The organism is Spiroplasma endosymbiont of Eupeodes luniger (assembly GCF_964019525.1).
Classification (GTDB): domain Bacteria; phylum Bacillota_I; class Bacilli_A; order Mycoplasmatales; family Nriv7; genus Nriv7.
Genome location: NZ_OZ026453.1, coordinates 922741 through 980411, shown reverse-complemented (window position 1 = coordinate 980411; position 57671 = coordinate 922741). Strand labels below are relative to the sequence as shown.

Annotated in this window: 78 protein-coding genes and 1 pseudogene (1 of these 79 running past the window's edge); 24 read left to right on the top strand and 55 right to left on the bottom strand. The window is 25.7% G+C overall.

Annotated elements, in window-relative coordinates:
• Nucleotides 1–208 precede the first annotated feature (208 nt).
• The 8 genes from mnmG (at nt 209) to AACK86_RS05710 (ending at nt 9378) form a co-directional block, all read left to right on the top strand.
• Nucleotides 209–2080, top strand: coding sequence for a tRNA uridine-5-carboxymethylaminomethyl(34) synthesis enzyme MnmG (mnmG, locus tag AACK86_RS05745; RefSeq protein ID WP_338981825.1), 1872 nt, complete (start codon nt 209–211; stop codon nt 2078–2080).
• 27 nt (nt 2081–2107) lie between these two features.
• A complete protein-coding gene (locus AACK86_RS05740; protein ID WP_338981824.1) occupies nt 2108–3253 on the top strand; it encodes a hypothetical protein in 1146 nt (381 codons plus the stop codon).
• Nucleotides 3253–4923, top strand: coding sequence for an ATP-binding cassette domain-containing protein (locus AACK86_RS05735; protein ID WP_338981823.1), 1671 nt, complete (start codon nt 3253–3255; stop codon nt 4921–4923). The genes AACK86_RS05740 and AACK86_RS05735 overlap by 1 nt, the downstream gene beginning before the upstream one ends.
• A 2-nt stretch (nt 4924–4925) precedes the next feature.
• Nucleotides 4926–6053: an ABC transporter permease subunit gene (locus AACK86_RS05730; protein ID WP_338981822.1), complete on the top strand. Its 1128-nt coding sequence runs from the start codon at nt 4926–4928 to the stop codon at nt 6051–6053.
• Between the two features lie 2 nt (nt 6054–6055).
• Nucleotides 6056–6949 (top strand): ABC transporter permease subunit, encoded by an 894-nt coding sequence (locus tag AACK86_RS05725; protein WP_338981821.1) that lies wholly within the window; start codon nt 6056–6058, stop codon nt 6947–6949.
• Nucleotide 6950: 1 nt separating this feature from the next.
• Nucleotides 6951–7637 carry a 16S rRNA (guanine(527)-N(7))-methyltransferase RsmG gene (rsmG, locus tag AACK86_RS05720; RefSeq protein WP_338981820.1) on the top strand — a complete coding sequence of 229 codons (687 nt, stop codon included), beginning with the start codon at nt 6951–6953 and terminating at the stop codon, nt 7635–7637.
• 78 nt (nt 7638–7715) lie between these two features.
• The gene (locus tag AACK86_RS05715) at nt 7716–8504 is read left to right on the top strand and encodes an AAA family ATPase (protein ID WP_338981819.1); all 789 of its coding nucleotides are present in this window, start codon (nt 7716–7718) and stop codon (nt 8502–8504) included.
• On the top strand, nt 8476–9378 hold the full coding sequence (locus tag AACK86_RS05710) for a ParB/RepB/Spo0J family partition protein (protein ID WP_338981818.1): 903 nt from the start codon (nt 8476–8478) through the stop codon (nt 9376–9378). Before AACK86_RS05715 ends, AACK86_RS05710 begins: the two co-directional genes overlap by 29 nt.
• A gap of 169 nt (nt 9379–9547) precedes the next feature.
• On the opposite strand, the pseudogene AACK86_RS05705 reads toward AACK86_RS05710, so the two are convergent.
• Nucleotides 9548–10186, bottom strand: a pseudogene (locus AACK86_RS05705) (transposase family protein).
• 262 nt (nt 10187–10448) lie between these two features.
• On the opposite strand from AACK86_RS05705, the gene ychF reads away from it, so the two are divergent.
• On the top strand, nt 10449–11549 hold the full coding sequence (ychF, locus tag AACK86_RS05700; RefSeq protein ID WP_338981817.1) for a redox-regulated ATPase YchF: 1101 nt from the start codon (nt 10449–10451) through the stop codon (nt 11547–11549).
• A gap of 5 nt (nt 11550–11554) precedes the next feature.
• Here the strand turns inward: ychF and AACK86_RS05695 are convergent, their stop codons facing one another.
• On the bottom strand, nt 11555–11719 hold the full coding sequence (locus AACK86_RS05695) for a hypothetical protein (RefSeq protein ID WP_338981816.1): 165 nt from the start codon (nt 11717–11719) through the stop codon (nt 11555–11557).
• Nucleotides 11720–11976: 257 nt separating this feature from the next.
• Here AACK86_RS05695 and gltX point away from each other — a divergent pair, with 257 nt between their 5' ends.
• From gltX to fba, 5 genes are read left to right on the top strand one after another with little or no spacing between them, the layout of a single operon-like run.
• Nucleotides 11977–13434 carry a glutamate--tRNA ligase gene (gltX, locus tag AACK86_RS05690; protein WP_338981814.1) on the top strand — a complete coding sequence of 486 codons (1458 nt, stop codon included), beginning with the start codon at nt 11977–11979 and terminating at the stop codon, nt 13432–13434.
• 1 nt (nt 13435) lies between these two features.
• Entirely contained in the window at nt 13436–14659 is a 1224-nt protein-coding gene (locus AACK86_RS05685; protein WP_338981813.1) for an HD domain-containing protein, read from the top strand.
• A 19-nt stretch (nt 14660–14678) separates the two neighbouring features.
• Nucleotides 14679–15110, top strand: a complete 432-nt coding sequence (gene rpoE, locus AACK86_RS05680; RefSeq protein WP_338981812.1) for a DNA-directed RNA polymerase subunit delta — start codon at nt 14679–14681, stop codon at nt 15108–15110.
• A 28-nt stretch (nt 15111–15138) separates the two neighbouring features.
• A complete protein-coding gene (locus AACK86_RS05675; RefSeq protein WP_338981811.1) occupies nt 15139–16740 on the top strand; it encodes a CTP synthase in 1602 nt (533 codons plus the stop codon).
• A 25-nt stretch (nt 16741–16765) separates the two neighbouring features.
• On the top strand, nt 16766–17635 hold the full coding sequence (fba, locus tag AACK86_RS05670; protein WP_338981810.1) for a class II fructose-1,6-bisphosphate aldolase: 870 nt from the start codon (nt 16766–16768) through the stop codon (nt 17633–17635).
• 192 nt (nt 17636–17827) lie between these two features.
• Here the strand turns inward: fba and AACK86_RS08000 are convergent, their stop codons facing one another.
• Nucleotides 17828–18211, bottom strand: a complete 384-nt coding sequence (locus AACK86_RS08000; RefSeq protein ID WP_422398385.1) for a transposase family protein — start codon at nt 18209–18211, stop codon at nt 17828–17830.
• Nucleotides 18196–18648 (bottom strand): transposase family protein, encoded by a 453-nt coding sequence (locus tag AACK86_RS07995; RefSeq protein WP_338982632.1) that lies wholly within the window; start codon nt 18646–18648, stop codon nt 18196–18198. Before AACK86_RS07995 ends, AACK86_RS08000 begins: the two co-directional genes overlap by 16 nt.
• 169 nt (nt 18649–18817) lie before the next feature.
• Here AACK86_RS07995 and AACK86_RS05660 point away from each other — a divergent pair, with 169 nt between their 5' ends.
• Entirely contained in the window at nt 18818–19267 is a 450-nt protein-coding gene (locus AACK86_RS05660; protein WP_338981808.1) for a hypothetical protein, read from the top strand.
• A 309-nt stretch (nt 19268–19576) separates the two neighbouring features.
• Here AACK86_RS05660 and AACK86_RS07990 read toward each other — a convergent pair whose 3' ends face one another.
• Nucleotides 19577–19969, bottom strand: coding sequence for a transposase family protein (locus AACK86_RS07990; protein ID WP_422398327.1), 393 nt, complete (start codon nt 19967–19969; stop codon nt 19577–19579).
• The gene (locus AACK86_RS07985; RefSeq protein WP_338982632.1) at nt 19954–20406 is read right to left on the bottom strand and encodes a transposase family protein; all 453 of its coding nucleotides are present in this window, start codon (nt 20404–20406) and stop codon (nt 19954–19956) included. Before AACK86_RS07985 ends, AACK86_RS07990 begins: the two co-directional genes overlap by 16 nt.
• A 127-nt stretch (nt 20407–20533) precedes the next feature.
• On the opposite strand from AACK86_RS07985, the gene AACK86_RS05650 reads away from it, so the two are divergent.
• The 6 genes from AACK86_RS05650 (at nt 20534) to AACK86_RS05630 (ending at nt 24481) form a co-directional block, all read left to right on the top strand.
• On the top strand, nt 20534–21127 hold the full coding sequence (locus AACK86_RS05650; protein WP_338981807.1) for a hypothetical protein: 594 nt from the start codon (nt 20534–20536) through the stop codon (nt 21125–21127).
• Between the two features lie 205 nt (nt 21128–21332).
• Nucleotides 21333–21758: a hypothetical protein gene (locus AACK86_RS05645; protein WP_338981806.1), complete on the top strand. Its 426-nt coding sequence runs from the start codon at nt 21333–21335 to the stop codon at nt 21756–21758.
• 69 nt (nt 21759–21827) lie between these two features.
• On the top strand, nt 21828–22754 hold the full coding sequence (locus tag AACK86_RS05640; RefSeq protein WP_338981805.1) for a DDE-type integrase/transposase/recombinase: 927 nt from the start codon (nt 21828–21830) through the stop codon (nt 22752–22754).
• 65 nt (nt 22755–22819) lie between these two features.
• Nucleotides 22820–23272 (top strand): transposase family protein, encoded by a 453-nt coding sequence (locus AACK86_RS07980; RefSeq protein WP_422398236.1) that lies wholly within the window; start codon nt 22820–22822, stop codon nt 23270–23272.
• Nucleotides 23257–23637 (top strand): transposase, encoded by a 381-nt coding sequence (locus AACK86_RS07975; protein ID WP_422398384.1) that lies wholly within the window; start codon nt 23257–23259, stop codon nt 23635–23637. Before AACK86_RS07980 ends, AACK86_RS07975 begins: the two co-directional genes overlap by 16 nt.
• Before the next feature lie 181 nt (nt 23638–23818).
• Complete coding sequence (locus AACK86_RS05630) at nt 23819–24481, top strand: hypothetical protein (protein WP_338981803.1); 663 nt, start codon at nt 23819–23821, stop codon at nt 24479–24481.
• 103 nt (nt 24482–24584) lie between these two features.
• Here AACK86_RS05630 and AACK86_RS05625 read toward each other — a convergent pair whose 3' ends face one another.
• From AACK86_RS05625 to AACK86_RS05565, 15 genes are all read right to left on the bottom strand, one after another.
• On the bottom strand, nt 24585–25601 hold the full coding sequence (locus AACK86_RS05625) for a DDE-type integrase/transposase/recombinase (RefSeq protein WP_338981802.1): 1017 nt from the start codon (nt 25599–25601) through the stop codon (nt 24585–24587).
• A 76-nt stretch (nt 25602–25677) separates the two neighbouring features.
• Nucleotides 25678–25911 carry a hypothetical protein gene (locus tag AACK86_RS05620; RefSeq protein ID WP_338981801.1) on the bottom strand — a complete coding sequence of 78 codons (234 nt, stop codon included), beginning with the start codon at nt 25909–25911 and terminating at the stop codon, nt 25678–25680.
• A gap of 235 nt (nt 25912–26146) precedes the next feature.
• Nucleotides 26147–28030 (bottom strand): hypothetical protein, encoded by a 1884-nt coding sequence (locus AACK86_RS05615; RefSeq protein WP_338981800.1) that lies wholly within the window; start codon nt 28028–28030, stop codon nt 26147–26149.
• A 217-nt stretch (nt 28031–28247) separates the two neighbouring features.
• A complete protein-coding gene (locus tag AACK86_RS07970; protein WP_422398306.1) occupies nt 28248–28640 on the bottom strand; it encodes a transposase family protein in 393 nt (130 codons plus the stop codon).
• Nucleotides 28625–29077 (bottom strand): transposase family protein, encoded by a 453-nt coding sequence (locus AACK86_RS07965; RefSeq protein WP_422398235.1) that lies wholly within the window; start codon nt 29075–29077, stop codon nt 28625–28627. The genes AACK86_RS07970 and AACK86_RS07965 overlap by 16 nt, the downstream gene beginning before the upstream one ends.
• 395 nt (nt 29078–29472) lie before the next feature.
• Nucleotides 29473–29718 (bottom strand): hypothetical protein, encoded by a 246-nt coding sequence (locus tag AACK86_RS05605; protein ID WP_338967003.1) that lies wholly within the window; start codon nt 29716–29718, stop codon nt 29473–29475.
• A 10-nt stretch (nt 29719–29728) separates the two neighbouring features.
• The gene (locus tag AACK86_RS05600) at nt 29729–30055 is read right to left on the bottom strand and encodes a hypothetical protein (RefSeq protein WP_338981798.1); all 327 of its coding nucleotides are present in this window, start codon (nt 30053–30055) and stop codon (nt 29729–29731) included.
• A gap of 13 nt (nt 30056–30068) precedes the next feature.
• Nucleotides 30069–31058, bottom strand: coding sequence for a hypothetical protein (locus AACK86_RS05595; RefSeq protein ID WP_338981797.1), 990 nt, complete (start codon nt 31056–31058; stop codon nt 30069–30071).
• A 31-nt stretch (nt 31059–31089) separates the two neighbouring features.
• A complete protein-coding gene (locus AACK86_RS05590) occupies nt 31090–31332 on the bottom strand; it encodes a hypothetical protein (RefSeq protein ID WP_338981349.1) in 243 nt (80 codons plus the stop codon).
• A 15-nt stretch (nt 31333–31347) separates the two neighbouring features.
• Nucleotides 31348–31578 (bottom strand): hypothetical protein, encoded by a 231-nt coding sequence (locus AACK86_RS05585; protein WP_338981796.1) that lies wholly within the window; start codon nt 31576–31578, stop codon nt 31348–31350.
• Nucleotides 31579–31742: 164 nt separating this feature from the next.
• On the bottom strand, nt 31743–31955 hold the full coding sequence (locus AACK86_RS05580; RefSeq protein WP_338981347.1) for a hypothetical protein: 213 nt from the start codon (nt 31953–31955) through the stop codon (nt 31743–31745).
• Between the two features lie 433 nt (nt 31956–32388).
• Complete coding sequence (locus AACK86_RS07960; RefSeq protein WP_422398383.1) at nt 32389–32781, bottom strand: transposase family protein; 393 nt, start codon at nt 32779–32781, stop codon at nt 32389–32391.
• Nucleotides 32766–33218 carry a helix-turn-helix domain-containing protein gene (locus AACK86_RS07955; protein WP_422398234.1) on the bottom strand — a complete coding sequence of 151 codons (453 nt, stop codon included), beginning with the start codon at nt 33216–33218 and terminating at the stop codon, nt 32766–32768. Before AACK86_RS07955 ends, AACK86_RS07960 begins: the two co-directional genes overlap by 16 nt.
• A 19-nt stretch (nt 33219–33237) precedes the next feature.
• Nucleotides 33238–33861, bottom strand: a complete 624-nt coding sequence (locus AACK86_RS05570; RefSeq protein WP_338981794.1) for a rolling circle replication-associated protein — start codon at nt 33859–33861, stop codon at nt 33238–33240.
• 211 nt (nt 33862–34072) lie between these two features.
• Nucleotides 34073–34372 carry a hypothetical protein gene (locus tag AACK86_RS05565; RefSeq protein ID WP_338966992.1) on the bottom strand — a complete coding sequence of 100 codons (300 nt, stop codon included), beginning with the start codon at nt 34370–34372 and terminating at the stop codon, nt 34073–34075.
• Between the two features lie 567 nt (nt 34373–34939).
• Between AACK86_RS05565 and AACK86_RS05560 the strand changes: the two genes are divergently transcribed.
• Nucleotides 34940–36001, top strand: a complete 1062-nt coding sequence (locus tag AACK86_RS05560) for a ribosome-inactivating family protein (protein ID WP_338981793.1) — start codon at nt 34940–34942, stop codon at nt 35999–36001.
• Here AACK86_RS05560 and AACK86_RS05555 read toward each other — a convergent pair.
• From AACK86_RS05555 to AACK86_RS05505, 11 genes are all read right to left on the bottom strand, one after another.
• On the bottom strand, nt 35950–37005 hold the full coding sequence (locus AACK86_RS05555; RefSeq protein WP_338981792.1) for a DDE-type integrase/transposase/recombinase: 1056 nt from the start codon (nt 37003–37005) through the stop codon (nt 35950–35952). The genes AACK86_RS05560 and AACK86_RS05555 overlap by 52 nt on opposite strands.
• A 75-nt stretch (nt 37006–37080) precedes the next feature.
• Nucleotides 37081–37542: a hypothetical protein gene (locus AACK86_RS05550; protein ID WP_338981791.1), complete on the bottom strand. Its 462-nt coding sequence runs from the start codon at nt 37540–37542 to the stop codon at nt 37081–37083.
• A 36-nt stretch (nt 37543–37578) separates the two neighbouring features.
• Nucleotides 37579–37824 (bottom strand): hypothetical protein, encoded by a 246-nt coding sequence (locus tag AACK86_RS05545; RefSeq protein ID WP_338981790.1) that lies wholly within the window; start codon nt 37822–37824, stop codon nt 37579–37581.
• Nucleotides 37825–37833: 9 nt separating this feature from the next.
• Entirely contained in the window at nt 37834–38160 is a 327-nt protein-coding gene (locus tag AACK86_RS05540) for a hypothetical protein (protein ID WP_338981789.1), read from the bottom strand.
• Nucleotides 38161–38173: 13 nt separating this feature from the next.
• Nucleotides 38174–39163, bottom strand: coding sequence for a hypothetical protein (locus AACK86_RS05535; protein ID WP_338981788.1), 990 nt, complete (start codon nt 39161–39163; stop codon nt 38174–38176).
• 31 nt (nt 39164–39194) lie between these two features.
• Entirely contained in the window at nt 39195–39437 is a 243-nt protein-coding gene (locus AACK86_RS05530) for a hypothetical protein (RefSeq protein WP_338981787.1), read from the bottom strand.
• A gap of 15 nt (nt 39438–39452) precedes the next feature.
• The gene (locus tag AACK86_RS05525; RefSeq protein ID WP_338981786.1) at nt 39453–39683 is read right to left on the bottom strand and encodes a hypothetical protein; all 231 of its coding nucleotides are present in this window, start codon (nt 39681–39683) and stop codon (nt 39453–39455) included.
• Between the two features lie 164 nt (nt 39684–39847).
• Entirely contained in the window at nt 39848–40060 is a 213-nt protein-coding gene (locus tag AACK86_RS05520) for a hypothetical protein (protein WP_215826178.1), read from the bottom strand.
• A 139-nt stretch (nt 40061–40199) separates the two neighbouring features.
• Nucleotides 40200–40976: a rolling circle replication-associated protein gene (locus AACK86_RS05515; RefSeq protein ID WP_338981785.1), complete on the bottom strand. Its 777-nt coding sequence runs from the start codon at nt 40974–40976 to the stop codon at nt 40200–40202.
• Between the two features lie 132 nt (nt 40977–41108).
• Nucleotides 41109–41408 carry a hypothetical protein gene (locus AACK86_RS05510; protein ID WP_338981784.1) on the bottom strand — a complete coding sequence of 100 codons (300 nt, stop codon included), beginning with the start codon at nt 41406–41408 and terminating at the stop codon, nt 41109–41111.
• A gap of 353 nt (nt 41409–41761) precedes the next feature.
• Entirely contained in the window at nt 41762–42853 is a 1092-nt protein-coding gene (locus tag AACK86_RS05505; protein WP_338981783.1) for a DDE-type integrase/transposase/recombinase, read from the bottom strand.
• 241 nt (nt 42854–43094) lie between these two features.
• Here AACK86_RS05505 and AACK86_RS05500 point away from each other — a divergent pair, with 241 nt between their 5' ends.
• On the top strand, nt 43095–44168 hold the full coding sequence (locus AACK86_RS05500) for a two-component regulator propeller domain-containing protein (RefSeq protein ID WP_338981782.1): 1074 nt from the start codon (nt 43095–43097) through the stop codon (nt 44166–44168).
• A 229-nt stretch (nt 44169–44397) separates the two neighbouring features.
• Here AACK86_RS05500 and AACK86_RS05495 read toward each other — a convergent pair whose 3' ends face one another.
• The 10 genes from AACK86_RS05495 to AACK86_RS05450 all read right to left on the bottom strand — a co-directional run bounded on the left by AACK86_RS05495 (nt 44398) and on the right by AACK86_RS05450 (nt 48470).
• Complete coding sequence (locus tag AACK86_RS05495) at nt 44398–44877, bottom strand: hypothetical protein (RefSeq protein ID WP_338981781.1); 480 nt, start codon at nt 44875–44877, stop codon at nt 44398–44400.
• Between the two features lie 271 nt (nt 44878–45148).
• Complete coding sequence (locus tag AACK86_RS05490; protein ID WP_338981780.1) at nt 45149–45541, bottom strand: hypothetical protein; 393 nt, start codon at nt 45539–45541, stop codon at nt 45149–45151.
• A 22-nt stretch (nt 45542–45563) separates the two neighbouring features.
• Entirely contained in the window at nt 45564–45812 is a 249-nt protein-coding gene (locus AACK86_RS05485; RefSeq protein WP_215826579.1) for a hypothetical protein, read from the bottom strand.
• Between the two features lie 2 nt (nt 45813–45814).
• Nucleotides 45815–46099 (bottom strand): hypothetical protein, encoded by a 285-nt coding sequence (locus AACK86_RS05480; RefSeq protein WP_338981779.1) that lies wholly within the window; start codon nt 46097–46099, stop codon nt 45815–45817.
• A gap of 6 nt (nt 46100–46105) precedes the next feature.
• Nucleotides 46106–47089 carry a hypothetical protein gene (locus AACK86_RS05475; RefSeq protein WP_338981778.1) on the bottom strand — a complete coding sequence of 328 codons (984 nt, stop codon included), beginning with the start codon at nt 47087–47089 and terminating at the stop codon, nt 46106–46108.
• A gap of 24 nt (nt 47090–47113) precedes the next feature.
• The gene (locus tag AACK86_RS05470; RefSeq protein ID WP_338981777.1) at nt 47114–47359 is read right to left on the bottom strand and encodes a hypothetical protein; all 246 of its coding nucleotides are present in this window, start codon (nt 47357–47359) and stop codon (nt 47114–47116) included.
• 165 nt (nt 47360–47524) lie between these two features.
• Nucleotides 47525–47755 carry a hypothetical protein gene (locus AACK86_RS05465; protein WP_338981776.1) on the bottom strand — a complete coding sequence of 77 codons (231 nt, stop codon included), beginning with the start codon at nt 47753–47755 and terminating at the stop codon, nt 47525–47527.
• Nucleotides 47756–47758: 3 nt separating this feature from the next.
• Entirely contained in the window at nt 47759–47920 is a 162-nt protein-coding gene (locus AACK86_RS05460; RefSeq protein ID WP_338981775.1) for a hypothetical protein, read from the bottom strand.
• Nucleotides 47920–48141, bottom strand: coding sequence for a hypothetical protein (locus AACK86_RS05455; protein ID WP_338981774.1), 222 nt, complete (start codon nt 48139–48141; stop codon nt 47920–47922). The genes AACK86_RS05460 and AACK86_RS05455 overlap by 1 nt, the downstream gene beginning before the upstream one ends.
• A 2-nt stretch (nt 48142–48143) precedes the next feature.
• On the bottom strand, nt 48144–48470 hold the full coding sequence (locus AACK86_RS05450) for a hypothetical protein (protein WP_338981773.1): 327 nt from the start codon (nt 48468–48470) through the stop codon (nt 48144–48146).
• 522 nt (nt 48471–48992) lie between these two features.
• Between AACK86_RS05450 and AACK86_RS05445 the strand changes: the two genes are divergently transcribed.
• On the top strand, nt 48993–49325 hold the full coding sequence (locus tag AACK86_RS05445) for a hypothetical protein (RefSeq protein WP_338981772.1): 333 nt from the start codon (nt 48993–48995) through the stop codon (nt 49323–49325).
• A gap of 776 nt (nt 49326–50101) precedes the next feature.
• On the opposite strand, the gene AACK86_RS05440 is transcribed toward AACK86_RS05445, so the two are convergent.
• From AACK86_RS05440 to AACK86_RS05385, 13 genes are all read right to left on the bottom strand, one after another.
• Nucleotides 50102–50623 carry an integrase core domain-containing protein gene (locus AACK86_RS05440; protein WP_338981771.1) on the bottom strand — a complete coding sequence of 174 codons (522 nt, stop codon included), beginning with the start codon at nt 50621–50623 and terminating at the stop codon, nt 50102–50104.
• Between the two features lie 345 nt (nt 50624–50968).
• Nucleotides 50969–51361 carry a transposase family protein gene (locus tag AACK86_RS07950; RefSeq protein ID WP_338982644.1) on the bottom strand — a complete coding sequence of 131 codons (393 nt, stop codon included), beginning with the start codon at nt 51359–51361 and terminating at the stop codon, nt 50969–50971.
• A complete protein-coding gene (locus AACK86_RS07945; protein ID WP_338982632.1) occupies nt 51346–51798 on the bottom strand; it encodes a transposase family protein in 453 nt (150 codons plus the stop codon). Before AACK86_RS07945 ends, AACK86_RS07950 begins: the two co-directional genes overlap by 16 nt.
• A 90-nt stretch (nt 51799–51888) precedes the next feature.
• Nucleotides 51889–52251 carry a hypothetical protein gene (locus tag AACK86_RS05430; RefSeq protein ID WP_338981769.1) on the bottom strand — a complete coding sequence of 121 codons (363 nt, stop codon included), beginning with the start codon at nt 52249–52251 and terminating at the stop codon, nt 51889–51891.
• A 79-nt stretch (nt 52252–52330) separates the two neighbouring features.
• Complete coding sequence (locus tag AACK86_RS05425; RefSeq protein WP_338981768.1) at nt 52331–52750, bottom strand: hypothetical protein; 420 nt, start codon at nt 52748–52750, stop codon at nt 52331–52333.
• A 52-nt stretch (nt 52751–52802) separates the two neighbouring features.
• Nucleotides 52803–54668, bottom strand: coding sequence for a hypothetical protein (locus AACK86_RS05420; RefSeq protein ID WP_338981767.1), 1866 nt, complete (start codon nt 54666–54668; stop codon nt 52803–52805).
• Nucleotides 54669–54693: 25 nt separating this feature from the next.
• Nucleotides 54694–54939 (bottom strand): hypothetical protein, encoded by a 246-nt coding sequence (locus AACK86_RS05415; RefSeq protein WP_338966959.1) that lies wholly within the window; start codon nt 54937–54939, stop codon nt 54694–54696.
• 10 nt (nt 54940–54949) lie between these two features.
• Nucleotides 54950–55276, bottom strand: coding sequence for a hypothetical protein (locus AACK86_RS05410; protein ID WP_338981755.1), 327 nt, complete (start codon nt 55274–55276; stop codon nt 54950–54952).
• 13 nt (nt 55277–55289) lie between these two features.
• Nucleotides 55290–56273, bottom strand: a complete 984-nt coding sequence (locus AACK86_RS05405) for a hypothetical protein (RefSeq protein ID WP_338981766.1) — start codon at nt 56271–56273, stop codon at nt 55290–55292.
• Nucleotides 56274–56310: 37 nt separating this feature from the next.
• Complete coding sequence (locus AACK86_RS05400; RefSeq protein WP_338966713.1) at nt 56311–56553, bottom strand: hypothetical protein; 243 nt, start codon at nt 56551–56553, stop codon at nt 56311–56313.
• A 15-nt stretch (nt 56554–56568) separates the two neighbouring features.
• Entirely contained in the window at nt 56569–56799 is a 231-nt protein-coding gene (locus tag AACK86_RS05395; protein WP_338966950.1) for a hypothetical protein, read from the bottom strand.
• Between the two features lie 176 nt (nt 56800–56975).
• Nucleotides 56976–57176, bottom strand: coding sequence for a hypothetical protein (locus AACK86_RS05390; protein WP_338981765.1), 201 nt, complete (start codon nt 57174–57176; stop codon nt 56976–56978).
• An 81-nt stretch (nt 57177–57257) separates the two neighbouring features.
• On the bottom strand, nt 57258–57671 hold the 3' portion of the coding sequence (locus AACK86_RS05385) for a rolling circle replication-associated protein (protein ID WP_338981763.1). The gene runs 429 nt beyond the window's last position; 414 of the gene's 843 nt are visible here — the last part of the coding sequence; the start codon falls outside the window, past its right edge; its stop codon occupies nt 57258–57260.

The window sequence follows — 57671 nt, the reverse complement described above, 5'->3', positions numbered from 1 at the left end:
AAATGGTAATGAATAAAAATGACAATAATAAGGAAAGGCAGGTTAGTTTAGTAATTAAATAATATAATTAGCTGATTGTTTTGCTTCTTAAAAGCAATACCTAAGAAAACTAAACGCGACCTATAAAAAAGTCTTGTTTTTATTTGGGAAGTAAATAAGATATAATTTAAGGGAAATAAATTAAAAGGTATTAAAGTAGGTAATTTAAATGGCATATGATGTAATTATTATTGGCGGTGGACACGCTGGGGTGGAAGCAGCTTTAGCTTGTGCACGATTGAAACATAAGACATTGATGGTTACTCTTGATCCGACAAAGATTGGGAGTATGCCTTGTAATCCATCAATTGGTGGTCCTGCTAAGGGAATTGTTGTTAGAGAAATTGATGCTTTGGGTGGTGAGATGGCTAAAGCTGCGGATAAAACAGCATTACAAATGAAACTATTAAATAGTTCACGCGGACCAGCAGTGTGAGCATTAAGAACGCAATCGGATAAGATTGCATATAGTAAATATATGTATGATGTTATTAGGCAACAAGATAATTTAACGGTACTATCAGCAATGGTAAATGAGTTGTTAATAGAAAATCATACTGTTAAGGGTATCATTTTAAATGACGGTACAATAATTAAAGCTAAAAAAGTTATTTTAACAACAGGTACTTATATGGAAGCTAAAGTTTTACAAGGGTCTAGTGTTAAACAGGAAGGTCCTGATGGACAAAAAGGTTCTTATGGAATATCAAAACAATTAGCACAATTAGGATTTAAAGTTATTCGCTTAAAAACGGGAACACCACCACGAGTTCATAAAGATAGTATTGATTACAGTAAAATGCAATTAGAATTAGGAACTGATTTACCATTAGCATTTTCTTTTTCTACAAAAGAGTTTGTTCCTTTAAAAAAACAAGTTCCTTGCTGACTTATTTATACTAATGAAAACACTCATAAAATTATTAATGAAAATTTAAAGGCATCAGCAATGTATCGTGCTATCCCCACTAGTGTTGGACCAAGATATTGTCCAAGTATTGAAGATAAGGTTGTTAGATTTGCTGATAAATTACGACATCAAATTTTTTTAGAACCAGAATCAGTTGCTTTAGAAACAATTTATGTTCAAGGATTTTCTACATCAATGCCCATTGATATTCAAGATCGGATGTTAAGAACTTTGCCGGGATTAGAAAATGTTCAAGTTCTTAAATGAGCTTATGCCATTGAATATGATGCTATTGATCCTTTACAACTAAAAACAACCTTAGAAACCAAAATAATTAAAAATTTATTTAGTGCTGGACAAATTAATGGTACTAGTGGTTATGAAGAAGCTGCTTGTCAAGGATTAATGGCAGCGATTAATGTTCATTGTCAATTAGTGAATAAGGAACCATTTATTTTAAGAAGAGATGAAGCGTATATTGGCGTTTTAATTGATGACTTAGTTACTAAAGGAGTATCAGAACCTTATCGGTTATTAACTTCACGAGCTGAACATCGGATTTTTTTAAGAAATGATAATGCTGAAGATCGTTTAAAACAATATGCTTATGATATTGGTTTAGTAAGTAGGGTAGAGTGAGATGAATATCAAAAGCAATGTCAATTACAAAATATTGTTGAAAATGAATTAAGAGTAACACGATTTACACCTAATTCAACAATTCAAAAGGCATTACAAGAAAGTAATTTTTCATTGTTAACTGCTGGTATTAGTGCGTGAGATTTACTAAAACGACCAGAAATATCATTAAATTTTTTATTACCTTATGTTACTAGTATTAGTTTATTAAATCAAAATCAAAAAACTAATTGTGAAATTAAAAATAAATTTAGTGGTTATTTAATTCGTCATCAAAAGCAAATTATGCGAAAAATTAAATTAGAAAAAAAACAAATTCCGCAAGATATTAACTATGATTTTGTTGCTAATATTGCTATTGAAGCCAAAGAAAAATTAAAGTTAGTTCAACCGCTAACAGTCGCTCAAGCTTCACGAATTTCGGGAGTTAATCCCGCCGATATTGTATCATTGTTATTTCATTTACGAAAAAAATATCCACAAACTAGTTAATAATTAGTTTGTTAAGGTGGGAATAAAGTGGATAAAATCTTTAAATTAATAAATAGTATTAATATTGCTAGTATCTTTGCTCTTCCCATTTTTGGTTATAGTCGTTCTGTTACTGATCAAGCAGTTATTTTTGCTAATCATCCATTAAGTATTTATGATAATGCAACAACAAAAAATTTTTATAATTCATCAATTGATATTTTAGATAATTATTGGATTATTGATAATTTTGCTGATAAGACGACGCAATTGTTATTTTGACAAAATATGTTGAATACGCATACTAAAAATAAAACAAAATATTTTATTGCTTTAAATCATAATTTTGCTAATAATATTCCTAGTTTAACAAAAGAGTTAGAAAAGTCGATTGCTACGGGTAATAAAATTATTACCATAGATTATGATTACGTTCATAATTCTGTTAGTAATAAAATTGTTAATTTAGTTGAAATTAAATTTGATGTTTTGACAATGGGTTATAATTTAGGATATCAATCAGGGATTTATATGTTAAAAAATTATCAAGATTTTGTAATTAATGATAATAAAATTCAAGTTAGTGCTGTTGAATATTTAAATGATCAATTAGCACAACGATTAATTTTTGGGTTTCAACAAGGACTATATCAAGCGCAAATTGATAGTAAGCAAGATGGTGGTGGTTATGAGTTTAATTTTGTTGATTGGCAAACATCAATTGATAATCGTGATCCTTTAATTAGCTCTGATTGGAATCGTACTAATATGTATAATACTGCAAAAGCATTATTAGAAAATCATCAAGTTAGTTTAATTTTTGATCCGTTGTTATTATATAGTAATAATTTAGTAAAATCTTTTATTGATAATAATCATAATTTAAAAAAACATTATTTTGTTAGTGTTGATATTATGAATAAAGAAAAATATCATATTAAATCCAAAAATTATTTACTTGCTAGTATTAATCGTAATTTTACAGGTATATTATCTAAAATTTATCATTCTGAGGAAATAAAACCACAGTTATTAACTGATTGAATTTTCGTTAGTGATATTATTGTTGATGTCCAAGATATTAAATTTTCTCATCAACAATTTGATAATAATAAATTTGTGTGAAAGCCTTTGCAATGTAATGTTATTAATGCTCCATTATCACAACATTTTTGTAAAGAAGGAACTAGCTAATGTCATCACCTTTAATTGAATTTAATAATGTTTATAAACAATATCAAGATAATTTAGTTTTAAATAATATTACTTTAAAGGTAAATTCTGGTGAAATTCATGCCTTAGTTGGTGATAATGGGGCTGGTAAAACAACTTGTGTGCGTTTATTAGCTGGTTTGGAAAATCCTACTAATGGTGTGATTAAAGTTGCTAATAAACGCATTGGACAATTTTTTACTCCTAACTATCAAATTAGTTATGCTGGACAAGATACTTACTTTATTCCTGATTTTAGTGTTCGTCAAAATATAGTTTTGGGAAATGAACCACAATTTTTGAAAATATTTATTAATTGAGGAAAAACTGAAGCTAAAATTGAAAAATTAATGCGGAAGTATAAAATTTATGTTGATTTAAATAAACAGTTTGGGATTCTTTCATTATCAGAACAAAGAAAGGTGGCATTACTAAGAGCTTTGTACCAAAAACCACGAATTTTAGTTTTAGATGAGCCAACAGTTGGTTTACCTTTGGAACAAGAAGAGGAGTTTTTACCAATTTTTAAATCTTTTATTAAAGATAAAATTACAGTAATTTTTTCAACACGAAGTAAAGAATTTGCTAAAGCAGTGTCAAATCATTATTCATTATTAAATAAAGGTCGGATTGTGTGGACAAAGCATAATAAAAATGTTTTAAAAGTAAAGAAAATTCAGCATAAATATTGAACAACAATGATTGACCATAAAAAAGTTTCTTTAAAAAAAAGAGAATTAGTGTTATATGCTGAAGATATTAGTTTTAATAAACGCAATTATCCAAAATTAGAAGGCATTGATTTAATTTTACAAGTTGGTGAAATTTTAGGAGTTTATGATCGCACAAATATTAGTAGTTCCTTAATTGGGGATATAATTTCAGGAAAAACTAAATCACCAACAGTAAGAATATTTTTTAAAAATAATAGTATTAATAAAAAGAATCAGACTTACCGTTATAAATTAGGCATTGATTTAGTACCAGAAAATTTTTTACAAGATGCAACTATTGATAGTTATTCTTTAATTGATAATTTTATTTTATGGCATCATAATAATTCTAAATATTTAAATGCTGGAGTTTTAAGGCGTGATGATATTTGATTTAAATTAAAAAAGATTTTACAAAATTATCAAATGCCTGATTTTATTAATGGTAATAGTATTGCTAATACTTTATCTAATGGTGAATTACAAAAATTTGTTTTAGCAAGGACATTAGAAACGAACCCGAAAGTTGTTATTTTAGTTAATCCGTTAATGCATTTAGATAATGATTCAGCAAAATTGATTATTAATCGGATTATTGCCTTGCAAAAAAAGGGCGTAGCATTTCTTTTAATTGATTGTGATTCGCATCTTTTAGAATTATTAGCTAATCGGGTGACAGTTATTCAAAATGGGAGAATGGTTGCTACCTTAGAAGGGGATGATGTTAAAAGTAATATTTTAAATAATCCGTTGGTTCTTTCTAAAAAACGCGAAGATTTGATTGATAAACATATTCAAATTACTAAAAGTGAATTAAAATATAAAAGTATTTCTCGAAAAGTTTTATTGTGGCAAAAAATTATTAATAAAATTACAATATTTAAAGATAAAATTGTGCAAGTAATAGCGACAATTAAAATAAGGATTACGGGTGGTTAAAAATGAATATTATAAGAAATTTTTGAACTAACAAAAAATTAAAAGCAGTAACGGTGGTTTCATTAACAGTAGTTTTGCTTTTTGTTTTATCGGCAATAATTTTTACGCTTTTTAAAGTTAGTTCTTTGAAAGCATATGATACATTATTTTTAATGCCTTTTAATGATATTAATCATTTTCATAATTTTGTAAATTCATTTTCATATTTGCTATTAGCATCATTAGCTTCGCTAGTAGCATTTCGGTTTCGAATTTATAATCTTGGAGTTATTGGGCAAATGATTATTGGGGCAACAATCACATTTATTACTTCACGATTATTAAGTTCTATTGGTATTACTACTAAATTTACAACAATATTATTAATTTTAGTATCAATTATTGCGGGGGCATTGTATGCTCTCATTGCTGGTTTTTTTAAAACTTATTTTAAGATTAATGAAATGGCATCAACTTTGTTGCTTAATATTATTGCTTTTAATATTTATTATCATTTACCAGAATGAAGTCAATATAATGATGGTATTATTAATAATAATGCTTCTTTAATAATTAAATTAAGTATGACGGTTTATTTTTCCATTACAATTTTTATTGCTTTGTTTATTTATGGTTTTGTAACGATTTTATTAGATCGTCGTGTGTTTGGTTTTCGTTTAGAATTAACGGTTGCTAATGCTGAGGCAGCGCAATATGCAAGATTAAATCCTAATGCTAAGCAATTAATTATTATCACAATTTCTGGAGCAATTGCTGGAATTGCGGGCTATACTTATTATGTTGCTAATTTAAATAAATTAGGAACATTAAGTTCAACAATGTTACAAGAATTTGATAATTTGTTGATTCCTTTATGAGCATTTAATTCGCGTATTGGCGTCTTGTTGCTTAGTATTTTAGTTGGTTTAATTCGTTCGCAAACTCAATTTCTTTCGTTGACATCATTTGATTATGAAATCATTGATATTATTTTTTCATTTTGTATTACCGTTTCTGTTTTAGTAAGCTATATTATTTTATGAAAACAAGAACCGAAGTTTTTAATTAATTTTAGAATGCGGGAGGCGTTCGTAAACCAACGACCTGATGTTAATGATGCAACTAAGATAATTAATAAGGGGCGACGATAATTATGAATATTGTTAATATTTTTATTAGTAGTTTATCATTATCAGCACCATTACTATTCGCAGCTATGGGATGTTTAATAATGCAAAAAGCAGGGATTTTAAATTTTGGTGTTGATGGCGTAATGATTTTAGGGGGGTTATCGTATGCAATTGTGATTAAACAATATTTATTTCTTGGTGATAATATTTGTTTTTTAGGTTTTTTTTTAGCATTTGTTATTGGTATGGGATTAGGTTTAATTCATGCGGTATTAACGATTTCTTTAAAAACTAATCAGTTTCTTGTTTCATTTATTTGAAATTATTTGGCTTTAGGTTTGAGTTCGCTAATTTTAATATTTAATTATGGACAAAGAACATTAGATGCTTATGAAATTTTTATTGCTCCAATATTTATCGGATATCCGTTATCTTTAGTTTTTATTTTTAATGTTATTTTAATATTATTTGTTTCTTCTTTTTTCTTTTTAACGCGAATGGGGTTATATTTTAAAGCAGCTGGGAAAAATGCTGTTGTTTTAACTTTAAGTCAAATAAATGTTGTTAAAATTCGTTATTTAGCAGTTATTGTTGGCTTTGGTTTAATAGCATTAGGTGGTGCATTTTTTACAAATCAAAAAGGCACTTTTGATGTTAGTGTTAATAATATCGGATTAATTGCTTTTGCGATTGTGGCATTAAGTCAATGAGCAGTATTTCGCAGCGTATTTTTTACTTATTTAGTAACAATTTTACTTGAATTTAGTGGATTTTTACGACAAGATAATAATAAGTGATGATGGACAATATTACCTTATGTTTTACAATTATTAATTGCTCCACTATTTGCGTTATATGAAAAAAATGATCGGATGCCAAAAATGTTAAATACGCCGTATACGAAGGGAAAAGGTTAAGATGTTAGTTAATTTATTAAAGAAAATAAATATTGTTTGTTCTGATGAACAAATAAAACAATTAGAAAAATATTTTGAATTATTGCAACAATGAAATGAGAAAATTAATCTTACAACAATAATTGGTAAAGAAGAGGTTTATCAAAAACATTTTTTTGATTCATTGTTACTAACAAAAAATGTTGTTTTAGAACAACAATTCATATGTGATGTTGGTACGGGAGCTGGATTTCCTGGAATCGTTATTAAGATTTTATTTCCGAAGATTAAATTGTTTCTTGTTGAAACAATTACTAAAAAGTGTTTATTTTTACAAGCAGTAGTTGAAAACTTATTTTTAAAAGATGTAATGATTATTAATAATCGTGTTGAAAATATTGCGATTCAATATCGTGATTTTTTTGATATTGTTACTGTCAGAGCGGTTGCTCAGTTGAATATGTTATTAGAATTATGTATGCCAATTGTAAAAGTTAAAGGAATGTTTATTGCTTTAAAATCAGAAACTAATCAAGAATTATTTAGTAGTCAAAATGCTTTGAAAGTTTTAAATACAAAGTTAATATCTACTTATAGTAGTAATTGAAATTTTTTAGGTAAAAGAACAATTTTATATTTTATTAAGCAAAAACCGATTGATAAATTATATCCGCGAGATTTTGCTAAAATAAAACGATGACCATTATAATTTTTAACAAACTCTTGTTATAATATTAATATAATTAGGTAAAATATTTGGGAATCTTAAAAAAGGAAGTTAAAATTTATGGCTAAAGTAATTGCAATTGCTAATCAAAAAGGTGGTGTTGGCAAAACGACAACATCAATAAATCTTGCTGCTGGTTTGGGCAGATATGGACAAAAAGTTTTGCTGATTGATTTAGATCCACAAGGAAATAGTACAACAGGAATTGGTACTGATAAAAGTAAAATTGAAAGGTGTATGTTTGATGTTTTAGTTAATGATATTGCTCTTAGTGAAATTATTCAAAAAAATGTTTGTCAAAATGTTGATTTAGCACCAGCAACATTATCATTAGCAAGCGCGGATTTACATTTATTAGAACAATCTAAGGATAAGCAAAATATTTTGTTGAATAAGTTAAAAGGTATTGTTAATAACTATCATTATATTATTATTGATTGTCCACCATCATTAGGATTATTAAATCGTAATGCGTTAAGTGCATCTAATACGGTAATTATTCCGATTCAAGCTGAATATTATGCTTTAGAAGGATTAACACAATTGTTAACTTCAATTAGATTTGTTCAACAAAGAAGTAATAAAAATTTAACTATTGAAGGTATTTTGTTAACAATGTTTGATACTAGAACAAAGTTATCGTATGAAGTAATGCAAGAAGCACAAAAGTATTTTAAAGAGAAAGTATATAAAACTTATATTCCGCGAAATGTTAAAATATCGGAAGCACCATCAAATGGGGATGATATTTTTAGTTATGCCGAAAATTCATCGGGGGCAATTGCTTATATGGAACTAGTTAAGGAGGTATTGCTAAATAATGCCGCAGAACAAGGAATTAATAAGTAAAAGGAAATTATCGGTTAAAGGATTAGATAAGATTTTTGGTGAAGAAATTAATGATTTATTTAGTGAAATTGAAACCAATGATGAAATTAAGCAAAATGCGATTGAAATTTCACTAAATAAAATTCGTAGTAATCCTTATCAACCACGGATTGTTTTTGATGATGCTGAGATTACACAATTAGGACAATCAATTGTTAAGCATGGGGTTATTCAACCAATTATTGTTAAGAAATCAATTAATGGTTATGAAGTTGTTGCGGGCGAAAGAAGAATGCGAGCTTGTAAAAAGGTAGGATTAACTCATATTCCAGCAATTACGATTAATTTATCTGATAAACAAATGATGGAAATTGCTTTAATTGAAAATATTCAACGAGTTGATTTAAATACCATTGAAGAGGCACAAGCATATCGTGATTTAATGAATAAATTAAGCTTAACGCAAGGTGAAGTGGCAATGCAAGTTGGAAAGTCACGGTCACATATTGCTAATATTATGCGAATTTTAAATTTACCGCAAAAAATCCAAGATTATGTTTTAAATGGTCAATTAACGATGGGGCAGGTGAAGCCGTTATTAGCTTTACAAGATGATATGGAATTAGTTTCTCGTTTAAGTGAACGCATTTTTAAAGAAAATTTAACATCTAGAAAAGTTGAAGATATTGTTCGGGCGTATCAATTACAAATTGGTAAGAAAGATAAAAATGAACAAAAAGTTGGCGTTTTGCCAAAGTGAGAATATGCACCTGTTGCTGAAAAAATGATTAGAATTTTAGGAACTAAGGTTGTTATTGATGATAATCGGATTGTTATTAAGTTTTCTAATGATAAAGATTTGAATCGAATTTTGGAAGTTCTTAAAATTATTTAATAGACTTCTTGCATAATCTATTAAAAAAATTACAAATATTTGTAAAAAGACAGTAATAGAAAAATATAATTTTAATTAATTATGTCTTTTATCTAAAAAATTAATATTTTGCCACAACAAAAAACGAATTTATTATTTAAATTCTTTAATTTTAAATAAATCTTTTATGTTAAATTAATAATTGCAAATTATAAATTGAGGCAATTAAATTAAATCTTAAACCAAATCTTTTTCTACGATTACGATATTTTTCTGTCATAATTTTAAATTTTTTAAGAATAGCAAAAATATTTTCAATAATAATTCTCATTTTTTGAAACTAGTCTATTATGTTGTTTTTGTGCTTTATTTAAATGGTTTTTCTTTGTTTTCTTTGTAGGTATTAGAACATTATTGTGAATTTTTTGTATTCCTTGATAACCACTATCAACTATTAATTTGGTATTTTTTAAAATTGGGATTTTTGATTCTTTAAATAAAGCATAATCATGTTTTTTCCCAAGTGAAAAACTTGTTGCAATAATTTTTCTGGTTTCTTGTTCGATAATTACTTGTGTTTTAATGGTGTGTTTTTTCTTTTTACCAGAATAAGATTGTTTTTGTCTTTTTTTTGGGCGTTGGATTGGAGTTTCGGTAGCATCAATAATCTATTTTCTAGTGATAATTTATTAGTTTTACCACCTTTTTTAAATTTTTCTATTTCAGCTACTTGTAAAATATCTAACATTTTATTAAAAGTGGATTTTTTTATTCCTGTTAATCTTAACCATTCTTTATCATTAAGAGTATTAAATTTATTATTGTTCATATTTTGATATCCTCATAAATTATATTTTATAAGAATATTTTAATAAAAAAGGTATCGCAAGAAGTCTAATAATTAAATAATTTTCTGTAAAATAAAGCAGATTTTAAATTTTTATAAATAATAGAAAAATTGCGATTTTATTAAGATTATTGCTATAATTAATAGATAAATATTTGTTTTAAGAAATTAATATTTTATGCTATTAGCATTTTATTTATTTTTATTAATTAAATATTAAATATGAAAGAGGAATAAAGAAATTATGTCTTTAAAAGCAGGAATTGTTGGATTACCTAATGTTGGAAAATCAACATTATTTAATGCCATTACTAATTCTAAAGTTGAAGCAGCAAATTATCCTTTTACAACGATTAATCCTAATGTTGGTATTGTTAAAGTACCCGATAGTAGACTTAATAAGTTGGAAGAAATTTTTCAACCTGAGAAAGTTATTGCTAATAATTTTGAGTTTACGGATATTGCGGGACTTGTTAAAGGGGCATCATTAGGTCATGGTTTAGGTAATAAGTTTTTAGGTCATATTCGTGAAGTTGATGCGATTTGTGAAGTTGTGCGTTGTTTTGATGATAGTAATGTTAATCATGTTGAAACTACGATTGATCCGATTAGAGATATTGAAATTATTAATTTAGAATTAATTTTAGCAGATTATGATATCGTTATTAAAATATTACAAAGATTAGAAAAACTTGTTAAAAATGATAAAAAGCCAGTTTTAGTGAAAGAAATTAATTTATTAAAGAAAGTTAAAGAAGCGTTATTTGATGGTAAACCGATTCGGCGTTTAGAATTAACAGTTGAAGAACTTAATTTGATTAAACATTATAGTTTTTTAACTAGTAAACCAATTTTGTATATTGCAAATATTAGTGAAAAAGATTTAGTGGATAAAACTAATAAGTGAGTTGAAAAAGTTAATGATTATGCTATTGCTGAGAAATCACAAGTTATTGTTATTTGTGCAAAAACAGAATTAGAAATTTCATCGTTAGAAGATAATGATAAAGAAGAGTTTTTAAAATCATTAAATTTAGAAACATCAGGTTTAGATCAAATGATTTCAAAAACATATCGTACATTAGGTTTATCAACATTTTTTACAGCAGGTAAGAAAGAAGTTCGTGCTTGAACATTTAAAAGTGGTATGGAAGCTGTTGAATGTGCTAGTATTATTCATACTGATATTTCTCGTGGTTTTATTAAATTAGAAGTTTATACTTATGATGATTTAGTTAAATATGGTAGTGAGAATGCCGTTAAATTGTCAGGAAAGTTGCGATTTGAAGGGAAAAATTATTTAGTTTCTGATGGTGATATTTGTTATTTCCGTTTTAATGTTTAAAGTCTTTAAGTTATTAGACTTCTTGCATAACCTATTAAAAAAATTACAAATATTTGTAATTTTTTTAATAGGTTATGCAAGAAGTCTAATCTATTTTCTAGTGATAATTTATTAGTTTTACCACCTTTTTTAAATTTTTCTATTTCAGCTGCTTGTAAAATATCTAACATTTTATTAAAAGTGGATTTTTTTATTCCTGTTAATCTTAACCATTCTTTATCATTAATTAAGAGTATTAAATTTATTATTGTTCATATTTTGATATCCTCATAAATTATATTTTATAAGAATATTTTAATAAAAAAGGTATCGCAAGAAGTCTATTGAACATTTTTATGTACAATAAAGTAATTATTATAGTGTAAAATAAATTAGTAGTTAAAAACTAATTTATTTTTTTATATATTAAAAGAAATGGAGATAATAGATGAACAAAATACGATTACGCTATGCACCTAGTCCAACAGGATATTTACATATTGGTGGTGCCAGAACAGCAATTTTTAATTATCTATTTGCTAAACATTATAATGGTACATTTATTGTACGAATTGAAGATACTGATTTAGAACGAAATGTTAGTGGTGGTATTGAGTCACAATTAGATAATTTACGATGATTAAATATTGTTATTGATGAAACTATTGATACATTAGGTAATTTTGGTCCATATCAACAAACTGAGCGCTTACAAATTTATATTAAATATGCTAATGAGCTTGTTACTAATAATTTAGCATATTATTGTTATTGTTCAGCAGAACAATTAACCCAAGTAAAGCAAAAGCAAATTGAGCAAGGAATACCGCCAAGTTATGATGGTAAATGTTGAAATCTTTCTATTAGTGATATTAAAGCAAAAGAAATTTTAAGGATTAAACCAAGTATTAGAATCCGAATCCCAGAAAATAAATCTTATATTCTTAATGATTTGGTACGAAAAGAAGTAATATTTGCTAGTAAAGATATTAGTGATTTTGTTATTATTAAATCAAATGGCGTGGCTACTTATAATTTTGCTGTTGTTATTGATGATTATTTAATGAAAATTAGTCATGTTTTACGAGGTGAGGAGCATTTATCTAATACTCCAAAGCAATTAGTAGTTTATGAAGCTTTTAATTGAACACCGCCAATTTTTGGTCATTTACCATTAATTGTTAATGAAAATCGGAAAAAATTGTCAAAACGCGATGGGACAATTGTACAATTTATTAGTCAGTATCGCGAATTAGGATATTTACCAGAAGCGTTATTTAATTTTTTTGTTTTATTAGGTTGATCACCACCAGATACGCAAGAAATTTATTCAATATCGCAATTAATTGCTATTTTTGATGAAAATCGTTTTAGTAAATCTAGTAGTTTGTTTGATGTTAATAAACTCAATTGAATTAATAATAAATATATTCAAAAATTAGATGCGATTGCTTACTGAGAATTATGTTTGCCATTTTTATGTAAAGTTTATGAAATAAAAGCATATCCGTTAGTTTGATGACAGGAAGTAGTTGCTTTGTATCAGCAAGAATTAATTTATGGGCAACAAATAAGTAGTTTAGTTGCGATGTTTATTGAAGATGATATTGTGGCTACGGAGGTTATTGAATATTTAAAAACTAATAATGTTTTATTAGTCATTAATAATTTTAAGCAATTAATTCAAAATTTAAAGCAATGAGATGATGATAGTATTAATGACATTATTACTACAATTAAAAAAGAACAAAATCTTAAAGGTAAAGACTTATTGATGCCAATTAGAATTGCTAGTTCAAAACGAATGGTAGGACCACAATTAGTAAAAACAATTAAACTTTTAGGTCAAAAAAAAGTAATGAATAATATTAATGAAATATTAGAAATATTTAATAGGGTGGGGTAAGATGATGAGTCAATGAATGGTTCGTGATAGTATTTATGGTAATATTAATGTTCAAGAATCAGTTATTATTGCTTTAATTAATAGTAAAGAGTTTCAACGCTTAAGAAGAATTTTACAATTAGGTGGTGGACAATTTGTTTTTCCTAGTGCTGTTCATAATCGCTTTAGTCATTCATTAGGAGTTTATTATTTAATTGATAAAATTTTTAGAAATTCTAGTTTTGATAATGTATCTAATGAAGAAAAAACTTTAACAAAAATTGCTGGTTTATTACATGATTTAGGGCATGGTCCTTTTTCTCATAGTTTTGAAAAAGTTTCGCCAATTAATCATGAACAATGAACGATTGCCATTATTCAAAATGAACAATCGCAAATTAATCAAGTTTTAAAAGCATTTAATATTGATGTGCAAGCTGTTTGTCAAATTATTGCTAAAACTCATCCTAATAAAATTATTTTATCATTAGTAAGTTCTCAACTTGATTGTGATCGGATGGATTATTTGTTAAGAGATTCATATCATACAGGTGTTGAATATGGAAATTTTGATATTGATTGAATTATGGAAAATTTACGAATTATTAATAATGAAATTGTTTATGATGAAAAGGCATTATTTGCAATTGAAAATTATTTGTTAGGTCGTTATCATATGTATTGGCAAATTTATAATCATAAAGTTGGAATTAGTTTTGATTATTTATTAGTAAATATTTTTAAACGCTTAAAATATTTATTTACAAAAAATTTTAAGTTTAAAACTGATATTGCTTTATTTGCACCTTTATTACAAGAAAATAATTCAAAACAATTAAATGTAAGTCATTATTTACAACTTGATGATTATAGTTTAATGAGTCTTTTTAGTTTGTTAGCTAAAGAAGAAGATAATATTTTGCAAGATTTAACAGACCGCATTATTAATCGAAGATTTTTTAAATTAATTCCTAATGTCAATGCTAATGATTTAAAAAACTATCAAAAATTATTAGTTGCAGGAAATTATGATTTAGATTATTATTTAATTATTGAAGAATTTAATCAGCCAACATTATATCAGCAAGATTTAATGGAGCAACCAATTAAATTAGTTAATAAAAATGATGTAGTATTTAATTTAGAAAAAAAATCTAAATTGATTAATACTAATGAACAAAGTAGTAAACAAGTTGAAAAACAACAATATGTATTATTACCAAAAGAAGTTTTAGTACAAACATAGATTTAGAAGGAGATAATATATGTATAAGTCTTTAGTTGATCTGGCATATGAATTTCTTATTAAGCGAAAACACGCTGGTTTTAAAGAAATTTATGATTATGTTAAGATTGCCAAGGAAACACCAATTGAAGCTGAAGCAAAAGAAATGGTTAATTTATATACTGATATGGTATTGGATAATCGTTTTTTGTTAGTTCAGGATAACGAATGGGGTTTACGACAAGATTATAAGTTTGATGAAATTAAGAAACAATTAGAGTTTTTATTTGCTATTAATGATGATATTGATCCTAAGAAATTAGAAGTTACTGAAATTATTGATGAAGTTGATGATCCTTTTGAAGAAAGCATTGATGATGATGAAGATGAATTAGAAATTGATAGCGATGAAGAAGAAGAAGATGAAGTTGATTGAGATGAAATTGAAAAAGAAATGGAAGAAAATAACTAGTTGTTAGAGTTAAAGAAGGTGAATTATAATGACAAAATATATTTTTATTACTGGCGGTGTAGTTTCCAGTTTAGGTAAGGGAATTGCTGGTGCTTCAATTGGTCATATTTTAAAAGATAGTGGATTAAAGGTTTTTATGCAAAAATTTGATCCATATATTAATGTTGATCCAGGAACAATGAATCCATATGAGCATGGTGAGGTTTTTGTTACTGTTGATGGTAGTGAGACTGATTTAGATTTAGGTCATTATGAACGCTTTATTGATGAAAATTTGACTTGCTATTCATCAATTACTGCTGGTAAAGCATATTTAGAAGTAATTGAAAAAGAACGGAATGGTGATTATGAAGGTAAAACAGTTCAAGTAGTACCGCATTTAACAGATATTATTAAGAATAAGATTTATTTAGCATCAACTGTTAGTAAAGCCGATATTATTATTGGTGAAATTGGGGGCACAGTTGGTGATATTGAGTCATTACCATTTATTGAAACGATTCGGCAAATAAGAATGGAAAAAGGGAAAGAAAATGTGTTATTTATTCATGTTGCTTTAGTACCATTTATTGCTGCTAGTGGTGAATTTAAAACAAAGCCAGTTCAACATTCAGTTAAAGAATTATTATCGTTAGGAATTCAACCAGATATTGTTCTTGCTCGTAGTGAACAAGAATTATCAGCACAATTAATTGATAAAATTTCTTTATTTTGTAATGTTAATCGTAATGCTGTTTTTAGTACTTATGATGTGGATAATATTTATAAAGTACCAATTGTTCTTTATGAACAAGATATTTTAACAACGCTTGCTTCGTTGCTACATTTAAAAATTAAACATAATAATTTAAAGAAATTAAAATTGTTTTTACAAAAAGCTAGTGCTGCTAAAAATAAAGTTATTACGATTTATTTAGTTGGTAAATATATTGAATTGCCGGATGCGTATTTATCAGTTTTAGAGTCATTAAAGTTAGCTGGTTATGAAAAAGGTGTTGAAGTTAAAGTACAATGAGTTAGTGCCAATGATATTGATGAAAATAATTATGAAGATATCTTTAAACATTGTAAAGGTATTATTGTACCTGGTGGGTTTGGTTATCGGGGCATTGAAGGAAAAATATTAGCTGCTAAGTATGCTAGAAAACATCATATTCCTTATTTTGGTATTTGTTTAGGCATGCAAACGGCATTAATTGAATTTGCCCAAGATGTTTGTAAATTACCAGATGCTCATTCTGAAGAATTTTTTCCTGAATGTAAAAATCCGATATTACATTTAATTAGAGGAAAAAACTCAACTGATCATATTGGTGGTACATTGCGATTAGGAAATTATGATATTAGTATTGAAAATAAAACGCATGTTTCGAAATTATACAAGAAAAAGGTTATCCAAGAACGCCATCGCCATCGTTACGAAGTAAATAATGATTATTTGGATTTATTTAAAGAAAAAGGGATTATTTTTAGTGGAATGTTTAAAGAACAATCTTTAGTGGAAATTATTGAATTAAAGAATCATCCGTTTTTTATTGGGAGTCAATTTCATCCTGAATTTACCTCCCGTCCAAGCAAACCAAATCCATTGTTTATTGGATTTATTGAAGCAGTAATTAAAGCATATTAACAAATTTTAATCTTGGAGGACAGAAATGACAAAATTAGTTAATCCAACAGCAATGTTGCAAAAAGCGAGAAAAGAAAATTATGCAATTGCGCATTTTAATATTAATAATTTAGAATGAATTAAAGCAATTTTAAAAGCAGTACAAGAAACTAATAGTCCAGTAATTTTAGGAGTATCCGAAGGAGCAATTAAATATATGGGGGGAGTTAAAACGGTTTATGGATTAGTTACTAATCTAATGGATTTCATTAAGGTGACTGTTCCTGTAGCATTACATTTAGACCACGGTCAAACTGTTGAATCGTGTATTGCAGCAATTGATGCTGGTTTTTCTTCAGTAATGTTTGATGGTAGTCATCATCCTCTTGCTGAAAATTTAAAATTAACTGCCCAAGTAGTAGAATATGCTCATCGTAAAAATGTTGCTGTTGAGGCCGAAGTGGGAACTATTGGTGGTGAAGAAGATGGTGTTATTGGTACGGGGGAATTAGCAACCCTTGATGAATGTCAAGCAATGAAAAACTTGGCGGTTGATTTTTTAGCTGCCGGAATTAACAATATTCATGGTCCATATCCTAAAAATTGGGACGGTTTAAAATTAGATTTGTTAAAAAATATTTCTGAAAATATTTCTTTACCACTAGTATTACACGGTGGTTCGGGAATTGATATGCAACAAATTAAACAAGCGATTAGTTTAGGAATTAGTAAAATTAATGTTAATACGGAATTACAATTAGAATTTCAACAAGCAACCCGACAGTATATTATTGCTGAAAAAGATCAAACGGGTAAAGGTTATGATCCGCGAAAATTATTAAATCCTGGAACTGTTGCTGTTGAGAATAAAGCGAAACAATTATTAGCAGAGTTTGGTAGTTTAGGTAAAGTTTAATTTAAAAAAGAATATTGATATATTAGACTTCTTGCATAACCTATTAAAAAAATTACAAATATTTGTAAAAAGACAGTAATAGAAAAATATAATTTTAATTAATTATGTCTTTTATCTAAAAAATTAATATTTTGCCACAACAAAAAACGAATTTATTATTTAAATTCTTTAATTTTAAATAAATCTTTTATGTTAAATTAATAATTGCAAATTATAAATTGAGGCAATTAAATTAAATCTTAAACCAAATCTTTTTCTACGATTACGATATTTTTCTGTCATAATTTTAAATTTTTTAAGAATAGCAAAAATATTTTCAATAATAATTCTCATTTTTGAAACTAGTCTATTATGTTGTTTTTGTGCTTTATTTAAATGGTTTTTCTTTGTAGGTATTAGAACATTATTGTGAATTTTTTGTATTCCTTGATAACCACTATCAACTATTAATTTGGTATTTTTTAAAATTGGGATTTTTGATTCTTTAAATAAAGCATAATCATGTTTTTTCCCAAGTGAAAAACTTGTTGCAATAATTTTTCTGATTTCTTGTTCGATAATTACTTGTGTTTTAATGGTGTGTTTTTTCTTTTTACCAGAATAAGATTGTTTTTGTCTTTTTTTGGGCGTTGGATTGGAGTTTCGGTAGCATCAATAATAATAGTTTTATCATTAAAATAATCATTTATTAGTGCTTTTTTACCAGCAAGTTGTTGAAAATCAGAGTTTTTAATTAAAATATCTTCAATTCACTTGATATTGCGATAACAATTAGCTTCACTAATTCCGAAATTTTTACCAAGATGAAAATAAGTCTGATATTCTCGTCAATATGATAAAGTCATCAATAATCTATTTTCTAGTGATAATTTATTAGTTTTACCACCTTTTTTAAATTTTTCTATTTCAGCTACTTGTAAAATATCTAACATTTTATTAAAAGTGGATTTTTTTATTCCTGTTAATCTTAACCATTCTTTATCATTAAGAGTATTAAATTTATTATTGTTCATATTTTGATATCCTCATAAATTATATTTTATAAGAATATTTTAATAAAAAAGGTATCGCAAGAAGTCTATTGATAAAATTGTTAATGTAAAAATTACAATTTTAAAAGCTTCGGCTTTTGACAGACATGATAGGCGTGCTGGTTATATAATTACCTCATTTTCTGCTGAAATGCCTCCTTTACCAGAAAAAGATAACGAGCAACCATTACCTATGGAAATAACTAAAAATGATGGTGAATATCAGTATAATCAGTTTCAAGATAAACTTGATTATTTAATGATACAACGCCGAGATTTTGATAAATTTAATTATAGTTATTTATATTGAGTCCCAATTTTTAATTTCTTTGACGATAATTTTAAATATATGAGTGAAATTTCAATTAAATTAAATGGTTTTAAACAAAACAGTAAATTTAGTTTAAGTCGAAAAACTTTGTATGATGATTATATAGCACAAGATATTATTTTTACAGAACTTTCCTTTTCTAGTTTTGGTGATGTTATTACTATAAAAACTAATGGTGTTGACCTTATGGGTGATATTGAGTTTTTAGAGAATGGTAAATTAATTTTAAAATTTGGATCACGAACAAGTTTTGGAGTAGATTTTATTTAATACCTTTTTTGGACGAATTAATTATTATGGTAATACTTTCCATTTTTTACGCTATGATGACAAATTAAAAACTGATTTTAAAGATTTTATGCTCCATTATCAAAAAAATTTAACTATTGATTTTATTAATGGTTTATTTAATAGACTTCTTGCATAACCTATTAAAAAATTACAAATATTTGTAAAAAGACAGTAATAGAAAAATATAATTTTAATTAATTATGTCTTTTATCTAAAAAATTAATATTTTGCCACAACAAAAAATGAATTTATTATTTAAATTCTTTAATTTTAAATAAATCTTTTATGTTAAATTAATAATTGCAAATTATAAATTGAGGCAATTAAATTAAATCTTAAACCAAATCTTTTTCTACGATTACGATATTTTTCTGTCATAATTTTAAATTTTTTAAGAATAGCAAAAATATTTTCAATAATAATTCTCATTTTTGAAACTAGTCTATTATGTTGTTTTTGTGCTTTATTTAAATGGTTTTTATTTGTTTTCTTTGTAGGTATTAGAACATTATTGTGAATTTTTTGTATTCCTTGATAACCACTATCAACTATTAATTTGGTATTTTTTAAAATTGAGATTTTTGATTCTTTAAATAAAGCATAATCATGTTTTTTCCCAAGTGAAAAACTTGTTGCAATAATTTTTCTGGTTTCTTGTTCGATAATTACTTGTGTTTTAATGGTGTGTTTTTTCTTTTTACCAGAATAAGATTGTTTTTGTCTTTTTTTGGGCGTTGGATTGGAGTTTCGGTAGCATCAATAATAATAGTTTTATCATTAAAATAATCATTTATTAGTGCTTTTTTACCAGCAAGTTGTTGAAAATCAGAGTTTTTAATTAAAATATCTTCAATTCACTTGATATTCCGATAACAATTAGCTTCACTAATTCCGAAATTTTTACCAAGATGAAAATAAGTCTGATATTCTCGTCAATATGATAAAGTCATCAATAATCTATTTTCTAGTGATAATTTATTAGTTTTACCACCTTTTTTAAATTTTTCTATTTCAGCTACTTGTAAAATATCTAACATTTTATTAAAAGTGGATTTTTTTATTCCTGTTAATCTTAACCATTCTTTATCATTAAGAGTATTAAATTTATTATTGTTCATATTTTGATATCCTCATAAATTATATTTTATAAGAATATTTTAATAAAAAAAGTATCGCAAGAAGTCTAATAAAACCTATAAAGTTTTAGGTGAGTTTTTTGTACAATTCTTTTACGCAAGTTTTGATATGGATGTTTCTACTTATGTAGAATTAGATTACAAAGGGATGCAACAAATTCCTAAAAATGTTTTACAAATGGGTTTTTTCTATCGTTCCTTAATTACTTTTTATCCCAAACAGTATTTAATTAACTTTAGTTCAACAATTGAAAATAGCAAGAATATGATTTTTCGTTCTTATTTCTTTGTTAAAGATAAACAAATTATCAATGGTTTTAATAGTGGTAAAAGTTCTTATCAAATAGATTTTAATGTTTTAAAAGCATATGATAATCATTTATGAAACGCTACTAGTAATAAACTGCATTTTTACAATGCCAAAGTTGATGTAATGTATGGTATTAATATTTTTACGCTAACTTTTCCACTATATAAAAAGAAAAATGAAAGTACTGAATATCATTATTCTTTATACGATTTTAACATTTTGAATTCAACGGCTTTTATTGGTGGTGGAATAAGTGGTAATATGGGTGACTTAATTCCGGCGCCTAACTGTTCTCTTATTGGGGTTTATTTAGTGCGATATCCTGTGGGATTCAACACGCTTCTGTTAGTGTGCTGAATTGATTACTTAGTCTTTCTGGGATTAATCTTTTAATTCGCCCTATTGCCGACATTGCCAAAACAACGATTAATTTTACCAAAACTGCTTTTCCGGTGTTTGAAGTTATTCCAGAATTTCAGATGTTATTTGAATTTGTAGTGCCCTTAGCAATTTTGCTAATGATATTAAAAAAGTTTTCTTAAATGTTTCCAATATTTTTATATAAAATATAATTTCTTTGAAAGGAGGATTTTTATTTATGTGAAAATTTTTATCAGCTTTAAATTTAGTATGTATAATTTTTATTTCGGGATGTAGTAAAAATAGTAATATTTTAAATAAATATGATTTAAAGTTTGCTAGTATTCAAAATAGTTATGTTTTTAAATGGCCGGCTCTTGGTTTTGTTTGAAACACTGATGATAAATTAGATGATTTGCCTCAAGATGTTTCTGCTCTTACAATTCCTGAAGGTGGTAGTATGTCTGGTTATGTTTTTAATTTTTATAAAAAAAATATGACTAAAATTGTCAATGTTAATGGTGAATATGATAAATATTATATTGATAAAATTGTTAATGTAAAAATTACAATTTTAAAAGCTTCGGCTTTTGACAGACATGATAGGCGTGCTGGTTATATAATTACCTCATTTTCTGCCGAAATACCTAATAAAAAAAATTAGTAATTTAATAAATATTTTTGAAAATCGTATTTTTTGTAATGCGATTTTCTTAATTTAAGGAGTTTAAAAATGAAATATATTATTTCCCAAGCTGATTTAGCAGATTTAAAATCAAAAATCCAAAGTTGACTAAATGCTAATTGCCGTAATCCTTATTACTATAAAACTAAAAAACGCATTACTGCCTATTTAAATTTATGTACTTATTTTTATATGGAAAAAACTTCTTTAACAAAACTTATTAAAAAATATTTTAAAGGGGCGATAAAAACTTTTTATCGTTGGGCACAAAAAATTATGACCGCTTATTATTCTGATAATTTAGATTTGTTATTGTTTAAAACCACAAAACCACAAAATCTTAATTATCAATATAGTTTAAATTCTCGCAAAAAAGTATGTGATTTATATTTTGATTACAAGAATCTTCAAGCCGGCGGAATGTGGTCTTTATTTAACAATTTAAAAATTGGTTTTCACCATGTTGAAAATTCAAAAATTCCTAAAAATATCAAAACTTTTTATCGTTGAATTAAATCCGACCCTCGTTGAAAAGAATTAAAACAACAAATTAAACAAACAAAACGCCATTTTAAGCTTTATGAAGTCTCCGAGATTGGTCTTTTGCAAATGGATGCAAAAATCATTACCCCATCAAATTTTCCGGTTGATAAAAAATATTACATTTATGATTTCATTGACGAAATGACACGAATAGTATTTGGCTATGTTTATGATAGTTTAGGAACTAATAACGCGATTAATGCCATTCAAAGAGCAATGAAAGACTTTAGTGAACTTGGCATAACCATTAAACGCCTTCGTACTGATAATGCTCCGGAATTTACTACTACTAAATGAAGTAATAAAAAAGCATACAAAGTAAAAGAAAGGCCTTTTACAACCTTTCTTTCGGGGAACGGAATTCTCCACGAAGCCACACCAATTCGTTCGCCACAGAGTAACGGAAAAATTGAACGATTCCATCAGCATTAGACTTCTTGCGATACCTTTTTTATTAAAATATTCTTATAAAATATAATTTATGAGGATATCAAAATATGAACAATAATAAATTTAATACTCTTAATGATAAAGAATGGTTAAGATTAACAGGAATAAAAAAATCCACTTTTAATAAAATGTTAGATATTTTACAAGTAGCTGAAATAGAAAAATTTAAAAAAGGTGGTAAAACTAATAAATTATCACTAGAAAATAGATTATTGATGACTTTATCATATTGACGAGAATATCAGACTTATTTTCATCTTGGTAAAAATTTCGGAATTAGTGAAGCTAATTGTTATCGCAATATCAAATGAATTGAAGATATTTTAATTAAAAACTCTGATTTTCAACAACTTGCTGGTAAAAAAGCACTAATAAATGATTATTTTAATGATAAAATTATTATTATTGATGCTACCGAAACTCCAATCCAACGCCCAAAAAAAGACAAAAACAATCTTATTCTGGTAAAAAGAAAAAACACACCATTAAAACACAAGTAATTATCGAACAAGAAACCAGAAAAATTATTGCAACAAGTTTTTCACTTGGGAAAAAACATGATTATGCTTTATTTAAAGAATCAAAAATCCCAATTTTAAAAAATACCAAATTAATAGTTGATAGTGGTTATCAAGGAATACAAAAAATTCACAATAATGTTCTAATACATACAAAGAAAACAAAGAAAAACCATTTAAATAAAGCACAAAAACAACATAATAGACTAGTTTCAAAAATGAGAATTATTATTGAAAATATTTTTGCTATTCTTAAAAAATTTAAAATTATGACAGAAAAATATCGTAATCGTAGAAAAAGATTTGGTTTAAGATTTAATTTAATTGCCTCAATTTATAATTTGTAATTATTAATTTAACATAAAAGATTTATTTAAAATTAAAGAATTTAAATAACAAATTCATTTTTTGTTGTGGCAAAATATTAATTTTTTAGATAAAAGACATAATTAATTAAAATTATATTTTTCTATTACTGTCTTTTTACAAATATTTGTAATTTTTTTAATAGGTTATGCAAGAAGTCTATTGAAAAATGAAGAAACAAAATTACAAAAAATTAATAATATAGATGAGAAAATTAATAATATTTTAATTGATAATAAGAATAATATTTATTTTGCTACTGATAATGGAACATATATTTTATATTCAAAGAATAATTTAGAAAATATTGTTAATTTATATTTAAAAGACTTAATTATAGATGAAAATAAAACATACAAAGATTTAACTGAAATAATTTTAGGTTCTGAAATATTTAATAAATTTAAATTAGTTAATCCAAACATTAAGTTTTTTGATATGAATGAAAATGATATATCTGATAAACAACAAAATTTAGGTCAATTTCAAGTAAAAATTATAGCAAATGAAAATGATTTTTATTGAGAAGGAGAAACTAAATTAATTATTTTAAATTTTATCGATGAAATTACATTTTTAATTCAAGAAAATCAACACCTTAAAGAAACTTCTAATAAAATAAAATTAGATTTAGAATTAATGTATAAACAAATAGAAAAAAAGAAAAATTTATATAATGAAATGCAAATAAAAATATTTCAAAATTATGAAAAAATAATTGAATTACAAAATAAACAAATAATTAATTTAAAAGAACAATTAGTTAATAAAACTAATAAAGATAATCTCTTATTAGAAATAAAAGAAAAAATAGCAAAACTTTAATTCAAGAAAAATAAGTACAATTCAAAATAAATATAAATTATTTTGTTGAAAATTTTTGCAATGTTTGAAATGGTGTTTTAGTATTTAATGATGAATGAGGGCGTTAAAAATTATAAAAGTAATAATATTTGTTTAAATAATGTTGAAGTTCGTTTTGATTTAATTTTTTATCCTTAGAATAAAATAATTTGGTATAATGTTGATGAAACCGCTCGATTTTACCGTTGCTCTGTGGCGAACGAATCGGTGTGGTTTCGTGGACAATTCCGTTCCTTGAAAGAAAGGTTGTAAAATGCCTTTCTTTTACTTTGTAAGATTTTTTATTACTTCAGTTAGTAGTAGTAAATTCAGGAGCATTATCAGTTCTAATGCGTTTAACTGTTATTCCAAGTTCGTTAAAATCTTTCATTGCTCTTTGTACAGCATTAACCGCATTATTAGTTCCTAAACTATCATAAACATAACCAAATACTATGCGTGTCATTTCGTCAATGAAATCATAAATGTAATATTTTTTATCAACCGGAAAATTTGATGTAGTAATGATTTTGGCATCCATTTGTAAAAGACCGATATCGGATACTTCATAACGCTTAAAATGGCGTTTCGTTTGTTTGATTTGTTGTTTTAATTCTTTTCAACGAGGGTCAGATTTAATTCAACGATAAAAAGTTTTGATATTTTTAGGAACTTCTGAATTTTTAATATCGTGAAAACTGATTTTTAAATTATTAAATAAAGACCACATTCCACCAGCTTGAAGATTTTTGTAATCAAAATATAAATCACATAATTTTTCACGAGAATTTAAACTATATTGATAATTAAGATTTTGTGGTTTTGTAGTTTTAAACAATAACAAATCTAAATTATCAGAATAATAAGCGGTCATAATTTTTTCCGCCCAACGATAAAAGGTTTTCGTTGCATTCTTAAAATATTTTTTAATAAGTTTTATTAAAGTAGTTTCTTCAATATAGAAATAAGTACATAAATTTAAATATGCAGTAATGCGTTTTTTAGTTTTATAGTAATAAGGATTACGGCAATTAGCACTTAGTCAACTTTGTACTTTTGCTTTTAAATCTGCTAAGTCAGCTTGGGAAATAATATATTTCATTTTTTTAAACTCCTTAAATTAAGAAAATCGCATTGCAAAAAATACGATTTTCAAACATATTTATTAAAATTGCTAATTAATTAGGTATTTTTGCTAAAAATGAACTTATAAAATATTGTGGTTTATTTAATTGATATCTATCTAAATAAACAAATGACACTTTAATACTTTCAAGTTTAGGAATTACTCAGCCATAAGTAGTCAATATATCTTCAGATGGTTTTGGTTTATAAACACCTTCTCGTTTAAAAAAATCCTCTATAGGATTATTAATACTTTGATTTTGGATTAAAAAGCTTTTTTCAGACATATCATCTGGAAAACGAACACCTTCGTCATAAAAAGTTATTCTTCCAGCAGAGCCAAAACTCTCTACATTAAAAATGTATTATTTAAACTAGAAAATTGTAATTTTTTTTCATAAACATTACTTCTACACCCAAAAATAAACAGTACACATACTAAATTTAAAGCTGATAAAAATTTTCGCATAAAGAAAAATCCTCCTTTCAAAGGAATTATATTATAAAAAATATTGGCAATATTTAAGAGAACTTTTTTAATATCATTAATAAGATTGCTAATGGCACTACAAATTCAAATAACATCTGAAATGCCGGAATAACTTCAAACACTGGAAAGGCGGTTTTGGTAAAATTAATCGTTGTTTTGGCAATATCCGCAATGGGGCGAATTAAAAGATTAATCCCTGAAAGACCAAGCAATCAATTTAACATACTAACAGAAGCGTGCTGAATGCCACAAGATATCGCACTAAATAAACCTCAATAAGAACAATTGGGTGTCGGAATTAAGTCATCCATATTACCACTTATTCCACCGCCAATAAAAGCCGTTGAATTCAAAATGTTAAAATCGTATAAAGAATAATGATATTCAGTACTTTCATTTTTCTTTTTATATAGTGGAAAAGTTAGCGTAAAAATATTAATTCCATACATGACATCAACTTTAGCGTTGTAAAAATGCAATTTATTGCTAGTAACATTCCATAATTGGTTATCGTATGCTTTTAACACATTAAAATTTATTTGATAAGAACTTTTACCAGTTTTAAAATCATTAGCAATTTGTTTATCTTTAACAAAAAAATAGGAACGAAAAATCATATTCTTACTATTCTGCATTGTGGAATTAAAATTAATTAAATACTGTTTGGGATAAAAGGTAATTAAGGAGCGATAGAAAAAGCCCATTTGTAAAACATTTTTAGGAATTTCTTGCATTCCTTTGTAATCTAATTCTACATAAGTAGAAGTATCCATATCAAAACTTGCATAAAAGAATTGTACGAAAAAACCACCTAAAACTTTATAAATTTTATTAAATAAACCATTAATAAAATCAACAGTTAAATCTTTTTGATAATGAAGCATAAAATCTTTAAAATCAGTTTTTAATTTATCATCATAGCGTAAAAAATGGAAAGTATTACCATAATAATTAACTTGTCCAAAAAAAGTATTAATAAAATCTCCTCCAAAACTTGTTTGTGAGCCAGATTTTCAAAGTGATTTACCATTTTCTAAAAACTCATTATTACCCACAATACTACCGTGCTCAGTTTTTATAGTGATAACATCACCAAAACTAGAAAAGGAAAGTTTCCTAAAAATAACTTTTTCAATGAAACCTTGTGGATATGAATTTTTGCGACTTAAACTAAATTTACTATTTTTTTTAAAACCATTTAATTTTATTGACACTTCATTCATATATTTAAAATTATCGTCAAAGAAATTAAAAATAGGAACTCAATATAAGTAACTATAATTAAATTTATCAAAATCTCGGCGTTGTATCATCAAATAATCTAGTTTATCTTGAAACTGAGTATAATCATACTCACCATCATTTTTATTTATTTCCGTAGGTAACGGTTGCTCGTTATCTTTCTCTGGTTGTAGTGGCACTTTAGCTGAAAATAAACTTATAAAATATTGTGGTTTATTTAATTGATATCTATCTAAATAAACAAATGACACTTTAATACTTTCAAGTTTAGGAATTTCTCAGCCATAAGTAGTCAATATATCTTCAGATGGTTTTGGTTTATAAACACCTTCTCGTTTAAAAAAATCCTCTATAGGATTATTAATACTTTGATTTTCGATTAAAAAGCTTTTTTCAGACATATCATCTGGAAAACGAACACTTTCATCATAAAAAGTTATTCTTCCAGCAGAGCCAAAACTCTCTACATTAAAAAAAGTATTTTTAATACTAATAAACTCTAATTCACAATTATTTCCGCATTGACTAAGGTTTGAGGCTCGTTTTTGTCGTTTCATAAAGGAATGTTCCATATTAGGTTTTGGTGGTTGTTTTGTATCAAAGAAAGCCCCTAATGGAACCAAACCAATAAACATTATAAATAAATCAAGAAATAATCTTATGCATCTCATCACGCCTTAAAACTCTTTTTTATCGCTTTAAAAGCATCACAAAATTTATATTAGACTTCTTGCATAACCTATTAAAAAAATTACAAATATTTGTAAAAAGACAGTAATAGAAAAATATAATTTTAATTAATTATGTCTTTTATCTAAAAAATTAATATTTTGCCACAACAAAAAACGAATTTATTATTTAAATTCTTTAATTTTAAATAAATCTTTTATGTTAAATTAATAATTGCAAATTATAAATTGAGGCAATTAAATTAAATCTTAAACCAAATCTTTTTCTACGATTACGATATTTTTCTGTCATAATTTTAAATTTTTTAAGAATAGCAAAAATATTTTCAATAATAATTCTCATTTTTGAAACTAGTCTATTATGTTGTTTTTGTGCTTTATTTAAATGGTTTTTCTTTGTTTTCTTTGTAGGTATTAGAACATTATTGTGAATTTTTTGTATTCCTTGATAACCACTATCAACTATTAATTTGGTATTTTTTAAAATTGGGATTTTTGATTCTTTAAATAAAGCATAATCATGTTTTTTCCCAAGTGAAAAACTTGTTGCAATAATTTTTCTGGTTTCTTGTTCGATAATTACTTGTGTTTTAATGGTGTGTTTTTTCTTTTTACCAGAATAAGATTGTTTTTGTGTTTTTTTGGGCGTTGGATTGGAGTTTCGGTAGCATCAATAATAATAGTTTTATCATTAAAATAATCATTTATTAGTGCTTTTTTACCAGCAAGTTGTTGAAAATCAGAGTTTTTAATTAAAATATCTTCAATTCACTTGATATTGCGATAACAATTAGCTTCACTAATTCCGAAATTTTTACCAAGATGAAAATAAGTCTGATATTCTCGTCAATATGATAAAGTCATCAATAATCTATTTTCTAGTGATAATTTATTAGTTTTACCACCTTTTTTAAATTTTTCTATTTCAGCTACTTGTAAAATATCTAACATTTTATTAAAAGTGGATTTTTTTATTCCTGTTAATCTTAACCATTCTTTATCATTAAGAGTATTAAATTTATTATTGTTCATATTTTGATATCCTCATAAATTATATTTTATAAGAATATTTTAATAAAAAAGGTATCGCAAGAAGTCTATTGATTATGTTGTGGACATTCACAATTAACAACTTGCATTTGGTGCTTTCTAAAAACTTTATTAAAGTAATAACCCCTAATAATTAATTTATTAATACCAGTTATTAACAAATAAACGATTAATAATCAAAAATACACCTTAAAAACTACATTTTGGAAATCAAACAATATAAAATCTTTAAAAAACTCATCTGTGTTAGTTCGAATTTTTGTTAAAAACACTCAAATTATAACCATAACAGTATGAAATATAATAAAAAAATGCATAAAACCTAAAACGCTTTTAAATAATTTAATACTTAATATTTTCTTTAACATTTTCATTTTTTAACTCCTTAAAATTAAATATATTGTTGATAAAATACAAATCGTTCCTAAAATTTGAAAAATCGGATGTTGGGAAAATAACCTTATCATTGGTTTAAACAAATCTAAAATTTTAATATTATTTGATAGAACTTTATTAAAATATTCTAAACCCTCACGCACATAGGCTCATAAACCTAAAAAGTCGTTTAAAGCAAAAATGGAAAAAACAGCAACAAGAATAAATAATATTATTAATTTAAACATTTTCTAAAACCTACCTTTTTATTCGCCGTCCGTGCTGGTTAACTCACGGTCTATTTTTAGGGCTATTACCACTAAATTTCTTAATTGAACCACTAGATGATTGTTTCTTAGTTCCTCAATTAGCAACTGATTTTCGATATTTTTTACGAAAACCAACTTTTGGTCGTTCAATATGAATACCTAAAATACCACCAATTACAAGATTTATCACAAGCATAATTAGCGGAAAAATAATAATGCGAATATCTGTTCCGGGAATGGTTAAAGTTCAAATTAAATCAAAAACTTTATAAAACATATCGCCAATCAAACTAGCCATTTTTTCTAAGTTTTCCATTTTTTAAACTCCTTTACTTGTTTTTCTTCTTCAGATTATTTTTTAACTTAGTAAGTATCTTACTGAATTTTTCCATTTTTAAATATTCTAATGCTTCAATATCCATTACATTATCATTTCAAAATTTATGTTGATAATTATCATTCAAAGCACGATTACTTAATTCACGCAAGAATGATAAATATTTATTATCATAAAGGTTTAAAAATGACATCGGAATTTTTAATTTAAAGAAATAAATGTCTAATTCCGGAATGCTACGATACTTGATTTTGCGACCTTTTTTATCATTTTTTGCATTAATTAGCGTTAATCGTCATTGTTCGTATTCACTTACCGATTTAAAAGTGCCATAAATAACTTGTAAATAAGGACGAAAGATACTAACCGGTTTTTTTCTAATACCAACAATTATTGAATTCGCAATATCACGAACTTTAACTCATATATGTTCGGCTCTTTGTCCGCTCGCTAATACAATATGGGTGAATTGTCGAGCCGAAGCAAAATATTCTTGTAAACCTTGGGTTACTCTATCATTTTCTTTATAATCAGTACCTTCAAGAAATAAATTAGTTTCATCTCATAACAGTAAATGTTTTTTATCTAAAATTGGATAATTATAATCTAAAAGTGACATATGCCCTAATGAAAGCATTTGTTTATCTGTAATCGGAAAAGTAGAAATCGTTTTTCAACCACTTAATAAGTAAGAAGTTAAAACCATTAAAGCGGTTTTTCCAGTCCCTAAGGCACCAATGACTAAATTTAAAGGTGAATTTAATAAGAAATTAATAAAACTTCGACGAGCAAAGAAATGAGAAATTTTAGTATATAAAATATACAAAGCAATTAATAAATAAATAATATCAAATAACATTCGTCAACTTTGGGAATTATAATAATGCAAAATTGCACTATAGAATCACTCAATAATAAATAAAGTGCGATTTAAAGCGACAAAATCATATAATCTTAAATTTATTTTCTTAAACAATAGCATAACTTAAATCACACTTTCTTTATTTTTATTACTATCTGCCCGGCATTAATTTTTCAAACATTTTGAAAGCAATTAAAAATAAACCAATAATTACCCCAAGCAAGAAAACTCAATATGTAGCAAAGAAATTAACAACATTTGGCATATTACCACCAATAATATCAGTTCAAATATTACCAAACGCTTTAATTAATGCTTTTCATAAGTTAGTAACGGCTTGTTCACCAGTAATTGCTACCGGTGTTATTGCTCCATCAAGAAAAATTCTAAACATATAATCACCCCCTTTCTAAACAAAATATGATTTAACCTTATAAAATAAAATAATCATAAATAAGACAATAAATACTAATACCATTCAAAACGCAATATTTGCTATTAAAAGTCAAAGTAGTTCTTGGGTTAAATCAATTTCCTTACCAGAAACTCACGCCGGAATAACTTTAATTTGAATAAATAAATCTCAAAAATATAATTTTGTCATTTCTCAATCTAAATCTTTTCAAGCAACTAAAAACATAATAATTACCGCTTAAAAGGTCAAAAGAGTAGAAAAATAATTCCCGAGAAGAGCATTACAATTATTAAAATTGAAAACAAAAATACAACTTGGGGTGGTAAATCAGTAATTGGATAAATTAATTCAATTAACTCAATAATTATTTTTTTAAACATTTTCTAAACCTACTTTTTAATTTCTTTTTCATCTTGTTCTAATAAATTTCACTTAAACTTTGCAATAAATATTCGTTGTGCATAAGTAAAATCTTTTGGCAACTGTTTTGCTTCGCTGCCATATTTCTTTTTATCTTTAAAAAACCGATAAATATTAACCGCAATATAGTATGCTAGTAATAATGTTAAAATCGTAAAAAACACTAATCCAAAAATACTCATTTTTCTTTTCTCCTTAATTTTTTAATTTTTAATTCTTATTTTAAATTGCAATTTTTCTTTCATTTTTTAACTCCTAATGTTTCATTTTTCTTAGTTGGTTTCTAAATCTTAAACTTTCTAATGAAGCATAATTTGCACTTTCAAAGTCTATATAATTAATATTTTTAAATTCATAGATTGCTCCGCACATTTTGGTTTTAAAGTTATTAACTGTTGATTTTAAGTATTTTACAAATTCAGAATTTATAGTTCGATTAACAATATTAGACTTCTTGCATAACCTATTAAAAAAATTACAAATATTTGTAAAAAGACAGTAATAGAAAAATATAATTTTAATTAATTATGTCTTTTATCTAAAAAATTAATATTTTGCCACAACAAAAAACGAATTTATTATTTAAATTCTTTAATTTTAAATAAATCTTTTATGTTAAATTAATAATTGCAAATTATAAATTGAGGCAATTAAATTAAATCTTAAACCAAATCTTTTTCTATGATTACGATATTTTTCTGTCATAATTTTAAATTTTTTAAGAATAGCAAAAATATTTTCAATAATAATTCTCATTTTTGAAACTAGTCTATTATGTTGTTTTTGTGCTTTATTTAAATGGTTTTTCTTTGTTTTCTTTGTAGGTATTAGAACATTATTGTGAATTTTTTGTATTCCTTGATAACCACTATCAACTATTAATTTGGTATTTTTTAAAATTGGGATTTTTGATTCTTTAAATAAAGCATAATCATGTTTTTTCCCAAGTGAAAAACTTGTTGCAATAATTTTTCTGGTTTCTTGTTCGATAATTACTTGTGTTTTAATGGTGTGTTTTTTCTTTTTACCAGAATAAGATTGTTTTTGTCTTTTTTTGGGCGTTGGATTGGAGTTTCGATAGCATCAATAATAATAGTTTTATCATTAAAATAATCATTTATTAGTGCTTTTTTACCAGCAAGTTGTTGAAAATCAGAGTTTTTAATTAAAATATCTTCAATTCACTTGATATTGCGATAACAATTAGCTTCACTAATTCCGAAATTTTTATCAAGATGAAAATAAGTCTGATATTCTCGTCAATATGATAAAGTCATCAATAATCTATTTTCTAGTGATAATTTATTAGTTTTACCACCTTTTTTAAATTTTTCTATTTCAGCTACTTGTAAAATATCTAAAATTTTATTAAAAGTGGATTTTTTTATTCCTGTTAATCTTAACCATTCTTTATCATTAAGAGTATTAAATTTATTATTGTTCATATTTTGATATCCTCATAAATTATATTTTATAAGAATATTTTAATAAAAAAGGTATCGCAAGAAGTCTATTATTCAAAGTATCGGTAAATACTTGTTTTCTAGTAATGGGATTTTGACAGTTATATGAGAATTGATAAGCCTTGATATTTAAGTCATACTGGTTTAATGACTTTTCGTTCAGGACATTTTTAGTTATATATTTAGAGCAATATTTTACAACCATTTCATTAGTGTTTTCACGAACTCTAATATTTTTATTAATTCCATAAGGTCAAAATTGTAAAATAATTTTATGAGGTATTTTTTCGGTAATTAAAATATGAAAATGAATAACGCCTCGTTTCTGATATTCATAGGTATACAAATACTTAATATTTTTATTTTTAATTTTAAATCAGTATTTTAATTTTTTAAAAAATTTATTTAAATCACGCTTACATTTTCTAATATCAAATTCATTAACATCAGCATAAGTAAGAGTTAAGAATGTAAGTTTTTTACAGTCTCAAAAATTATGATATGCCTTCCGAATAACATTAGATTTTGCACGAATATTGCTATTAAGCAGTTTTGTATCACAATTACCCTTATTTTTTAAACCGCTAGCATTACGAATATTTGCTTTGATGCGTTCTAAAGGCATAACAATATTGCGAATATATTGACCGTAATAAAATGGTTTTCATATAAAAATCGGTCGGATTTTGAAGTTGTAAATTCATATTTTATGCTCCAGTTTTAGATTTTCGCCAGTTGTGTTATTTAATCAAGTAATAGTCGGCTTCGCCGACTAACCCGCTAGCGGGCGGGGCATACGCCTTCCGCACCGCTTCGCAGACCGAAGTGATTATCAATTAACTGGACAAGTTTTTTTGATTTTTTGATAATTCAATTTTTTGCAAGTTAACTATTTTGGGGGTTTTTTCAAAAGTTAATTCGCAACTAAAAAATGATTTAACGTTTTCTTTTAACAGTTTATAAATTTCTTGTTGTTCTAGATTGTTATCATCAATTCATAAAGCCTTTTGTTCCCCGGTAGGCTCAAATAAGTCATTTTCATAACGCAAAAATTCGGCAGAATAACCTGACATCATAGAGCCATCTTTATTTTTAAATATTTTTCTTTTTATACTAACTAATTTAACTTTAAACATTATTTTTTAAATTCCTTTTACTTTTATTTTTTAAAATTTTTTTAATATGATTAATAAATTTTTTCTCACAAGCAACATGCAAATATCGTTTATCACTAAATAGATGTAAACACCAGCGACATATTTTATAATCTATCGTTCCTTTCAAAATTTAAAAACCCTTTTCATCGCAAGAATTACAGATTCCAACTGTATTTTTATTACCAACAACATAACTTTCGTTGTCGCATTCAATACAAAATATTACTGCCAAAAGAAAACACCCCCTAAAAGTTTGTAGAAAACAAAATCTTGTCATATGTATATGATTTCTACATCATTATCAAAAGTATGTAATATACCATAGACTTATGACAAGAACAAGAGGATTTTTAAAAAAGGGATGGATTTATTTTTTATTTAAAATTTTTGTAAATAACGACAAATTCTAAGAAAATTTTTAAAAACAGTTTATAATTAAACTCCAAGGTAAAAGGATTGTAGATTGTTTCTTGGTAGAGAGGTTGTTGATTTTTGAATAAATTTTATTATTAATTAGGAAAAATTTATATAAAGGATTTGATTAATATGAAAAAATTACTAGGAATCTTAGGAACAATAACAATAGCCGGAAGCGGAATTTCTGGCATTGTTGGCAATGCCCCAACTTCAGCAAAAAACGAAATTAATTCTTTACAAACAAGTAGTAATAATTTAGAAAAATTAAATAGAAATAAGAGAGATATTAACTCTATATTTAAAACAGAAGCTGTAAATGTTGATTGAAATACAAAAGATTATTTTAAAAATTTATGTAATAAAGTTTTAAAATCTTTATTAAGTGTTGAAATTATATTATCTATTTCAGATTCAAGTAGTGATATTTCAGTTGTTTGTGATGCAAATTATTATGTTATAAATTCAAATAGTAATTATAATTTTTTTATTGTCCCCTTCAATATTGAGAGTCGAGGGACAATAGAATTAGTTTTTAGAGTAAGTGATTTTTATCTACAAGGATTTACATATAATACTGATTTTTATCGTTTTTCTGATTCTACAATAACAAATATACGGGGTCAAAATTCTTATAATTTAGGTTTTGATTCAAATTATAACACTATTGTCAGTGGTGATCCAACAATTAGTTGAACTGGAATAACTCAAGCTTTTAATGATTTATTTAATTATGGATCAGACGCTAGATATAGAAATAATAACAATATAATTAGAGCGGCTTTTGCTCGCGTTATTTTGGCAACAGCAGAAAGTATGCGTTTTAGAGAAGTACGAAGACTTATTCAAAATAATACTAATAATTATTGACAAACAAATTTCTATAATATTATAACAAATTGAGCTTCTACAACTCAGAATGCTATAAATTATTTAACAGAAAATGGAAATTTAAATAATTTTATAAGTAGAAATATAATTTTAATATTTTCTTCTGCTATGCTTGAACATTTGCATCAATGTAATAATAGAAATGCAAGAAGTACTGCTCAAAACAACTTAATGTGTTTTAATAAAAAAGAAACTTCTGAGAGTGATTGTCATGTTTTTGCCTCAAAAAATTACATTCCAATTTATGGAACTTATCATCAATTCGACTGTATTTTATTTAAAACAAATACTATAGAATTATAAAAATAATAATATTTGTTTAAATAATGTTGAAGTTCGTTTTGATTTAATTTTTTATCATTAGCATAAAATAATTTGATATAATGTTGATGAAAGCGTTCAATCTTTCCGTTAATCTGAGGAGAACGGATTGGTGTGGTTTCATGAACAATTCCGTTCCTCGAAAGAAAGGTTGTAAAAGACCTTTCTTTTACTTTGTACGATTTTTTATTACTTCAATTAGTAGTAGTAAATTCAGGAGCGTTGTCAGTACGAAGGCGTTTAATTGTTATACCAAGTTCGCCGAAATCTTTCATTGATCTATGCACGGCATTAAGGGCGTTATTGGTTCCTAAACTATCATAAACATAACCAAATACTATGCGTGTCATTTCGTCAATAAAATCATAAATATAATATTTTTTATCAACCGGAAAATTTGTTGTGGTAATGATTTTGGCATCCATTTGTAAAAGACCAATCTCAGAAACTTCATAACGCTTAAAATGGCGTTTTGTTTGTTTGATTTGTTGTTTTAATTCTTTTCAACGAGGGTCGGATTTAATTCAACGATAAAAAGTTTTGATATTTTTCGGAACTTCTGAATTTTTGACATCGTGAAAACCGATTTTTAAATTGTTAAATAAAGACCAGATTCCGCCAGCTTGAAGATTTTTATAATCAAAATATAAATCACATACTTTTTTGCGAGAATTTAAACTATATTGATAATTAAGATTTTGTGGTTTTGTAGTTTTAAACAATAACAAATCTAAATTGTCAGAATAATAAGCAGTCATAATTTTTTGTGCCCAACGATAAAAGGTTTTCGTTGCGTTTTTAAAATATTTTTTTATAAGTTTTGTTAAAATAGTTTCTTCCATATAAAAATAAGTGCATAAATTTAAATAGGCAGTGATGCGTTTTTTAGTTTTATAGTAATAGGGATTACGGCAATTAGCATTTAGTCAACTTTGGACTTTTGCTTTTAAATCTGCTAAATCAGCTTGGGAAATAATATATTTCATTTTTTAAACTCCTTAAATTAAGAAAACCGTATTACAAAAAATACGATTTTCAAGAATGGTTATTAAATTACTAAATTAATGAGGCATTTCTGCTGAGAAAAAGATTAAGTAATAAGGACTTAAATTTCTTAATTTAATTACAATATCAACTACTTTTGGAATAGTATAAATTTTTTTACTACCAATAGATTGAAAGGTTCCATATTTTTGAAAAAAATCTTTTATAGGTAGAAAAGCTTGACTATCCATAAAAAAAGGTAAACGATTAGGATAATTTTTATTTTGATTTTTAACATTATTAGGTAATTCAATATCAAATTTAGATAAATCAAAATAAACACCAGAATCAACAACAAGAGTAATGTTTAATAAACTAGAAAATTTCAATTCACAACTATTTCCACATTGAGTAGGATTTATGGCTCGTTTTTGTCGTTTCATAAATAATTGTTCCATATTAGGTTTTTGTGGTTGTTTTCTATCAAAGAAGGCACCTAGAGGGACTAAACCAATAAAAGCGATAATTAACCACGACATAAATTTATACATATCTATTTATCCTTTCTTTTGCCTTTAACTTCTTAAAATAAAGTATATTGTTGATAAAATACAAATCGTTCCTAAAATTTGGAAAATTGGATGTTGAGAAAATAACCTTATCATTGGTTTAAACAAATCTAAAATTTTAATATTTTTTGATAAAACTTTATTAAAATATTCTAAACCTTCACGCACATAGGCTCATAAACTTAAAAAGTCGTTTAAAGCAAAAATAGAAAAAACAGCAAAAAGAATAAATAAAATTATTAATTTAAACATTTTAAAAACCTACCTTTTTATTCGCTGCCCGTGTTGGTTAACTCACGGTCTGTTTTTAGAACTATTACCACTAAATTTCTTAATTGGGCCACTAGATGATTGTTTCTTAGCTCCTCAATTAGCAACTGATTTTCGATATTTTTTACGAAAACCAACTTTTGGTCGTTCAATATGAATACCTAAAATGCCACCAATTACAAGATTGATCACAAGCATAATTAGCGGAAAAATAATAATACGAATATCTGTTCCGGGAATGGTTAAAGTTCAAATTAAATCAAAAACTTTATAAAACATATCGCCAATCAAACTAGCCATTTTTTCTAAGTTTTCCATTTTTTAAACTCCTTTACTTGTTTTTCTTATTCAGATTATTTTTTAACTTAGTAAGTATCTTGCTGAATTTTTCCATTTTTAAATATTCTAATGCTTCAATATCCATTACATTATCATTTCAAAATTTATGTTGATAATTATCATTCAAAGCACGATTACTTAATTCACGCAAGAATGATAAATATTTATTATCGTAAAGGTTTAAAATTGACATCGGAATTTTCAATTTAAAGAAATAAATGTCTAATTCCGGAATACTACGATATTTAATTTTGCGACCTTTTTTATCATTTTTTGCATTAATTAAAGTTAATCGTCATTGTTCGTATTCGCTTACCGATTTAAAAGTGCCATAAATAACTTGTAAATAGGGTCGGAAAATACTAACTGGTTTTTTTCTAATCCCAACAATTATTGAATTCGCAATATCGCGAACTTTAACTCATATATGTTCGGCTCGTTGTCCGCTTGCTAATACGATATGGGTAAATTGGCGAGCCGAAGCGAAATATTCTTGTAAGCCTTGGGTTACCCTATCATTTTCTTTATAGTCAGTCCCTTCTAAAAATAAGTTGGTTTCATCTCATAACAGTAAATGTTTTTCATCTAAAATTGGATAATTATAATCCAATAAAGACATATTCCCTAATGAAAGCATTTGTTTATTGGTAATCGGAAAAGTAGAAATCGTTTTTCAACCACTTAATAAGTAAGAAGCTAAAATCATTAAAGCGGTTTTTCCAGTTCCTAAGGCACCAATGACTAAATTTAAGGGTGAATTTAATAAGAAATTAATAAAACTTCGACGAGCAAAGAAATGAGAAATTTTAGTATATAAAATATACAAAGCAATTAATAAATAAATAATATCAAATAGCATTCGTCAGCTCTGAGGATTATAATAATGCAAAACCGCACCATAGAATCACGCAATAATAAATAAAGTACGATTTAAAGCGACAAAATCATATAATCTTAAATTTATTTTTTTAAACAATAGCATCACTTAAATCACACTTTCTTTATTTTTATTACTATCTGCCGGGCATTAATTTTTCAAACATTTTGAAAGCGATTAAAAATAAACCAATAATCACACCAAGTAAGAAAACTCAATATGTAGCAAAGAAATTAACGACATTTGGCATATTACCACCAATAATATCGGTTCAAATATTACCGAAAGCTTTAATTAATGCTTTTCATAAGTTAGTAACCGCTTGTTCACCAGTAACAGCTACTGGCGTAACCACTTCTGTTAAGAAAGTTTTAATCATATAATCACCCCCTTTCTAAACAAAATATGATTTAACCTTATAAAATAAAATAACCATAAATAAGATAATGCATACTAATACCATTCAAAAGGCAATATTCGCTATTAAAAGTCAAAGTAGTTCTTTGGTTAAATCAATTTCTTTACCAGAAACTCAGGCCGGAATAATTTTAATTTGAATAAATAAATCTCAAAAATACAATTTTGTCATTTCTCAATCTAAATCTTTTCAAGCAACTAAAAACATAATAATTACCGCTTAAAAGGTCAAAAGAGTAGAAAAATAATGGCTGAGAAGAGCATTACAATTATTAAAATTGAAAACAAAAATACAACTTGGGGTGGTAAATCGGCAGTTGGATAAATTAATTCAATTAACTCAATAATTATTTTTTTAAACATTTTCTAAACCTACTTTTTAATTTCTTTTTCATCTTGTTCTAATAAATTTCGCTTAAACTTTGCAATAAATATTCGTTGTGCGTAAGTAAAATCTTTTGGTAGCTGTTTTGCTTCACTACCATATTTCTTTTTATCTTTAAAAAACCGATAAATATTAACCGCAATATAATATGCTAGTAATAATGTTAAAATCGTAAAAAACACTAATCCAAATATGCTCATCTTTCTTTTCTCCTTAATTTTTTAATTTTTAATTCTTATTTTAAATTGCAATTTTTCTTTCACTTTTTAAATCCTAGTGCTTCATTTTTCTTAGTTGATTTCTAAATCTTAAACTTTCTAACGAAGCATAATTTGCACTTTAAAATTCTATATAATTAATATTTTTAAATTCATAGATTGCTCCGCACATTTTAGTTTTAAAGTTATTAACTGTTGATTTTAAGTACTTTATAAATTCAGAATTTATGGTTCGATTAACAATATTATTCAAAGTATCGGTAAATATTTGTTTTCTAGTAATGGGGTTTTGACAGTTATAAGAGAATTGATAAGTCTTGATATTTAAGTCATATTGATTTAATGATTTTTCATTCAGAACATTTTTAGTTATATATTTGGAGCAATATTTTACAACCATTTCATTAGTGTTTTCACGAACTCTAATATTTTTATTAATGCCATAAGGTCAAAATTGTAATATAATTTTATGTGGTATTTTTTCGGTGATTAAAATATGAAAATGAATAAAGCCTCGTTTTTGATATTCGTAGGTATACAAATACTTAATATTTTTATTTTTAACTTTAAATCAATATTTTAATTTTTTAAAAAATTTATTTAAATCACGCTTACATTTTCTAATATCAAATTCATTAACATCAGCATAAGTAAGCGTTAAGAATGTAAGTTTCTTGCAGTCTCAAAAATTATGATATGCCTTCCGAATAACATTAGATTTTGCACGAATATTGCTATTAAGCAGTTTTGTATCACAATTACCTTTATTTTTAACTCCATTAGCATTACGAGTATTTGCTTTGATGCGTTCTAAAGGCATAACAATATTGCGAATATATTGACCGTAATAAATGGTTTTCATATAAAAATCAGTCGGATTTTGAGGTTGTAAATTCATATTTTATGCTCCCGTTTTAGATTTTCGCCAGTTGTGTTATTTAATCAAGTAATAGTCGGCTTCGCCGACTAACCCGCTAGCGGGCGGGGCATACGCCTTCCGCACCGCTTCGCAGACCGAAGTGATTATCAATTAACTGGACAAGTTTTTTTGATTTTTTGATAATTCAATTTTTTGCAAGTTAACTATTTTGGGGGTTTTTTCAAAAGTTAATTCGCAACTAAAAAATGATTTAACATTTTCTTTTAACAGTTTATAAATTTCTTGTTGTTCTAGATTGTTATCATCAATTCATAAACCCTTTTGTTCGCCGGTAGGCTCAAATAAGTCATTTTCATAACGCAAAAATTCGGCAGAATAACCTGACATCATAGAGCCATCTTTATTTTTAAATATTTTTCTTTTTATACTAACTAATTTAACTTTAAACATTATTTTTTAAATTCCTTTTACTTTTATTTTTTAAAATTTTTTTAATATGATTAATAATTTTTTTCTCACAAGCAACATGCAAATATCGTTTGTCACTAAATAGATGTAAACACCAGCGACATATTTTATAATCTATCGTTCCTTTCAAAATTTAAAAACCCTTTTCATCGCAAGAATTACAGATTCCAACTGTATTTTTATTACCAACGATATAACTTTCGTTGTCGCATTCAATACAAAATATTACCGCCAAAAGAAAACACCCCCTAAAAGTTTGTAGAAAACAAAATCTTGTCATATGTATATGGTTTCTACAGTTTCTACAAAAATATGTACTATAGCACAGACATATGTTAGTTTCAAGAGATTTTTAAAAGTTTATTTAAAAAATTGAATGAGGTGTCTTTTATTGTTCAATGATTCCTTTGAAAGTTATAAAAGTAATAATATTCATTTAAATATATTTGTAATTCATTAGTATTAAATCTTTTGATATCATCTAACAATAATAAATTATTATAATTCTTATGAAATCTTTCTATTTTACCATTACTTTGTGGTGACCTTATTGGAGTAGTTTCGTGTATTATTTTATTATCTTTTAAATATTTACTAAAAGGTCTTTCTTTTATCTTATATTCATTTTTATTACTTCAATTAGTAGTAGTAAATTCAGGAGCATTATCAGTTCTAATTCGTTTAACTTCTATTCCAAACTTTTTAAAATCATATATTGCTCTTTGCACAGCATTAATAGCGTTATTAGTTCCTAAACTATCATAAACATAACCAAATACTATGCGTGTCATTTCGTCAATAAAATCATAGACATACATATTTTTTTCTACCGGATATTTTAACTTGGAAAAGTGTTTAGCATCCATTTGTATTAATCCGATTTCTTTTACTTCATAACGATGATAATAACGCTTGTTTTCCTTAATTTTTTGTTTAATTTTATCATAGCGAGGGTCATTTTTAATTCAACGATAAAATGTTCTGATATTTCTTGGTAAATCATATTTATGGGCGTCATGCTCGCCTCTAAGGAGATTATTATATAATGACCAAACACCACCAGCTTTGATATTTTTGTATTTGTAAAATAAATCACATACTTTTTTACGACTCTTAATGTTAAATTGATAATGGGGGTTTAATGGTTTTGTTGATTTAATTATTAAATTATCAAAATTATTTGCATAATAACCATTAATAATTTTTTTAGCTCAACGATAAAAAGTTATATCAATATTGTGAAAGTGTTTTTTAACTAATGATTTTAAAGTATTTTTTTCAGTATGAAATTGTTTGCATAGGTTTAAATAACTGTTAATTCGTTTTTTAGTTTTATGATAGTTTTTATCTCGGTAAAAACTTTTTAATCAGCATTGTAAGCGTGCTTCTAAATCTGGTAATTGGTTTTCAGCGATAATATATTTCATTGTTTATAACCCTGCTTTCTATTTAATTGTTTTTGTTAATTTAATTTGATTATAATCAACCGTTACTTGTAAATTTATCAAGTTTTTTCATATTTAATGACCTAAGAAAGTAGAAATTTTTATTTGTTGGTATATAATGAAATTCCAATCCAAAGAGACTGTAGATTAATTTTTGGAGAAAGGAAAAGGTGTTGTTAATTTTATTAATTAGTAAAAATTCATGAAAGGGATTTAAATTAATATGAAAAAACTTTTAGCATTATTAGGAATAATAACCATAGCGGGAAGCGGAATATCAGGCATTGTTGGAAACGCTACGGCTTCAGAAATTAAAAGTAAAATTAATTATTCACAAACAAATAATTTAGAAAATTTAAATAGAGTACAAAGAAATATATGTAATAATTCTTATATTGAAAAATTCACCAATATAGAATCTAATATTAGAAATATTGCCGTTGATAGTAAAGGAAATATTTATTTTAGTAAAAGTGACAGTAATGATGTTAATTATAATATTTATGTTTTAAAGCAAGGCGAAACAACAGAAACTAAAATTATGGGAATACCAAATACAAATATTAATTCAATAGTTGTTGATAATAATGATAATATATATATTGCAACTGGTTTACTTTATAATTTTGATGGTAATGTTTATATTTTAAAAGAAGATGAAACAACAGCAACCAAAATAAATGGTATAAATGAAAAGCGTGTTACCTCGATTATAATAAACAATAATGATATTTATTTTGGAACAAGTAGTGGTCATATTTATGTATTGAAAAATGGAACAACCGTGCCTGAGCAAATAAATTTTAAACAAATTTTTACAAATTCTGATGATGTTAATACTCTAGCTATTAATAAAAAAGGTGATATTTATTTTGGAATATATCAAAATGGTGGTAATAATAATGGAGTATATGTTTTAAAACAAGGAGCAAATGAAGTTCAAAAATTTACACAAATAGATAGACGAGATATTAATGCAATAGTTGTTGATAACAATGATAATATGTATTTTGGTACAGATTATTTTACTTACTTATTAAAAAGTAATACAGAATTTACAAAAATATATAGAATACAAGGTAATAGAAATATATTAATTGATAATAAAAACAATGTTTATTTTGTTAATTATAATAACATTTATTTATTGTCAAAAAATAAAATAAAATCTTTAACACCAACTGTTAGAAAAATTGATACATTAGAAGGCATTGATATTTGAAATAGTTTTATTGATAAAATCACTAATAAAATTTATTTTGCAACTTCTAAAGGGCCCTATATATTTGAAAAATAGATAAAAATAATATGAAAAAATTATTATCAATTTTATGGAGCAATCAATTTAACAACAAGTATAAAAAATTTAATTTCTTGATTTCTTGTAAAAATAAAAAAAATATAAAGAAGAATTAAAATGAAAAAGTTGCTTAGTTGCTTAGTTGTTTAGGGGTATTGTCATCATAAAAAACTAACCTTTCTTCGGGTAGTAATTTTAACAGTTTTTAAATTTAGTTGTTAAAGGTTTAACCTTCAATTTTTTTTATTAGTTGGGTCCAAGTAGGATTTTTTAATATTGTTACTTTTAGATTAACGATTTCCTTTTTTTGAATATTACCGTTTTCAATTTCTTCATACTTGATATTAAAGTTGAGTTTTGTAAGTTCATCAACGATATTTTCGTTTTTTGCGTGGTAATTATCTATTATGCTATGTATTGTCTTTTCCTTAATTGGAGGTATTGTATCAATTTTTATCCAGTTTGGCATATTTATTGGTCATTGTTGTGTATGTATATATAAATCTCATTTTATATCAGTTTTAGGTTTTTCCCATCTATTTTTTACTAAGTAAACAAATCCTTTTTTTAAGTTTAATTCAAAAGTTTCTTTACTTTCTCTTTTATTTCTAATTAGTGATTGTGATGTTGCTTTGCCATTGTTAATGTTTTGGGGAATGGTAAAAATGTTATTGAAACTAATAATTAACACGGTAAATATTTTCATAAACATTTTTATCACTCCTTTTTAAAATATTTTATTTTTCATTATTCTTTTAGCTTTAATCTTTTTAATAAATCACTCAACGATACAGTTCATAATTACCGCTATTGTAATGCATATATCTAAATATCCTAGTATCATAAGTGAAATTAATACTTCAAATTTTTCATATAATAATTTCAAATCATTAATTTCCAATTTTAAAAATGGAATGAAAAAGATAATAATCATAAAAATGTAAGACAAAATTCTCCATCAATATTTTTTTAAAGAATTAATGAGTTTGTTTGATTTCATTTTTTAAGGCTCTTTTTGCTTTAATTTTCTGAATAATCAAGCGAATTAATTTTTCAAATTTAATTGCAAAGTATATTGCTCCGCCTCATCAAAAAACAAATATTCCTGCCAACATAATACCACTATTGAACTTGCCAAAGAATTTAACCATTTCTTCATTCATAAAATTATTAAATTCGTCACTTGTTCCGGTTATTCATTTAGTATCGATTGCTGTTAATGTACAAATTAATAAGCTTATAAAGATGAAAATGATACTTAATACTATTTTTAACCATTGCTTTTTAAAAGAATTTTTAATTCTTAATTTTAATGGCATTTTTTCTTTTGAATTATCTTTTTTAAATAATTTTCCTAAAAGTTTTTTCATTTTTATTCTCCTTTCATATTTTTTATCGTCCTTTAATTACAATAAATAAGGCAATAAGTACACAAGTGACGCCAAGAATAGTAAAAATTGGGTGTTGCGAAAATGTCCGAGCCATTGGTTTAAATAGTTCTAAAATTGTTAAATTGCTAGTAATAAATTTTTGGAAATTAGCAAGTCCTTCGCTAATATAGTTCGTTAAGGTTTCAAAATGACTACCGGCTAATAACCCAAGAACAGTTATTAAGATAAAAATAATAATTAGTTTAAACATTTTTAGTTACCTTGTTTTGCTTTTATTGGTTTTATTTGTTTTTTAGCTTTTCCTCAAGCACTTAAACGACCTTTATTTTTAACCGCATATTGGCGTTGTTTTTCTAAATTAACTTGTTGACTATCAAATCCAAGAATAATTGCCATAAGAAATTCTACAGCAAGTGTTAAGAACAAAGGAAATATTAGTTGAATATTTGTCCCCGGTACTTCTAAACTTCAAATTAAGTCAAAAACCTTATAAAGCATTTGGGCGAGAAAGTCTGCCATTTTTGCAAGATTTTCCATTTTTTATTATTCCTTTTCTTTCATTTTTCTTAAAAATTTGCTAAATTTATCCATTTTTAAGTATTCTAAGTCTTCTAAATCAATTGCAGTGTCAGTATAGTATTTATCTTCATAGTCAGGATTTACTTTTGAATTTAAGTAATCTCTTAAAAACGCTAGGTAAAAAGAATTGTAAGTGTTTAATATTGGTAGCGGAATTTTTAGTTTAAAAAAATAAATATCAAGTTCAGGAATATCACGATATTTAATGCGACGCCCCCTTTTACTATTTTTAGCATCAATTAAGGTGTTTCGTCAGCGTTCATATTCTTCAACGCTCGTAAAGGTACCATAGATAACTTTTAAGTAGGGACGAAAAATATTAACAGGTTTTTTACGAATGCCCACAATCACATTATTGGCAATATCACGAACTTTAACTCAAATATGTTTATCTCTTTGACCACTAGCTAACACAATATGACCGAAATGGCGTGCCAGAGCGAAATATTCTTGGATACCGGTTTCTTCGTTTTTGGTATTATTTTTTTCTCAATCAGTTCCCTCTAAGAATAAATTGGTTTCATCTCATAAAAGTAAGGTTTTGTCTGGCAATACCGGATAATCAAAGTCTAATAACCCCATATGACCTAAACTTAATTTTTGGGTTTCTAGCAACGGAAAGGTTGAGGCGATGTGATATTTCTTCTTTTTTAGTAATCTTGATGCGTATACTAGAAAAGCAGTTTTTCCGGTTCCTAATGAACCAATCACAATATTTAATGGTGAGTTTTTTAAGAAATTAATAACTTTGTTAATTTGTGTTAAATTACCGATTTTAAAAAGGAAAATTAAAATACAACCTGCTAAAAATAAATAGCTCACAATGTTTTTAAAATAACCGTTGTAAATATATCAAATTGCTCCCCAATGTCATAAAATTAAAAATGAGGTGCGATTTAATTCAATAAAATGGTTATTTTTTTCTATTATTCATTTGCAAAATTTCATCTTGCACCTCACTTTATTTTTTTATTAGCGAACCGCTCCAAGTAGTTTTTCAAACATTTTAAAGCAAATAAAGAATATTGCCAAAATAAATGGAAAAATGAATATTCAGTAGTCAGCAAAGAAGTTACCAACTTGTGGCATATTAACAGCAATAATTTCTCACATTTTAGTAAACGCTGTTATAATCGCATTTCATAATTTAGTCATCGCGTCACTAGCTGTTATTTTTTCTACTGTTGCTGGTGTATCGGCCAAGAAAGTTCCAATCATAAAATCACCTCCTTTCTTTTTAAAACATTCATCATTTATATTCAAAGTTTTTCTTAAATTTGTTAAAACCACAATTAGCCTTAACACGATTGTATTTTTTCCTAATTAATTTTGAATTTCTTTGGGAATGCATCACAATGTAAATTCTTGACATTAATTTTGCCTCTATCTAAATACTGATATGGTTTTTCAAAGTAGCATGAGTATAAATCACACCATAATCGCTGTTAAGAATCAAAAAGCAATGTTTGCTATTAAAAGTCAAAGTGTTTTTTGGGTTAAATCAATTTCTTTACCTCCAGTAATATGAGCCGGAATAGTTGTAATTTGAATAAATAAATCTCAGAAAGTTTGTTTAATTTGTTCTCAATTAAATTCTTTTAAATTTACTGTCATTTTTTATCTTCCAAAAATCATTTTTATTGGTAAATACATAATTGAAATTAACGCGAAAAGAAAAGTAATGATAATAATTAATCCGGCAATAAATATAACTTGTGCAGGCATTTTTTCTATCGGAACAAACAGTTTTAAGAACTCCATAATAATTTCTCAAAACATTATTTTTTATCCTCATTATTTTCTTTTGAATTAGGGGCTTTAACCCATTCTTCAAAGCGAGCAATAAATACTTTCTCGTCTTTTGTGAAATTACCAGCATTATTTTTAATGGCATTTTTATATTTAATTCGCATTTTTATTTTTGCATAAATTTTATAAGCAAAATATGCCAGTAACATTATGCAAATGATTATAAATATTAGTCCAATTGCAATATTCATTTTTAAACTCCTTTAAAATAATTATAATTTGTATCTTTTTTGTTATTTTCTTTTTCAGTAATGAAGAAGCTTAATAATTCTTGTCCTTTAATTAACTTGGTTTCTTGCTCAGATTGATTAATTGAAATTACTTGGTATTCATTATTCTTGATTATTCCGATGCAAATAGAATTTTCATATTTTCCTTTATAAACAAATCGCTTTGGAAACCAAATACCGATTTGTTTATTAAATCAGGGAATTTTTGGTGCTTTGATTAAAATTGCGTTTTGTGTTTCTTTTAAAAGATATTTTTTAGTATTTAAGAAAATGTTTTCAATGTTTTTCATAGTAAATTACCTTTCTTATTTGTTATAAACTAAGTTATTTAACTAAGTTTTTTAAACATTTATATATTGCAGATTTGAATGTTTAACAATTTTTGTTAGTAAACTTCGTTTACTAATTAACTTAGTTTGATTTCATTGGTGCAAAAAAATATAAGGCATAATTAAAAATAATAAGTGTTAATTTAACCTTATATTTCTTGCAATAAATAAATGAGCTCATATTTATTTATTGATTTTGTGTAAAACTAACATAAGTGTGTGCTTTACACAGTTTCTACAAAAATATGTAACATACCACAGACTTATGACAAGAACAAGAGGGTTTTTAAAAAAGGATGAATTTAATTTTTATTTAAAATTTTTATAAATAACGACAAATTCTAAGGAAGTTTTTAAAAATAGTTTATAATTAGATTCCAAAGTAAAAAGATTACAGATTAATTTTTTGGTAGAAAGACTGGTTGATTGTTAAATAAATTTTATTATTAATTAGGAAAAATTTATATAAAGGATTTGATTAATATGAAAAAAATACTAGGAATCTTAGGAACAATAACAATATCTGGAAGCGGAATGGCAGGACTTCTCGGAAATGCACCAGCTTCAGCAAAAAACGAAATTAATTCTTTACAAACAAATAATTTAGAAAATTTAAAAAGAAATAAAAGACAAATAAGAATTGGAGCGAATGTTTTAACAGATGTTTATCAACAAAACGGAGGATTTCAATCACCAAATGATAAACGATGCCAAAATTGAGTTCGAAAAATCTTTTGAAAAAATGGAAATCATTCAGATTGCAATACAGGGTATGATTATGGTGATAGATGACACGAACAAAACTGCACATGTTAGTTAATTTAAATAATTTATAAAGTTTATGGAAATAAATCACTGATTTATTTCCATTTTTAATTAAGTTAATAAACATAATTTAGATCTTGGAAGTGGTATTGCAACAGTTACTAGTATAATATCTGGAGCTTTAGTTTCTGGTCCTCCCGGAGCCATTATAGGTTCTTGAGGAACTCTTCTTTTTGCACAATGAAAAATTTGAAATGCTAGTACGTATAATAATGGAAAAGGCATAATTATTTATGCGGGAGGACTTCTACCAACATGAATTGTTCGCATAGAATCACAATAACTTTAAATTTAAAAATTATGGGAATAAATTAATTTATCTTCACTTTAATTAAGTTAATAAACAGAAATATATTAAAAAAGAAAAGATGAACATTAAAAATACATCATTTTTATGTGCTAAATGATTAAACGGAGCACTAAATTTAATTTCTTTTTTATGTGTTTTAAATTAAATAATATTAAAATTTGTTTTGATTTAATTTTTTATTCTTTGAATAAAACAATTAGTACATTTAAACATGTATTTATATAAAAACAGCAATTAAGTTTGCTGTTTTTATTTTGTTAAAATAGAAGGGGAAAAAGAAAAATGAATGAAAAAATTACTTAGTTTGTTGTCAATATTTTTGTTATCGTGTACAAACACAATGGCATTGATTAGTTGCGGGAATATCGCAAATAAACTTGAAATTGAAAAGATAGACAAACCAAAAATATAGATAGTTAAATACTTTATAAAAAATAATTATTCAAAATTATAAAAATTATTTTGTTAAAGCTTTTTGTAATGTTTGAAATGGGGTTTTAGTGTTTAATGATGAATGAGGCCGTTCAAAGTTATAAAAGTAATAATATTTATTTAAATAATGTTGAAGTTCATTTTGATTTAGTTTTTTATCCTTAACATAAAATAATTTATTATAATGTTGATGAAATCGTTCAATTTTTCCATTAGATTGAGGAGAACGAATTGGTGTGGTTTCGTGAACGATTCCATTTTTTGAAAGAAAGGTCGTAAAAGGCCTTTCTTTTACTTTATACAATTTTTTATTGCTTCAGTTAGTAGTGGTGAATTCTGGAGCATTATCAGTACGAAGACGTTTAATGGTTATGCCAAGTTCGCCGAAATCTTTCATTGCTCTATGCGCGGCGTTAAGGGCGTTATTGGTTCCTAAACTATCATAAACATAACCAAATACTATGCGTGTCATTTCGTCAATGAAATCATAAATGTAATATTTTCTATCAACTGAAAAATTTGATGGGGTAATAATTTTAGCATCCATTTGTAAAAGACCAATCTCGGAGACTTCATAACGCTTAAAATGGCGTTTTGTTTGTTTGATTTGTTGTTTTAATTCTTTTCAACGAGGGTCAGATTTAATTCAGCGATAAAAAGTTTTGATATTTTTTGGAATTTTTGAATTTTCAACATCGTGAAAACCAATTTTTAAATTGTTAAATAGACTTCTTGCATAACCTATTAAAAAATTACAAATATTTGTAAAAAGACAGTAATAGAAAAATATAATTTTAATTAATTATGTCTTTTATCTAAAAAATTAATATTTTGCCACAACAAAAAATGAATTTATTATTTAAATTCTTTAATTTTAAATAAATCTTTTATGTTAAATTAATAATTGCAAATTATAAATTGAGGCAATTAAATTAAATCTTAAACCAAATCTTTTTCTACGATTACGATATTTTTCTGTCATAATTTTAAATTTTTTAAGAATAGCAAAAATATTTTCAATAATAATTCTCATTTTTGAAACTAGTCTATTATGTTGTTTTTGTGCTTTATTTAAATGGTTTTTCTTTGTTTTCTTTGTAGGTATTAGAACATTATTGTGAATTTTTTGTATTCCTTGATAACCACTATCAACTATTAATTTGGTATTTTTTAAAATTGAGATTTTTGATTCTTTAAATAAAGCATAATCATGTTTTTTCCCAAGTGAAAAACTTGTTGCAATAATTTTTCTGGTTTCTTGTTCGATAATTACTTGTGTTTTAATGGTGTGTTTTTTCTTTTTACCAGAATAAGATTGTTTTTGTCTTTTTTTGGGCGTTGGATTGGAGTTTCGGTAGCATCAATAATAATAGTTTTATCATTAAAATAATCATTTATTAGTGCTTTTTTACCAGCAAGTTGTTGAAAATCAGAGTTTTTAATTAAAATATCTTCAATTCATTTGATATTGCGATAACAATTAGCTTCACTAATTCCGAAATTTTTACCAAGATGAAAATAAGTCTGATATTCTCGTCAATATGATAAAGTCATCAATAATCTATTTTCTAGTGATAATTTATTAGTTTTACCACCTTTTTTAAATTTTTCTATTTCAGCTACTTGTAAAATATCTAACATTTTATTAAAAGTGGATTTTTTTATTCCTGTTAATCTTAACCATTCTTTATCATTAAGAGTATTAAATTTATTATTGTTCATATTTTGATATCCTCATAAATTATATTTTATAAGAATATTTTAATAAAAAAGGTATCGCAAGAAGTCTAATAAAGACCATATTCCGCCGGCTTAAAGATTTTTGTAATCAAAATATAAATCACATACTTTTTTGCGAGAATTTAAACTATATTGATAATTAATATTTTGTGGCTTTGTAGTTTTAAACAATAACAAATCTAAATTATCAGAATAATAAGCGGTCATAATTTTTTCCGCCCAGCGATAAAAGGTTTTCGTTGCATTCTTAAAATATTTTTTAATAAGTTTTGTTAAAGTAGTTTCTTCGATATAAAAATAAGTACATAAATTTAAATAGGCAGTAATGCGTTTTTTAGTTTTATAGTAATAAGGATTACGGCAATTAGCACTTAATCAACTTTGGATTTTTGCTTTTAAATCAGCTAAATCAGCTTGGGAAATAATATATTTCATTTTTTTAAACTCCTTAAATTAAGAAAATCGTATTACAAAAAATACGATTTTCAAAAATATTTATTAAATTATTAATTAATTAGGGTTTTCCAGCCGAAAATGAGGTTATATAATAATCAGTACTTTTAAAACTAATAGAAAATTTAACATTAATAATCTTATCAATTAAATAACCAATACTAGTCTTATAAGTGCCATAAACTCCTTTATCCTTATAAAATTTCACAATTTTATCGAGGACAACGCCTTTCTCAATTTCAAAACTTATATAATTATGATATTTAAATCGTTCTTCTATATCACTAGGTAAGGGACTAATGCCACCGTAAAAAATTAAATTGCCTATATTTTGCAATGAATATGGATATTGAAGTAATGTATTATCTAAACTAACAAACTCCAAATCATATTTTTTTTCAATTTTACTATTAACAGAATTACAAGCCGAAGCAAACATCACACTTGTTAAACTTAATGCGGTTAAACTTTTTTTTCACATAAATAAAAATCCTCCTTTCAAATAAATTACATTATATAATAAATAGAGATATTTAAGAAAACTTTTTTAATATCATTAATAAGATTGCTAATGGCACTACAAATTCAAATAGCATCTGAAATGCTGGAATGACTTCAAACACCGGAAAGGCAGTTTTGGTAAAATTAATCGTTGTTTTGGCAATATCCGCAAGGGGGCGAATTAAAAGATTAATTCCCGAAAGACCAAGTAATCAATTTAACAGGCTAACAGAAGCGTGCTGAATACCACAAGATATTGCACTAAATAAACCTCAATAAGAACAGTTGGGTGTCGGAATTAAGTCATTCATATTACCACTTATTCCGCCACCAATAAAAGCTGTTGAATTCAAAATGTTAAAATCGTATAAAGAATAATGATATTCAGTGCTTTCACCTTTCTTTTTATATAGTGGAAAAGTCAGTGTAAAAATATTAATTCCATACATCACATTAACTTTTGCATTGTAAAAATGTAATTTATTACTAGTGGCATTCCATAATTGGTTATCATATGCTTTTAAAACATTAAAATCTATTTGATAAGAACTTTTACCAGTATTAAAACCATTGGCGATTTGTTTATCTTTAACAAAGAAATAGGAACGAAAAATCATATTCGTACTATTTTCGATTGTTGAATCAAAGTTAATTAAATACTGTTTGGGATAAAAAGTAATTAAGGAACGATAGAAAAAACCCATTTGTAAAACATTTTTAGGGATTTGTTGCATTCCTTTGTAATCTAATTCTACATAAGTAGAAACATCCATATCAAAACTTGCATAAAAGAATTGTACGAAAAAACCACCTAAAACTTTATAGATTTTATTAAATAACCCATTAATAAAATCAATAGTTAAACCTTTTTGATAATGGAGCATAAAATCTTTAAAATCAGTCTTTAATTTGTCATCATAACGTAAAAAATGGAAAGTATTACCATAATAATTAATTTGTCCAAAAAAGGTATTAATAAAATCTTCTCCAAAACTTGTTCGCGAGCCAAATTTTAAAATTGATTTACCATTCTCTAAAAACTCAATATCACCCATAGAGTCAACACCATTAGTTTTTATAGTAATAACATCACCAAAACTAGAAAAAGAAAGTTCTGTAAAAATAATAGCTTGTACTATATAATCATCATACAAAGTCTTTCGACTTAAACTAAATTTACTATTTTGTTTAAAACCATTTAATTTAATTGAAATATCACTCATATATTTAAAATTATCGTCAAAGAAATTAAAAATGGGTACTCAATATAAATAGCTATAATTAAATTTATCAAAATCTCGCCGTTGTATCATTAAATAATCTAATTTATCTTGAAACTGGTTGTACTGATATTCACCATCCTTTTTAGTTATTGCTGTTGGTAATGGTTGTTCGTTATGTTTTTCTGGTAAAGGAGGCATTTCAGCAGAAAAAGAGGTTATATAATAATCAGTACTTTTAAAACTAATAGAAAATTTAACATTAATAATCTTATCAATTAAATAACCAATACTAGTCTTATAAGTGCCATAAACTCCTTTATCCTTATAAAATTTCACAATTTTATCGAGGACAACGCCTTTCTCAATTTCAAAACTTATATAATTATGATATTTAAATCGTTCTTCTATATCACTAGGTAAGGGACTAATGCCACCGTAAAAAATTAAATTGCCTATATTTTGCAATGAATATGGATATTGAAGTAATGTATTATCTAAACTAACAAACTCCAATTTACAACTATTACCACATTGACTAGGATTTGTGGCTCGTTTTTCTCGTTTCATAAAAGAATGTTCCATATTAGGTTTTGGTGGTTTTTTTGCATCAAAGAAGGCACCTAGAGGAACTAAACCAATAAAAGCGATAATTAACCATGACATAAATTTATACATATTTATTTTGTCCTTTCTTCTATGTTTAACTTCTTAAAATAAGGTATATTGTTGATAAAATACAAATCGTTCCTAAAATTTGGAAAATCGGATGTTGAGAAAATAACCTTATCATTGGTTTAAAGAGCTCTAAAATTTTAATATTACTTGATAGAACTTTATTAAAATATTCTAAACCCTCACGAACATAAGCTCATAAACCTAAAAAGTCATTTAAAGCAAAAATAGAAAAAACAGCAACAAGAATAAATAAAATTATCAATTTAAACATTTTCTAAAACCTACCTTTTTATTCGCAGCCCGTGTTGGTTAACTCACGGTCTATTTTTAGGACTATTACCACTAAATTTCTTAATTGGACCACTAGATGATTGCTTCTTAGTTCCTCAATTAGCAACTGATTTTCGATATTTTTTACGAAAACCAACTTTTGGTCGTTCGATATGAATACCTAAAATGCCACCAATTACAAGATTTATCACAAGCATAATTAGCGGAAAAATAATAATGCGAATATCTGTCCCGGGAATAGTTAAAGTTCAAATTAAATCAAAAACTTTATAAAACATATCGCCAATTAAACTAGCCATTTTTTCTAAGTTTTCCATTTTTTAAACTCCTTTACTTGTTTTTCTTCTTCAGATTATTTTTTAACTTAGTAAGTATCTTACTGAATTTTTCCATTTTTAAATATTCTAATGCTTCAATATCCATTACATTATCATTTCAAAATTTATGTTGATAATTATCATTCAAAGCACGATTACTTAATTCACGCAAGAATGATAAATATTTATTATCGTAAAGGTTTAAAATTGACATCGGAATTTTCAATTTAAAGAAATAAATATCTAATTCGGGAATGCTACGATACTTGATTTTGCGACCTTTTTTATCATTTTTTGCATTAATTAGCGTTAATCGTCATTGTTCGTATTCACTTACCGATTTAAAAGTCCCATAAATAACTTGTAAATAAGGACGAAAGATACTAACTGGTTTTTTTCTAATGCCAACAATTATTGAATTCGCAATATCACGAACTTTAACTCATATATGTTCGGCTCGTTGTCCGCTTGCTAATACGATATGGGTAAATTGTCGAGCCGAAGCAAAATATTCTTGTAAACCTTGGGTTACTCTATCATTTTCTTTATAATCAGTTCCTTCTAAAAATAAGTTAGTTTCATCTCATAACAGTAAATGTTTTTCATCTAAAATTGGATAATTATAATCTAATAAAGACATATGCCCTAATGAAAGCATTTGTTTATCTGTAATCGGAAAAGTAGAAATCGTTTTTCAACCACTTAATAAGTAAGAAGCTAAAACCATTAAAGCGGTTTTCCCCGTCCCTAAAGCACCAATGACTAAATTTAAGGGTGAATTTAATAAGAAATTAATAAAACTACGACGAGCAAAGAAATGAGAAATTTTAGTATATAAAATATACAAAGCAATTAATAAATAAATAATATCAAATAACATTCGTCAACTCTGAGGATTATAATAATGCAAAATCGCACCATAGAATCACGCAATAATAAATAAAGTGCGATTTAAAGCAACAAAATCATATAATCTTAAATTTATTTTTTTAAACAATAGAATCACTTAAATCACACTTTCTTTATTTTTATTATTATCTGCCGGGCATTAATTTTTCAAACATTTTGAAAGCGATTAAAAATAAACCAATAATCACCCCAAGCAAGAAAACTCAATATGTAGCAAAGAAATTAACGACATTTGGCATATTACCACCAATAATATCGGTTCAAATATTACCGAATGCTTTAATTAATGCTTTTCATAAGTTAGTAACCGCTTGTTCACCAGTAATTGCTACTGGTGTTATTGCTCCATCAAGAAAAGTTCTAAACATATAATCACCCCCTTTCTAAACAAAATATGATTTAACCTTATAAAATAAAATAACCATAAATAAGACAATAAATACTAATACCATTCAAAAGGCAATATTCGCTATTAAAAGTCAAAGTAGTTCTTGGGTTAAATCAATTTCTTTTCCAGAAACTCACGCCGGAATAACTTTAATTTGAATAAATAAATCTCAAAAATATAATTTTGTCATTTCTCAATCTAAATCTTTTCAAGCAACTAAAAACATAATAATTACCGCTTAAAAGGTCAAAAGAGTAGAAAAATAATTGCTGAGAAGAGCATTACAATTATTAAAATTGAAAACAAAAATACAACTTGAGGTGGTAAATCGGTAGTTGGATAAATTAATTCAATTAACTCAATAATTATTTTTTTAAACATTTTCTAAACCTACTTTTTAATTTATTTTTCATCTTGTTCTAATAAATTTCTCTTAAACTTTGCAATAAATATTCGTTGTGAATAAGTAAAATCTTTTGGCAACTGTTTTGCTTCGCTACCATATTTCTTTTTATCTTTAAAAAACCGATAAATATTAACCGCAATATAGTATGCTAGTAATAATGTTAAAATCGTAAAAAACACTAATCCAAAAATACTCATTTTTCTTTTCTCCTTAATTTTTAAATTTTTAAATTTTTAATTCTTATTTTAAATTGCAATTTTTCTTTCATTTTTTAACTCCTAATGTTTCATTTTTCTTAGTTGATTTCTAAATCTTAAACTTTCTAATGAAACATAATTTACACTTTCAAAGTCTGTATAATTAATATTTTTAAATTCATAGATTGCTCCGCACATTTTGGTTTTAAATTTATTAACTGTTGATTTTAAGTATTTTACAAATTCAGAATTTACAGTTCGATTAACAATATTATTCAAAGTGTCGGTAAATACTTGTTTTCTAGTAATAGGGTTTTGACAGTTATATGAGAATTGATAAGCCTTGATATTTAAGTCATACTGGTTTAATGATTTTTCGTTCAGGACATTTTTAGTTATATATTTAGAGCAATATTTTACAACCATTTCATTAGTGTTTTCACGAACTCTAATATTTTTATTAATTCCATAAGGTCAAAATTGTAAAATAATTTT